Genomic DNA, 56,141 nt, shown 5'->3' on the forward strand with positions numbered 1-56,141 from the left:
CAACAGATTGTTGCGCTACTGACAGAAAGACAATTATCGGATGGCTCTTTTAGCAATCCCTGGGGAGCGCCCAATAAAGAAGACGACCCACTCTTGGCTACTGCGCTTGCTATACGGGCACTGAATGCGGTGATTGAGGCAGGGTTTTAATCAAAAGCGGGAAGCCCGTTTGACCGAACTTCCCGCTTCTATTTTTCACTATAAGTTATAAGAACTTACTGCTTAACCACCCGCTGGATCGCTGTTCCCTGACCAGGAACTTCCATCTTAATGGTATAAATACCACGCGGCCAATTAGCCCCTAGTGTGACTGACGCTTGCTGCGCGTTCAAGCTTTGAGTAGCAACTGTTTGCCCTAAAGCATTTACGACCGTCAACTGGCCATTACCGTTCCATACTGGCAACTGGTAATTGAGTACCACCTCTGCCTTGAATGGGTTAGGAGCTACTGACCAATCTACATTTAAAACCAAGTCGTCTGTATTCACCAGCAATTCGCCAGTAACAGCAAAAGCATCTACGGCAGCTTCAACCAGATGGCCATCAGGGTCAAAGTCACTGGTAACAAAACGAATATGCATTTCATCCGTAACCGTGATAAATTCACTTAAGATAATCTGGGAACGCTCCCGCCAAAAACTCTCCGAGGAAGATAGTGTTTCGATAACTGCTTCTTCCGTACCATTTGAAACAATAACCTCTAATTGATCATTCGGGTTACCGTCACCGCCGGCATTAAAAAACCACAAGTTGTATTCTACGACCGGATCAACATAAGTACTGGCCAAGGCCATTATTGGAGAAGTAAGCGTTACACTTGCTCCATCAACATCATCAGAGGCAGCATTACCACCTCCGTTGCCCGTAACGTAGCACTGGTCACCGATATCACCTTCTATATCAAATTCAGGATTAGAGGTTGAACCGCCACTGTAAGTACCGTTAGGCTCTCCAAGTTCCCAGTATCCGGCACGGGTTTCATTGTCTTCCGTGGTGGCCCAGCCCAGATCAATGGCAAAATCATCTTCGTAACCACGACCAAGCTCTATGGTCAGGTCATCATTATTCACGATTGGAAGATCACTGATTAATTTTTGCTCATAGCCCCAAGCGCCAACAAAGACATCGTAATTACCTTCGTAGACTCCCTCAATGAGGAATACACCACTGGAATTGGCAATGAATTCAAAAGTACTTTCGCCATTATCTAAAATGATTTTTGCGCCAGGGATAGGAACAATTACTTCTTCTTCCACCACAAGGCCATTCTTATTATAAGTTGGTAATGGCTGCAAAGGAATATCAAGAATCGTTAATACACCATTATCTATGGTCACTTCTGCTGTAAAAGGCAAGTAACCTGGCTTTAAAACCTCTACCGTATAAGTTCCTGCTGTGGCAATTCCGGTACCATAAGTACCATCAAGACGGGAGTAATTAACATTGGCCTCCTCTGCAACAATTACAATTTCTGCACCACTAATTTGGGCACCAGAAATAGCATCAGTGACGGTCCCTTCGAGATAACAGGCACGTACATAATTAACATCCAAGACATAAAGGCCATTACCAATGTCCGTCAAAAGAACAATACCTGAAGGCAAATAGGGATAAGCTCCCCAAACACCCTGAAATCCTGCTCCAGCACCAAAGAAGGTGTCAAAGTTTCCTACTTCCACCAAGTTGTTAGGCCGAGCAGCATCCACGACAATACCTCCATCAGAGTAATAACTGATGATCAACCAATCCTGCCAAACGTGTACATTATGAGGAATAACCCCATCATTGAGTGTAATCGTTGGACGGTACTGATCTAACTCCTGAATATCATCAGGGTCGCTTACATCGTAAGCAGCTACAGGTGCACTAGGCTTTTCGTCTGTAGTGAAAGCAATGTTGCTATCATCTGACAACCAGATATTGTGTGTAAATTCAAGGGGCGTTGTTTGTACCCCTTCCAGAATAACCTCGTCTTTGTCGGTTACATCGTAAATGGCCATCCGCCCACGGGTGAGCTCCGAGGAGTACATTTTGTTATCCCTAACGTATACATCGTGTGCATAACGGTTAGGTGCAGCACCTGCGTAGATAGGCGTTCCAGGAGTGCTAAAGACATCAATAAATAGCATCCCGCCGTCATTGATGTTACAACCGGCCAGGTAGGCATAACCAAATTCATCAATAAAAATATTATGGCAACGATTAAGCGTTCCCAAGCCGGGGAGGTCTGGTGTCCAGTGGAAAAAATTGACAGATTCCGGTAAATTTTGCAGATCAATGACCGTTACTCCTTCTGTTGAACCACTCTGATCTGTAACTACATAGGCGTATTCCCCCCATGTTTTAAGGTCTCGCCAAGTAGAATTTTGCCCTGGAATAAATGCCACTTCTTCGGCATTATCTGGATCAGAAACATTAACAATAGAAACACCGTTTCTAGCTCCGACTAAAGCATATTCACTTCCGTCAGGAGCTGCATAGCCCCAAACATCGTTGAGATCAGTAGCATATTGAAGATTTGAGCGCAGGGACATATTCAACTGGCTCCATCCCATCGTACTCAACAATAGGAAGAAGCTAAGTGTAAGTAGCTGTTTTTGCATACTAGTCGTTATTATTATTTGGTTCGAAATAGAAGGGCTTAGATGATGTTTCTTGAAAGCTACCACAGCAGCGAAGTGTTCTCGGAATAATTCCATCGAATTGACAACACTTACAAAGTATACCGTGTGATGCAGATATTTTTTTATAAAAAATCTGCCTGCGAAGATAGCCTTAATTTCAGAAGGAAAGGCCCTTAACGACGCTCCACTACTGCAATTGTTATTCGGCTGACACAAACTATTTTTTCATCAGAACGATGAATTTTGATTTCCCATACATGAATTCGGCGGCCTACCTTGATCGGGCGCACCGTACCTGTCACCACCTCCCCTTCTTTAGCAGAATTGAGATGATTGGCATTTATTTCTACACCCACCACTGATTGTGTTGCCCAATCTGCCAGGCAAAACATGGAGGCAACACTACCAAGCGTTTCCGCAAAAGCAACAGAAGCACCGCCATGTAACAAGCGCATAGGCTGAACGGTTCGATGATCAACGGGCATAGTAGCCCTCATGTAATCGTCCCCTACTTCCGTAAATTCAATTCCAAGGTGTTCCGTTAGGCTATTATTTCCAGTAGCTTCAATTTTTTCTAAGGTCGGTAGGGTTTTCCAAATCATGATTTCTATTTTTTTGTACTAATTACTTCCCTTCATATAAATTCCGAATAGGGCCTTTTTCCTCTGGAACAATGAAATATTGATCATTCAACGAATTGAATGGATGAAAACCTATTGGTGACGGAATTCCTCCTTCTAAATTAATCACTGCGTCCACCTGTTCTTCTGATGGAATAATGTAGATAGATCTTGTATTAGACGGTTTTTTCAAGCTTGAAATAAGCATTGTCTCATAAGGCACTGCCCAATCAAGGTTGCTATGGTAAGCAGGGGCATCTGATTTTAACAAGTAAAATCTTCGGTAAGGGCTTTTCTCGGCTAAAGTGACTTGCTCCTTTATCCAGCTTAAGCGTTCACTATACTTGTCGTTTATTTCAATGATTTGTCCTATTCTAAAACAGGAAACCACCGTTACAAAAGTGATCCATATCCATGTTTGGCCAACCCCAATAACCTTATCAACCAATGGTAGTCCTATGAAAATGCCCAAAGGTAGATAGTAACTCTCCAGATACATTTGATCCGATGAGTAATGATAGGTAGTCAATATCAAAACCAACCAGGCAAAAGTACCTGACAACATCAAGGCGATATTCCACCAGCGTTTATGCTTGAAAAGAAAAACCAAATTTACCGCAAGTACAACGGGCAGTAGATAATAAGTAGACAATAATCTTTTGAAAAAGAATACAGTACTTGGCAGGGAAAACAAATTTGTAAACCTCCCCCTAAACCCGGCGAACATTCCTACCGCATTGGCATCATAGGCCCCCAACTCCGCTATTGCATACTTATAGAGTAATACAAGCATCATGGTACCTAGGAGGCTGTAATACCTCCAATCAATAGCTGCCCTTTTTTCATAGGCAAACCAAGCCCACATAAAGAGAAATAAGGTGACGGATAGCGGATGAGCATAAATAACGAGTATCGTCAAGAGTTGCCAGAGGAGCAATAGCCACCAATTTGGTTTTGGTTGCTTAATAACGATAGCAATTGTTAAAATGGAATACATACATCCTTGAATCAATTCTGATTGTATCCAAAAAAAGGTATGAACTTGTGTCAAACCAAAAAACAATACCACCAGCAATGCCAAACGACTTGAATTCAACCATTTCCAGATAAAAACAGCCAATAGAAGTGGATATACCGTAAAAGATAAAGAATACACCTTGAGAATGAGATCAAGAGGAGCACTTGACTTAACAAGTAACAAAGCGGGAAACTGTACAATAGCTGCTCCAAACCGTTGAACCTGAATGGCTAATTTCTGGCTATCTATGACACTAAATATTTGAAAGGCAGCATCAGCATAAAACACACGCTCTTCCCAATAAACGACAGACAAAACCACCAAAAACGCAAGTAACCCCAAGCCAATCAACAGGGCTTTTTCAATTTTTTCCTCTCTTGCATCTTTTCCACTTTGAGTTTTCATACTGGCTGGCTTGTTTCGTTAGAATAACTAACGGCTATAATTTTTTAATATCCAATCTCAAGTCAAAATGAAAACAAGGTATAGAAAAAGGATGTTGGGATTACCTATTCCTAAAATATCTTTTTTACTTCCCTAGTACTACTGAAACTTCATCTGCATATACAACCTGCTGTTCTACCATAAAGTAGACTTTTAGCACTGTTTCAGGGGCCGCATCCCTTGGCACTTTCACCCAAAGACGAACGTACCCCCAATGATCTGGTTCGCCGCCCCAAAGGCTAAACCCAGGATTACCAAGTTTGCTATCAATCCTCACCTGACGGTATTTCTTCATCCCTTTATCATCACTAAACTCCACGACAATAGACGGTGCCGTATACCAGGGGAATTCCTTTTTCTCTTTGTAGCAATAAGCCGATACTTGCAACCAGTCTCTACCTGAAATATCAGCAGCACCTAGAAGGCCTTCGTAGATAGAGGCGTATTTCTGCTCGGGCGTAATTCTCAAAGCCTTTTGTCCACGGTACACAGGAGAACTAACTACATCAAGGGTGCTATCTTGCTGTTCAAAATCAAGCTTCACCAGTTCTTTCTGTTTCATTAGCCCAGTGCTGTCCGGTTGCATTTCATCGCTATCAAAAGCTACCAAGGCATCATAGCTCATTTCTGTTTTACCAAAAACCGAACGGTAATAAGCTCCATTTGCCATTTCACTCCAGAGAACACCTTTACTATGTTGCCAGTTTTGAAACAACTGCAAGCTGATGGCACCAATAGTGAGCAATACCAAAAGGAAAGAGGTCCACTTTCGGCGATCTAAAAAAGCAAAACTATAAGCCAGAGGAATCGCTAATAAAGCATACAATTCCACCATTGGCCGCGAACCAAACCCATTGATATAATACCAGCACCACCAACTGTAAGCAATATAAATATGCAGCGGTAAGATAAGCAGTACAGGCCAAAGCCAATCTCGCTTCCGCAACAATGCTACTATTCCAGCGAGGCTCAAAACCATAATCGGTGAATAAACCAACCAGCCATTTTGAGTAGAAAACAATCCGCTAAATATTTTTGCTCTCGCAAAATCAAAAGCTTCATTGGGATAACTATCAAAAAGCCAATGCCCCGAGGCGTATTTCCAATACAACAACTGAGGAATACCACAAAGAATGAAAATTACTGCCGCTAATAATAACCATCGCCAGTGCTCGCCCCAAAACTTCAGTCGCTCCTGTAATTTAGCCCTATCCGTCAAGCCATAAGCTAACGGGATAGCCAAACACAGTATTTCCACCGGACGAATCAAGGTGATCAAGCCTGCACAAATAGCGGCCAAAATGATCCATAGCTGCCGAGGCTGCGCATAAAAACGCCAGGTGGCATACATCAGGCCTGCATACAACGAAAACAAATAGGCATGAGACATCCCTGCACGGTACACTGCAAAATTGAACAGGTTTGTTCCTAAGGCGAGAACAAGCAAGGTCCAAAACGCAATCTTTGGGTTAAAATGACCGGCTAACAACAAATACAATAAATAGCCGCCCAAAAGGAGATAGAACAGGTTGCCCAGTAAAACACAGAAAACATAAGGAAATGAAAAGCCGTCTTGAGGATAACCCCCATCTAAGCCTGCCCAGGCATGCCCTAATGCAAAAAAAGGCAACTGCAAAATCGCCACCCCGCAAGTGTACTTAATTACCCTATGGCCATTTTCTGCAATAGGTAATTCTCCTCCTGGAGATGGAAAATGAGGGCCTAAATTTGTATAAGGAAATCGCTTCAGGTAACTATCTGAAATGTCCTGCAAATCGCCATAAATAAACGTAGCAGGTAGATAACCATAGTACCCCCAACTGTCTCCACCATAACGAATGCTCGTATCCCATCGCTGGAAATAGCCAAATGAAAAAAGGTAGACAGCGCCAACCAGTAATGCCAGGTAACGAAACCGGAAATAATTAACTTGCATGCTAGCAAAGTTGATAATAAATAGCAGAATAGCCAAAATAAGTACCTTACTGCTGCAAATTTATCTTTTCGGAACAATGAAGATTCTCGGTATCTCCTGTTATTACCATGACGCAGCCGCTGCACTCCTCATCAATGGGGAAGTTATTGCTGCGGCACAGGAGGAGTGGTTTAGTCGCAAAAAGCATGACCCTTCTTTCCCTCATCAAGCCATAGCCTGGATGCTGGAAAGTAATGGCATATCGCTTGAAGAACTGGATGGCATTGCATTCTATGATAAACCTTTCCTCAAATTCGAACGACTATTAGAAACCTATTACCAGCATGCGCCTCGGGGCTGGCGGAGTTTTCTCAAAGCTATTCCGATCTGGATTAAGGAAAAAATATTCCTCAAACAGCAGTTGAGAAAAGAACTGAAGCGTCTTTTTCCTTTGACAAAGGAATGTCCACCATTGTTCTTCACAGAGCACCACCTGTCCCATGCAGCCAGCGCCTTCTACCCTTCTCCTTTTGGCGAGGCTGCTATTTTGACCATCGACGGTGTGGGAGAATGGGCCACAGCTACTATTGCTCATGGCAGTGGAAATCAAATCAAAGTACTCAAGGAATTACACTTCCCTGATTCAGTGGGCTTACTTTACTCCGCTTTTACTTATTTCTTAGGCTTCAAGGTCAACTTTGGCGAATACAAACTGATGGGGTTAGCCCCCTACGGCAAACGTAAAAGTGAACAGACCCAATCATTTGTCAAAAAAATAAAAGAAGCCTTAATTGATCTAAAATCTGATGGTTCACTTGCCTTAAACCAACGTTATTTCAAGTATTCAACCGGCGATCGGATGACAGATGATAAAAAGTGGGAAGATTTATTTGGGTTTCCTCGCCGAGAACCAGAAAGTGCCTTTGAGCAACAGCACAGCAACTTGGCACTAGCTATACAAAGTGTCACAGAAGAAATTGTCCTAAAAATGGCCGCTACTACAGCCGCACTCACCGGTAGTAAGCAGCTCTGTTTAGCAGGAGGTGTGGCATTGAACTGCGTAGCAAACGGTGCTTTACATCGCCAACAATTATTCGCCAACCTCTGGATACAACCCGCAGCAGGTGATGCTGGTGGAGCAATTGGGGCAGCAATCGCAGCACATCATATTTTCTTTGGACAAGAGCGTAGTAACCTCAATCGAGAGAACGACGCCATGAAAGGTGCCTATCTCGGGCCAGAATACACCTCCTTTGACATTGAAAAAGTGGCTAAAAAATACCACGCTCCCTATCAACATTTCTCTAACCAAAGCGAGCTTTGCAAAAAAACAGCAGCACTCATCGCTGAAGGTGCTTGCATAGGTTGGTACCAAGGTCGACAGGAATTTGGACCACGAGCCTTGGGGAATCGAAGTATCTTGGGCGATCCTCGGAATCCTGAGATGCAACAAAAACTCAACCTAAAGATAAAATTCAGAGAAAGCTTCCGTCCTTTTGCCCCTTCCGTACTCGCAGAAGACGCCGCTGAATATTTCGACCTTGATGGTGACAGTCCTTACATGCTTCTTGTCGCTGAAGTAAAGCCTGAACGTAAAAACAAACTGCCTCCGGAATATGACCAACTGCCTATGCAGGAAAAAATAAACAGTACCCGCTCCGATATCCCAGCAGTCACTCATGTAGATTTTTCGGCTAGAGTACAGACCGTACACCAGGACACAAATCCCAAGTACTATCAACTTCTTCAGCATTTTAAACAACTAACGGGCTGCGCTGTATTGGTAAATACCAGTTTTAATGTTCGGGGAGAACCTGTCGTTTGTACTCCTGAGGATGCTTTTCATTGTTTTATTCGCACCCACATGGACTACCTGGTTTTGGGAGATTATCTTTTCTCAAAAAGTCAATTGACACCCAACCCCAAGACGACAGCAATTACAAATCATACTTTTACACTTGACTAAATTTTCTTGGAATGGAATTCTTGAAAGACCTTTGGAACTTTATGATGGAAAGAAAAAAATGGTGGTTAGTTCCCATTATTTTAGTGGTTTTACTCATTGGCGTTTTGCTTCTTTTTGCTGAAAGCTCAGCCGTTGGTTCCTTTATTTACACCCTATTCTAAATAAAAATAATGGATACCAAACCTGCCCATCCACCTTATGAAGCTGCGCTAGCCGTTACTTTTCTGCTTTTGCTGTTACACTATTTTTTCTTTTCCGAACAACCTAAATTGCTTGCTATAAGCCTGATTTTTGTATTGCTCTGCCTACTAAGCCCTGCTTTCACGCATATAGTAGAACGGTTCTGGAATCTCTTTACGCGTACCATTGGTGGGGTGATGAATAACATTCTCTTGACAATAGTGTTTTTCCTCTTACTTACGCCTATAGCAATGCTTTACCGGCGTTTCAAAAAAAACACCTTCTACAAATCCAATACAGAAAACAGTTACTTCATTAATCGTAACCATACTTACAAAAAAAGAGACTTGAAAAACCCTTGGTGATCCATATTTTAGGAACTTTGTTACCTTTGCTCCGCTAAAAATTAAAGCTATGTCAACCACCTTGTCGATTGTTATTCCTGCTTACAATGAAGAGCGTACTATTCACCTTATTCTGGATAAGGTAAAAGCAGTGGAATTGGTTGGTGGCTGGCAAAAAGAGGTGCTAATCATCAACGATGCCTCCTCCGACGATACCAAAGGCGCCATTGAACGCTACTGTAGCAGCAACCCTGATTTTCCGATTACTTATTTTGAACATGAGTACAACAAAGGAAAGGGAGCCGCATTGCACACCGGCATCAAAGAAGCCACTGGAGAATACCTTATCATTCAAGATGCTGACCTGGAATACGATCCAGAGGAATACAACATTCTGCTCAAACCCATCCAAAATGGCCAGGCAGATGTAGTTTACGGTTCTCGCTTTATTGGAGGACACCCACACCGCATCCTCTTCTTTTGGCATTCCATCGGCAACAAGTTTCTCACTTTCCTGTCTAATGCGTTCACCAACCTGAATTTGACAGACATGGAAACCTGCTATAAACTCTTCCGATCGGAATACGTCAAACAACTAACGCTCAAAGAAAATCGCTTTGGTTTTGAACCCGAAGTAACCGCTAAGATTTCCCGCATACCCAATATTCGCATCTATGAAGTAGGTATTTCCTACTACGGACGCACCTACGCAGAAGGCAAAAAAATCAACTGGCGCGACGGTTTCCGGGCGATTTACTGTATTCTGAAATACAACCTATTTTCGTAAGGATGTAAGGGGTTGTACAGCCTAGGTGTAAGAGTGTAAAGGTTCCGTGTATCTAAAACAACTTTTACACACTTACACTTCACCAACGTTTACACTATAAATCAATCCTGCGTAATTGCAGTGACAAAACCTCGCATTTTGTACTTACGTAAAAGATTGTCCCGATAAACTGCTGCGGCTTCTCTGTTCTCGAAAGGGCCAAGAACGACCTGGTGTACATTGCCACGCAAACGGATCAGCACCTTGCTGTAACCTTTTGCCTGTAGATCCGCAGCAACCTTCGATGCGTTGTCATACACACGATAAGAACCTACCTGCACGCCAAAACCTTCCTGTATAGGCGCTAGTGCATCCGCACGGTAAGTGCCCTGACCTTCTATTACTGGAGTAGAAACAGCAACGTCTGGTACCGATTTCCCAGTATTTTCATAAGAAGCTGGCTGGTCTGAAGCAGCAGGTGACGGACGATAACGACCACCGCAAGCCAATTTTCCAGTACCTAACTTAACCAACTCTAAACGTACCGCGGTAATACCATCACGGATCAGGCCTATCTGCTCGGCAGCAGCACCAGAAACATCAACAATCCGACCTGCTTTATGCGGGCCACAGTCGTTTACTCTTACCTCTACTGCACGGCCATCATCCACACGAATGACTCGAAGCGTCGTACCAATGGGATAATCCTTATTGGCACAAGTAAAACCATCGTGTTTATAGCGTTCTCCGGAAGAAGTTTTTCTACCATCAAGACCGGGTGCATAATAGGAAGCAATCCCGTAATTGGTTTGCCCAAACAAGCAAACAGAAACAGCAGTTAAGAATAAAACAGAGAGGAAGGTTCTCATGGGTTTAGGGTTTAGTAGATAATCTGGTAAAAAACGATCAAGACAGAATATTAATTGTGTGTAAACTTACAAAAAGTCCGTAGATATCCTTGGACCAATATTCAGCTAAAGAACCTCCGCCACCGTAAAAATACTGCCCCCTACGAAGATCGTATCCTCTACAGATGCAGCTCTTTTAGCTGCCCTCAGTGCATTCCTAACACTGGAATACGTTCTTCCTTGCAATTCAAACAGGGCCGCTGTCTGCTGTAAATCCTTGGCAGGAAGCCCTCTTGGAATATCAGCTTTTGCAAAATAGTATTTCGCCCCTTTGGGAAACAATGGTAATACCTGGTCTAGCTTTTTATCATTTACAACTCCCATCACAATATGCAATTCTCCAGGTAAGGTATTGAGTTGTTCCATAATAGCTCGCAATCCTCCTTCATTATGGGCGCTATCTACTAATACCCGCGGTTGGTCGCTCAATAATTGCCAACGCCCCTGAAAACGCGTTAATGCCCGGAGATTAGACCATCCTTCCTGGATGGCATCAAAAGGTAAAAAGCGATCAGCCTCATGCATTTGCCATACCTCTAAGGCTGCGAGTGCTGTCTGGATATTCAACTGTTGATAACCGCCATGTAAATTAATCGCCAACTCATTAATGTATGGCTTGTTCTGCCGGCTGATTTGGTAATAAGAATGAGTAAGGTCTTGCTTTGATTTTCTCGCTTGAAAAAGCTGGTCTGCAAACACCAATGGAGCCTCCAACTCCATCGCTTTTGTGCGAAACACATTGGCGGTAGCTTTCTGGGTTTCCCCAATAACGACAGGCACTCCTCTTTTAATAATTCCAGCTTTCTCTCCAGCAATTTCCGGCAAAGTGTCCCCCAGGAATTGCTGGTGATCAAAGCTGATATTAGTGATCACAGCCAATTCCGGTGCCAATACATTGGTAGAATCTAATCGCCCACCCAGGCCCACCTCTACAACAGCAATATCCACCTTTTGCTCAGCAAAATATTGAAAAGCCATCGCAACAGTAATTTCAAAAAAACTAGGCCTGATTCTCGATAATTCCGGTTGAATACACTCCACAAAATCCACAACAAATTTCCGAGAAACGTATTTCCCATCGACCTTGATGCGTTCCCTAAAATCTTTAAAATGTGGAGAGGTATACAGTCCTGTTTTATAGCCCCCTGCTTGCAAAGCAGCGCCTAACAAATGAGTCACGGATCCTTTACCGTTGGTGCCTCCCACGTGGATACTGGCAAACTTTGATTCTGGACTACCTAATACAGCAAGTAAATCTCGAATATTGGTCAGGTCTTTCTTAAAAGCAACACTCCCCACCCTTTGATACATAGGCAGTTGCTCGTAGAGGAAGGTTAATGTCTCGGTATAATTCATGGCGTTATATTGCGCAAAAGGCATTTAAGGAGAGTTTCCTTAAATGCCTTTTTACATGTATCAAACTAGCGCTTTGTCAACATTGACAGCTCACTTAGTAAGATCGATTACTGTACTTTAAAGTTATAGGTAATTGTACCACACTGGCGATCAACAGAACCACTAGAAAAGCCCCATGATTTGGCATTTCTGATAGCGGCATTTACCAATTGGCTATCCGTAGTCGTAGATCCACGCTGGGTAAATTTAACAGAACCAGGGTCTACACTACCACTTGCATTTACGCAAAGGCTGATGACAACCGTTCCTGATTTTTGGCTATTCTCTACCAATCGTGGAGAGTTAGAAACACCTCTGCTTCCTAGGCCACCACCAACAGTACCGCTACCGAAGCTTTTGGTACCAATGTTACTGGAATTAGGATCACCGTTTGTGGCACCGCCATCACCTGGAGTATTCGTAGTTCCTCCACCTCCACCAGAATTAAACAACCCTCCAACTTGATCACGGGTTGCTTGCGCAGCAGCTTCGCGTGCTTTACGCTGGCGCTCTGCCTCTGCGGCATCAGCCTGACGTTGGCGTTCTCTTTCTGCTTCGGCTGCACGTTCTCGGCGTTCGGCGTCTTCCTCTGCTTTGCGTTCGGCAGCTTCCCGTTCTTGTTTCTTGCGTATAGCAATTGCTTGGGCATCATCTGTCGTTACAACATCACGCTGTGGTGGCTCTGGATTAGGGTCGGCAGCAGCAGGAGGCGGGAGTTCTTCTTCCTGAGGCTCCGGTTGCACCTCAGGTTCTGAGGCTTCTTCCGTCTCGGTAGTTGTTGCCATTGGAGCATTCAATTCCTCTCCCATTCCAATATCAGGAATACCCAAGTTGACCTGAATACCTTCCTGTCCCGGGGGCGGATTTTGGTACCAAAATAATGGTAACAACAGAATTATTACCAGAAGAAGGAACATCAAGCCACCGGCGAGTTGCCCTTTACGTTTATTCTCTAGTTCTTTGGCCGTTAATATATCGTCCATTATTACTTGTTTTTTGCTCTTTAATTTCGTGCTCTTCTTTAGATGCAGAAATATACCCGATTACATAAAGAGCATCATTTCTTATTATTTCTCCGGTGCCAAAACCCTATTGATCTCAAACTTCAGCGTCAAATCCATGACTGCCACAACGTTTTCAACCTTAGCGCCTTTATCAATAGAAATGATTACACTTTCTGACTTTGGCGCCTTCCCAGCGCTTAGGCTCCGAAGTTGATCTTCCATCTCAATCAAGGTTATACTCTTATTATTGAAATAATAACGACCTCGATTATTGATTTTAATTTCATCCAGGGTACGTGTGGTATTAACCCGCTTTTGCGTACTACCTGGCAGATTAAAATTAATGGCATTAGGCGCCACCAATGTTGAAGTCAACATAAAAAAGATCAACAACAAGAAGATAATATCCGTCAAAGAGGACATACTGAATTCTGCACTAACCTTTGCTCTTTTCTTAAGGCCCATAATTATGATCTTGGTTGAGTGGCTAAAATTGCCTGCACCTTAAGTGCTGCTGCAATTCCTAATATTTCCGTTACTTTCTCAAAGTCAGTACCAACTTCTGCTACAATGGTAATGGCAGTATGCTCCTTGTCATTGATTCCCCTCACCTTAGTTCGAATGACTCCCACCAGATCACTTTGGCGTACATCCTGATCATCCACCATATAGGCACCATCTTTTGTGATACTTACGACAATAGACACCGGAGCTACCGTCTTCGAATCTGATTGTGGCAAATCGAAGGGTTGGATCCGAACAAAATTAGACGTTAACATAAAGAAGATAAGTAACAGAAAAATAATGTCCGTCAAAGAAGACATGCTGAATTCTGCACTAACCTTGTTCTTTTTCTTAAACCCCATGGTAATTTATTTTTTGCGAACTCCCTAAAGTCATAAAAGACGCGATGTATCGCGCCTTTACATTATACGGTAGGCTCCTGCAAAAGATCCATGAAGTCAACAGTCGTGCGCTCCATTTTGTAGACAACTTTCTCTACACTGGAAACAAGAATATTGTACCCCACAAAAGCTAAAATACCAATAAATAATCCACCTGCAGTGGTGATCAGGGCTTGGTAAATACCTTCTGCTAATTGATCTGGCGCAACATTCTTTTCTGTTGCCATTTTCTGGAAGGCTGCGATCATACCTGTTACTGTTCCAAAGAAACCAATCATCGGCGCTGCACCAGCAATAGAAGCCAACGTACTGAGATTTTTTTCCAAGCGGAAGATTTCCAGGTTACCGACATTCTCGATAGCAGCGTCGATATCACGTAAGGGTTTGCCGATACGCTGCAAGCCTTTCTCTACCATACGTGCTACAGGAGAATCTGTAGACTGACAGAGTGCTTTTGCACCAGCAATATTACCTGAAGAAACATTGGCACGAATATTATTGATGAAGTTCTCATCTACCCGCCCTGCTTGCTTAATTGTCGCATAACGCTCAATAAAGATAACAGTAGCAATAACGGCCAATGCTAACAAAATAGCTACAATAATGACACCCATGGTACCACTACTAGCTATAATTGAAAATAAACTCTCACTTTCTTGAGTTGGTTCTTCCGTTCCGATATTAGCTGTCTGGAAAAACAAAAGGAGGTGGTTGAACATGTGGTTCATCGTTTTTTATGAATAAGTCCTTAGTAGTTTGAGCTAAAACAGGCTATACAACTTTGTTTTAAGGTCTCTATATAAGTACTCCTCACGTTCCAATGGTCCGTAATTTTCGCTTTTTGTAAACCCCAAAGTTGGATAACTTATTTTTTACACGCTCTCTTAACGTATGTTAAGGCCGCAAATTATTAAAAAGCCGGAAGAATCCAGAAAATATTTTAAACTAGTCCCAAATAAGCTCTTCCGAAAATAGCTTATTTTTACAATTCTTTCACTTCGTCATCCCAAATACCCTATGAAATACACTTGTTTAATTTGTGTTTTTTTACTCCCTATCTTTCTTTTTTGCCAAACAAGTATAGGCGGACAAATCAATGTTTACGGGCAATTGGCCAGCCAGAATACCTGTACCAATACACTCTTACTTGAGAATGCTAGTGATTTTACTCCAGGCATGGGCTTAATCATTCTCCAAATGAATGGAGCTAATATTGATCTTAGTAATACAGATAATTACGGAAACATCACTGACTTGAATGGTGCTGGCCAATACGAGTACAACCGCATAAGTAGTATCACCGGAAATGAAATAAGCCTTGAATTTGCACTCGTCAATGAATACAGTGGCAATAATACCCAAGTCATTGGCTTTCAGGTTTACCAGGATGCAAGTGTAGATAATACCCTGACTCCCGCCCTATGGGACGGAGCCACTGGTGGTGTTATAGCAATAGAAGTAACCGGCACACTTACGCTAAATGCTGATATTGATGCTAGTGGAAGTGGCTTTCGGGGAGGAGCTCCTATTAGCATAGAAGACAACAATTGCAACTTCCTTACAAATGCGAATGATTTTGCTTATGCCGACAACAATTGGAGAGGGGCTCCGAAAGGCGAAGGAATAGGTGCTGCCAATAGCAGTGAACCTTTTGGTCGTGGCGCACAAGCTAACGGTGGAGGTGGCGGCAATGACCACAACAGTGGTGGCGGCGGCGGGAGCTTAGTTACTACAGGTGGACAAGGTGGCCGCAACAATGAACCCAGCACTTTTGGCTGTGATGGTGATTTCCCTGGCCGAGGAGGAAAAACACTACTGAATGATAGTTCGCTAGCCTTTCTTGGCGGCGGCGGCGGTAGCGGCCATGCCAACAACAATACACTTTCCGGTGGCGGAAACGGTGGCGGAATCATTTTCATCAAAGCCGAAGCTATCAACTTTGCGGGCGGGCATATTCTCAGCAATGGAAATAATGCCAATAACCTTAATGGTGATGGTGGCGGCGGCGGCGGTGCAGGAGGAAGTATATTTATCCTAACCAATTCCGTCAGCGGTGAAGTGCAAATCGCGGCTCAGGGAGGCGACGGAGCGACGGTAAACAATAGCAATGCTGACCGTTGCTTTGGCCCCGGCGGTGGCGGTAGTGGAGGAATCTTAAAATCCAATACATCCCTTCTGGCTGATCTTACAGGTGGAAATGCAGGCTTGAGTATTAACTCAACGAGCTGCGGAGAAAGTAGTAATGGAGCAGAAAATGGCAACGATGGATTAACAACATCAATAATGGCTTTGCCACAAGGTGAACTTTTTGCCGCACCTACGCTGATGGCACTGACCGGAGACACCACCGTGTGCAATGGCACGCTTCTTACACTCATTGCCTTGAGTTCAGGTAATAACTACAACCTTCAATGGCAACGTCTTGTGGATGGAACATGGAGTGACCTGGTAGAAGCTCCAGGTGTTTTAACTGGCACTCAAACCGATAGCCTCCACTTTCAAGCAAATGAAACTTTCACTGGAAGTTACCGCTTGACACTTCTTCCTGAAGGTGATTGTTTTGCTGAGATCATTACTACAGCTATCAATGTAAATATTTTACCCTTACCAACAGGTAACCCTTCCTATTTCACCAATGGTAACGATGTGTCTTTTTCTGCCAATACCAGTAGTGGAAACAGTTGGAATTGGAGTTTTTTAGCAGGGCAAGGCAGTACGGAGGAAAATCCTTCCTTTACCTTTCCGGGGCCTGGAGAATATCCAGTAACACTTAGTATTGCGAATGAATGCGGTTCTGCTACTTACGATCTGTTAGTAAGCCTTAGCGAGCCGCTTGTTGCACAAATAAGCAGCAGCAGTATTGAAGGATGCGCTCCTTTGGTTGTTTTATTTGAAGACCAATCGACAGGTAGTGTAGATAATCGAGCATGGACTTTTCCAGGTGGTACCCCTACTAGCAGCACAGTAGTCGCACCTGTTGTCACGTTTACGGAACCTGGCATTTACACGGTAAACTTAAGCATTAGTAACAGTACTAGCAGTGCCAGTAGCAATCAGCAAATTACGGTCGTGGTTCCCCCTATTCCTTCTTTTGAGATTACCACTGATGGCTTGATGATTAGTTTACAGAACAATTCGCTCAATGCCACAAATTTTTCCTGGAACTTTGGAGACGAAAACACCAGCACACTAGAGAACCCTGTACATACTTACAGTAGCCCTGGCGTATATGAAGTAAGCCTAAGTGCCAGCAATAACTATTGCGGCGTTGCAATTGCACAAACCATCAACGTCGACGTATCGGCTGTTTCAACCCCCAACAGTTTCCCACTGATTATCAGTCCAAACCCTACATCAGGATGGGTGGATGTACAAAACTGGCAAAGTGGAGAACTTGTGCTCATTGACCACACTGGTCGTTATTTAACAACCTGGAAGTCTATTACCAATCGCATAGACATGAGGACATTCCCTGCTGGCTTATACTTTCTCCGCTACACTGATGGTACGCAATACTATTGGTTCAGGATCATTAAACAGTAATCCTCCCCTTCTCAGACAACTACTGGTGAGGCCGTTGGATAATTTCTGAATCTTCAGAGGTCTTGATGACATCTGCACCACATTTTTGCAGCGCAAATGTGAGGATTGCAAAACCTAAAATTATCAAAATGAAAATTTCTCCTTTGGAGATTACCTTACGTGCCATTTATTTAAACTTTACTTAATTCTGTTATTGAAGTCGTTTAAGGTTTCTACCTGGGCTTACGGCCTTAAACCATTTCATTGATCCAATTTACCATCATAGCCATTACCTCTTCCCTTTCGGGTTCATTATGGATTTCGTGGTACAATCCCTCCCATTTTTTAAAGGTAACATTGCCTGTTATTCGCCCAACAAAATCTTCACTTCCCTGAGGCGAAGTAAGTCCATCTTCACCACCGTGCATTAATAACAGTGGTACGGGAAAAGCACCTTTATACTTATCGAGTGCCTCTGCGGCCTCCAGCATACTCATTCCAGTAATAGCAGTAAGTTTATTATGTACGTAGGGATCGTTTATGTATTTTTCTACTTCTCCTTTATCGCGGGATATTTGCTCAACATCCAAGCCATTAGGTTGCGTGAAACCAGGAAAGATCCTCTTCATCACCCGCCCCATCGTCAGCATAACAACTGAAGGCTGGAAAGCTAAGCGAATATGAGGTGCACTTACAATCGCTCCTTTAACATTGGGATGACGCCTTATGATATAGTTAAGCAATAAATTGCCCCCCATACTGTGACCATAAAGAAAAAGAGGGACATTAGGATAGCGCTCCTCTGCCTCTACAGCTAGCTGCCCAATTTCGTCCAAAAAGGCTTTGTAACTAACCGTATGGCCTTTCTTCCCTCCACTCCGGCCATGGCCACGACGGTCATAGCCAACAACTGCGATATTGTGCTGATGGAAGTATTCCACAAGGTGCTCATAGCGATGTATATGCTCACCCAAGCCATGAATAACCCCCACTACAGCACAAGGCTTTTCACAGGGCCAATCGATACCGTATATTTTAATGCCATCAGCTGTTTGCCACGAAAATTCAGCGCTCATATATTTAGTATTACACGTAATTTAGGGCCAAAATAATCATTTTTCAGAGCCTGTGTTGAATTTTATCACTTTCAACAAGTTGGGGTATATTTGCGACATTAGCATTTTACAAAAAAGGTTAACCGTTTACTATGCAGCCACGAATTATTTTTATGGGCACCCCCGATTTTGCTGTTTCCTCTTTGGATGCATTGATCGAAGCAGGACATAATGTTGTTGCCGTTATCACCGCAACTGACAAAATGGGCGGTCGTGGCGGCAAAAAATTACTGGAGTCCGCAGTAAAAAAGTATGCTGTAGCCAAAGGAATACCGGTTTTACAACCTAAGAATCTGAAATCGCCAGATTTTTTAACAGCCTTGGCCAATTATCAGGCTGACTTGCAAGTCGTTGTTGCCTTTAGGATGCTCCCCAAGGCAGTGTGGGCAATGCCGAGATTGGGCACCTTCAATTTACACGGTTCCTTGCTTCCTAAATACCGCGGAGCCGCCCCCATCAATTGGGCAGTTATCAATGGTGAAACAGAAACAGGGGTGACCACCTTTTTCATTCAGGAAGAAATAGATACAGGTGATTTGATTTTCCAAGAAAAAATGAACATTGGAGAAGACGAGTCGGTTGGTGAAGTACATGATCGAATGATGGTATTAGGAGCCCAAACGGTCGTAAAAACAGTGGATGCCGTCGCCGCAGAAGAAATAGATGTCCAACAGCAAGATCATCAACAAGCCAGCCCTGCTCCAAAGTTAACGGCAGAAAACACCAGAATTAATTTTAATCAACCTGTAAAAAAAGTGCACGATTTTATTCGTGGCCTTAACCCCTACCCTACCGCCTGGACTACCTTGGAGGGTAAAAAATGGAAAATATTAAAAACCATTCCACACAAGGAAAAACATCAGTTGGAAGCTGGTACGATTATTACTGACGGGAAAAACGATTTTAAAATCGCTACTTCGGATGGATTCTTAGAAGTTCTTGAACTTCAAGTACCCGGAAAACGTCGTATGAACACCAGAGATTTCTTAAATGGGTGGCGAGCAGATCAGGAGTTTGGCCAATTTATCTAATGACGCTATCTATTTACGATGGCCAAATTATTTCAGAAAAAACCATTTTACTCCTCTAGCCTTCATTAATTTCGCATTCTCCCTTAACATCCTACGATTAATGGGTATTCACCTTTATTACTTTAAAAAGATGACGTAAATCATTCTTCTGTTATTAAAGATTTTACAATCTTTGTGTATTGTTGTAGTGTCAACGTCCTATCCTTAAGCCGTTTTTTTAAACCGATTGGAAAGTAGATCTCCTCTACGCTTCCATTGGATTCTCATTAGTTATTAAAACGCTTGAATTATTCTAAACACTAAGTATTTAGCATGAAACAATTTCACAATTTAACCCTGTTGCTAATCGCAATGGTTATACTGCCTGGCCTAATGCTAGCCCAGCGTACCATTACCGGACAAGTAACAGATGCAGAAACGGGTGAAACCCTTATTGGGGCCAACATTCTGGTTGTCGGCACTTCAAGTGGCACCATCTCAGACATTGATGGCAACTATGAATTGGTAATGCCCGAAGGTTACGACCTTCTATCTTTTAGCTACACAGGATACAGCACGCAAGAAGTCAAAGTAACTGCCAGCAATATCCTGAATGTACAGATGAGCTCCGGCACCATACTCGACGAAGTAGTTGTAATTGGTTACGGTACCGTAAAACGAGAGGATGCTACTGGCTCTGTTGAAACCATTAGCAGCGAATCCTTCAACAGGGGGGCCATCACTTCCACGCAGGAATTGATTGCCGGTAAAGTTGCTGGTGTTTCTATTTCTCCCAGCAGTGATCCTGGTGGCGGTGCTACCATCCGTATTCGTGGTGGATCTTCCTTGAATGCCAGTAATGATCCCTTAGTCGTGATCGACGGTGTGCCTGTAGAATCACGTGGTGTTGCTGGAGGAAGGAACATTTTGAATCTCGTTAATCCTAATGATGTAGAAAATGTGACCGTTCTCAAAGACGCCTCTGCAACTGCTATTTATGGTTCACGCGCTTCAAACGGAGTCATCATTATTACGACTAAGAAAGGTAGCTTAGGCAAAGCAGTCAAAATTAACTACAACGGTAGCTTTGCCAGCAGTTCTATTCAGGAAACAGTAGATGTTATGTCTGCTGATCAATTCCGGACACTGGTTAACGAACGCTTCCCGGCTAATGCTGACCTTTTAGGAGATGCGAATACCAATTGGCAAGATCAAATCTTCCAAACAGGTATTACCCACGACCATAACGTCAGTATTTCTGGTGGCATCAAAGATGTTCTTCCTTACCGTGTTTCTTTGGGATACACCAATAAGGATGGCTTGTTGCTAACAGATAATTTCCAGCGTACCACCTACGGTGTGAGCCTTACGCCAGGCTTTCTCGACAATCGCTTGCAGGTGACGGCTAACATAAAAGGAGTGAATGTCCAGAACCAATTTGCCAACCGTGGTGCTTTGGGAGCGGCAGTATTCTTCGATCCAACCCAACCGGTATTAGATCCAGAAAGCCCTTATGGCGGTTATTTCACCTTCGTAAACAACGACGGCACACCTAATACACTGGCTTCCGCCAACCCTTTAGCACAGTTACAGTTGAAAGATGACCAGGCGACAGTCAACCGCTTCATTGGAAACGTCCAAGTCGATTATCGTTTCGAGTTTCTTCCTGAGCTACGTGCCAATATGAATGTGGGTTATGATAAGGCCAACGGAGAAGGTACAATCTTCGAGCCTGGCTTTTATAGCGCTGTTTATGATGCTGCTACAGGTGGCGGAACAGACAATAGCTACAATGAACAGATTACGAATCAGCTTTTCGACTTTTACCTTAACTACGTAAAGGAACTGGGCAAAAATCGCCTGGATATCATGGCCGGTTATGGTTATCAGCACTTCAAATTTGAGAAAGAAGATAACCGCAGTGATTTAGCAGGCACGCCTGAAAACGTAGTGCAAATTCTTACTGCTCGTGAGTATTACCTGGTTTCTTTGTTTAGTCGGTTAAACTTCACTATCAATGATCGCCTTTTACTCACAGGTACTATCCGCCGGGACGGAACCAGCCGTTTCTCTGAAAAGAACCGCTACGGTATCTTCCCTGCTGCAGCCTTGGCTTATAAGTTTATTGACGGAGACAACCCTGCAGGTTTCCTTAACAGCTTGAAATTGAGAGTGGGATGGGGTGTTACAGGTCAGCAAGACCTTGGTGATAACTTCTACCCCTACATTCCTACTTATACCATTAGCTTGTCTAATGCACAGTATCAATTTGGCGATGAATTTGTGCCTACAAACCGCCCAGGTGGTTACAATTCTGACCTAAAATGGGAAGAAACGACCACCTATAATGCAGCCATTGATTTTGGTCTTTTCAATGACCGCATCTACGGTTCTTTCGAAATTTACCAGCGCAATACAGAAGATTTGTTGACAACTACCCGCCCTGCAGCTGGTACCAACTTGACCAATAATATCCCTGCCAATATTGGCACCTTGGAAAACAAAGGTTTCGAAGTGTCTTTAAATATCGTACCAGTACGTACTGCTAAAGCAGAATGGTCTCTAGGTGTAAACATGACTCGCAACCGCAACGAAATCACCAGCCTTACACTTGGTGACGATCCTGATTTCCAGGGCTTTGAAACCGGTGGCATTTCGGGTGGTGTAGGTAACAATATCCAGATTCACTCTGTAGGGTTCCCTACTAACTCTTTCTATGTCTACCAGCAAGTTTATAACGAAGCTGGCCGCCCAATTGAAGGCCTTTACGTAGACCGTAATGGCGATGGTGTTGTTTCTCCTGACGATCGTTACCGTTTTGAAAACCCTGCACCTGATTATTTCTTCGGATTTACATCAAACTTCAACTACGGTGCATTTGATTTCTCTTTTGCCGGGCGTGCAAATATTGGCAACTACGTTTACAACAACCGCTTTGTTAGTTCTTCAAACTACAACAGCATCGTTAACTCAACAGGTTTCCTGGGTAACGTACACAGCCAAATCAACAGTGTTGGACATAACGTTCCTCAGTATTTTAGCGACTACTTTTTAGAGGACGCTTCTTTCATTCGCCTTGACCACATCACGGCGGGCTATCGGTTCACAAATGTATTTGGCACTGATCGGGGTGGTAATCTGCGTTTATACGCAACCATGCAAAACCCATTTGTAATCACCAATTACACGGGTATTGATCCTGATGTATTTGAGAATGACAAATTTGGTATCGATAATGATATCTACCCACGTTCTCGGACCATTCTATTCGGTGTTAATTTGAACTTTTAGTAAACTTTAAATGCATTTTAAGATGAGAAATAACAATCTTTTAAATACCCTCTTTTTGCTGGGTGGATTGGTGTTCCTGACAACATCGTGCTTTAGCGATCTGGAAGTTGAACCCATTGACCCAGACGATACAACTGCAAATGTTGTTTATACCGATCCTGGTGCTTACCGTCAGGTATTGGCAAAATTATATGCTGGTCTTTCATTGAGTGGACAGGAAGGCCCTTCAGGGCAACCTGATATCAATGGTATTGACGAAGGCTTTTCTACCTACCTACGCCAGTACTGGAAAGCACAGGAGCTTTCTACAGATGAAGCCGTAATTGCTTGGAATGACGGTAACATCCACGACTTTGAAGACATGGACTGGGATGCGAATAACGAGTTTATCCGAGCCATGTACGACCGCTTGTACTTCCAAATCGCATTGTGTAATGAATTCCTCCGGGAATCTACCGATGAGAAATTGGATGGTCGCGGACAGAGTGACCTCAAAGGAGAGATGGTAGCATACCGTGCGGAAGCACGTTTTCTGCGTGCATTGAGCTACTGGCATGCACTTGATATGTTCCGGAATGTTCCTTTTGTTCTTGAAGCCGATGGTGTCGGATTCTTCTTGCCTGAGCAAATCAGCGCAGTGGATCTTTTCCAATGGCTAGAAGATGAAATCAAGGATATTGAACCTGACATGCTTGATCCTCGTGCCAATGAATATGGTCGTGCTGACAAAGGGGCACTATGGATGTTGGCTGCCAAGCTGTATATCAATGCAGAATCCTACACTGGCCAGAGCCGTGCTGCAGATTGTGTTGAATTTTGTACAAAAGTCATTAATGCAGGTTATGAACTTGAGGAAGATTACAGCCATCTCTTCCTAGCTGACAATGATAACTCCTCAGAAATTATTTTCCCTGTCCTATTCGACGGTGCCAATACCCGCACTTGGGGGGGAATGACCTTTATCATGCACGCTGCTATTGGTGGCGACATGCAGGCCTCGGAATTCGGCATGGACGGTGGCTGGGGTGGTACCCGTACCACCAGTGCTTTTGTCTCTAAATTCCCAGAAGTGGGTGGTAGTGTCGTTGAACCTGTTTTCGGTTCAGGTGATTATACCTTACTTAATGTTCCTGGTGATTACCAGAGTTGGGATCCAGAGAATGACAATACAGCCCTGGCCTCTTTGAATGACGATGGTGTATATACCGGATATATCTATTTCCCGGTTGACCAACTAGGCTTCAAATTTGCTGATGGAGGCTGGGCGACCAACTGGGGCGATACCGGTGCCGACGGGACGTTAGAACCAGGAGGTGACAACATCAGCGCTCCAGCAGCTGGTTTCTACCAAGTAGACGTTGACTTGAACGCATTAACCTACACCCTTACACCTACCAACTGGGGCATTATTGGCGATGCTACTCCTGGTGGCTGGGATAGTGATACCGACATGACCTACAACGAGGCTGATGGTGCCTGGGAAATCACTACAGACCTAACGGGCGGTGAGGTGAAATTCCGCGCTAATGATAGCTGGGATATTAACTTTGGGGACAGTGGTGCTGATGCGCTTCTAGAAAGCGGTGGCGATAACATAGCAGTACCTGGCGGTGGAAATTACACCATCAAATTGTACCTAGGCAAGCCTGACTATACCTATTCTATTATCTCTAACTCGAATGATGACCGTAAGATGTTCTTCACTGAGGGACAAACGCTGGAAATCACCGACGTTTCTCAGTTTACCCAAGGTTACGCTATTGCTAAGTGGCGTAATGTAGACCGTGCAGGTAACCCAGGTAAGGATTTGACCTTCCCCGATACAGACTTCCCGATGTTCCGTTTAGCTGATGCTTATTTGATGTACGCTGAAGCGACCCTCCGAGGTGGAAATGGCGATCAAGGGCTGGCGCTGGATTACGTCAACAACGTACGCAACCGGGCCGGAGCAGGTAACATTACTACTGACGAGCTGACTTTGGACTTCCTGCTTGATGAGCGGGCCCGCGAACTTCATTGGGAGTGCCACCGTCGTACAGACCTTGTGCGCTTCGGGCAGTTTACCGATGGTACCTACCACTGGCCCCTAAAGGGTAATTCACTCGAAGGTACTAGCGTTGCTGGTTTTAGAGATGTATTCCCTATTCCTTCTTCTGACCTAGGAGTAAATCCTAAATTATCTCAGAACGACGGATATTAAGGTAATTAGAACGGGAACTAGAATAAGGTCGGATAAAGCATCTTGTTCTAGCTCCCCTTTTGAAAAACAAGCAAAAATTAGCAGCCTTGAACCTGCTAATTCTTCTGCTAAAACATAAAAATGATGTTAAAAAAATATTTCATGTGGTCCCTTGCACTGAGCATTTTTGCTTTCGGCTGTGAAGACGACCGCGACCTCGTAGTGGCCCAATTGGGTGATGCACCGGTGATCACTTCCCCTGGAGCAGGTTTATCCGTAGACATTACAGAAGATAACCTTGCCGATGAGTTTGCCACCATCAGCTGGACTCCTGCCGACTTTGGCTTTGCGGCGGCTGTCAATTACAAAGTAGAGATAGATGTCGCTGGAAATAGCTTTGCAGAAGCTGTTGAGCTGGGCACATCTACGAGTGATGATGTTTCAGTAGTCAATTCTAAGGTCAACAATATTATGGTGGCTAAAGGGTTACCCGGTGGTGAATTTACTGATATGGAAATTCGCGTACGTGCTTCTGCTAGCGGCGAACTGGATGAATTGATTTCAGCAGCCATAACCGTGAGTGTTTCTCCGGTAGCTGTGGAGATTGACTACCCCAAACTACAAGTTCCAGGCAGCTATCAGGGTTGGGATGTAGAAAATGAAGCAACAGTCATCTATTCAGCTAATAGTGATGGTAACTTTGACGGCTACCTCTACATTGGTGAAGATGGTGCTGAACATAAATTCGCTGATGGCCCAAGCTGGGATGTCAATTGGGGAGACACTGGTGCCGACGGTACTTTAGATGCTAATGGAGATAATATTGTACTTGGCACTGCTGGTGTTTACCGTTTCTCGGTAGATATTAACACACTCACTCACAGTTCTTTAAGAACTGACTGGGGAATTATTGGCGATGCTACTCCAGGAGGATGGGATACTGATACCGATATGAACTATGACCAAGTAACTGGCCTTTGGACCGTTGATATAGACTTGGTTGGCGGTGCAAATATTAAATTCCGGGTCAATGATGGCTGGGATCTGGACCTTGGTGACAATGATACCGATGGCAAAATGGAGTACGGCGGTGCTGATATTCCCGTTGCAGAATCGGGTAACTATACGGTAACACTTGATCTTACCAATGCTATCTACACCTACATTTTGGCGAAAAACTAAGTTTTTTATCAAAATGGTTAGCTGGTTAACCAGCTAATAAAGAAGAGCAGGTTGGCCAATGGGGCGACCTGCTCTTGTTCTTTCTACTATTAGGAGCACACAAAAAGAGCCATTCGCACTAAGTACGAATGGCTCTTTCAAGCTATAAATAAACTTTTCATCTATCCCAGGAAAGACCTTAACATATTACGATTATAAGACTTTCGCAGGCGACGGATAGCTCTTTCTTTGATTTGACGGACGCGCTCGCGTGTGAGCCCATATAAATCGCCAATCTCTTCTAGCGTAAGTGCTTTATAGCCATTAAGGCCATAATAAGTAGACAGTACTTCTATTTCCCGAGGAGATAGAATTGACAATCCTTGCTGTACTTCTTCCTTAAGTGATTCTTCCATCAGCTGATTATCCGGAAGGTCTTCATCACCTGAGGTGATAAAATCCAACATGGTAGCACTCCCCTCCTCTGAAGATACAGGGGCATCTACAGAAACATGACGGGTGTTTCCTTTAAGGACATTCGCTACATCCTTAGGAGTGATGTTCAGTAATTCAGCTAGTTCTTCATTCGTTGGTTCACGCTCAAACTCCTGAACAAAAGAACGAAAAGCTCCGTTGATTTTGTGGTAAGAACCTACCTTATTCAATGGTAGACGAACAATCCGAGAATACTCTACAATTGCTTGTAAAATAGACTGTCGAATCCACCATACTGCGTAGGAGATAAACTTGAACCCTTTGGTTTCATCAAAGCGGCGTGCCGCTTTCATTAATCCAACATTGCCTTCATTGATAAGATCAGGTAATGACAATCCTTGGTTTTGGTATTGTTTTGCGACAGAAACTACAAAGCGTAGATTTGCTTTGGTAAGTTTATCCAGAGCTTCCTGATCACCTTCCCGAATTTGGCGTGCCAAGGCGGCCTCTTCTTCCGCTGAAAGCAACGAAATTTTCCCTATATCCGTGAGATACTTATCAAGCGCTAAGCTCTCTCTTGAGGTAATTTTATTTGTGATCTTTAACTGACGCATGGACAATTCATTTGGTACCTTTTGTGAAATATTGGCAAGCAGTAACTCCTTATTCAAATACGTTTAAGGACCCCATATTGTTGCTTGCATCACTTTGATTAGACTACATTATTTTCCTGAAAATACGAAACTTTGTTGGTATTAGTTCCTTTTCAACAATAAAAAAGCCCCAAGTTATTTCTAACCCGGGGCTTAATATTCTATCTCCGAAGAGGAAAATGCTAGTCACGGCGACGGTCATCACGACGATCGTCACGACGGCGATCATCACGACGGTCACCTCCACGGCGGTCGTCACGGCGATCTCCACCTCCGCGGCGATCATCTCTGCGGTCATCGCGGCGATCTCCACCTCCTTCTGGGCGAGGGATAAGCGCTTTCGCAGAAAGACGCAACTTACCTGTACGGTTATCTACGTCGATCAGTTTCACCCGAACTTCATCTCCTTCGCTGAAATGATCTTCTACGTTTTCGATGCGAGAGTGGCTGATTTCAGATACGTGAAGTAATCCACTACGGCCGCTAAAGTCAACGAATACACCATATGGCATAATCGTCTTTACAACTGCATCGTACGCTTCACCAACCTTAGGAGTAAAGGCAATACGATTGATGGCAGCAACGGCCTTATCAATAGCTTCTTTGTCATTACTCGCAATACTTACTACACCGTGGTCATCTACCTCTTCGATATTGATGACGGTACCGGTTTCTTTTTGTAGTTCTTGAACAACTTTACCGCCAGGTCCGATAACCGCTCCAATGAACGACTTCTCGATGTGTACCTGAACAATACGTGGTGCGTGTGGCTTGAGATCCTCGCGAGGTTCAGCCAACTCCTTAGCCATTTCATCCAAGATGTGGATACGACCAGTACGAGCTTGCTCCAATGCTTTGGTCAGTTCCTCGTATGGTAATCCTTCGATTTTGATATCCATCTGACAAGCGGTAATCCCCTTACGGGTTCCTGTCAGTTTGAAGTCCATATCTCCCACTGCATCCTCGTCACCAAGAATATCAGAAAGGATAACTACGCGATTCTCGTCAGCAACCATACCCATTGCAATACCTGAAACAGGAGCTGCAATGTGGATACCTGCATCCATCAGTGCTAGTGTTCCTGCACAAACAGTAGCCATAGAAGATGAGCCATTTGACTCCATAATATCACTTACGATACGAATGGTGTAAGGCACCTCTTCTGGTAATACTTTACGCAAAGAACGTCCGGCAAGATTGGCGTGTCCTACTTCCCGACGACCAGGGCCACGCATTGGCTTGGTCTCACCCACAGAATAGGCAGGGAAATTATAGTGCAAGATAAAATCATCAAAAACAAGGCCTAAAGCCTTATCTACCATAGCCTTGTCTGACTTCGTACCTAAGGTCAACGAAGTTAAACTTTGCGTTTCTCCACGATTAAAGATAGCAGAGCCGTGCGTAGAAGGCAAGTAACTGGTTTCACACCAAATTGGGCGAATTTCGTTTGGTAGACGGCCATCAAGGCGTACACCTTCTCCCATAACCATCTCGCGGATAACTTCCTTTTGGTACTTATAGAGCATCTCTTTAGCAGTTCCCCAGTTTTCAGCGATCCACTCTTCTCCTTTGCTTTCAAGAAGACTTTCTTTCACCGCATCTTTTACTGCAGAAAAGCCAGCTTTACGATCCTCCTTGTTGTGAGCACCTTTACATACCTTGTAAAGACCATCGTGAGAGATTTTTTTGATCTCTGCTTTCAAATCTTCATCTACTGGAGGTAATTCGAATGGACGCTTGTTGCTTGCTTTTTCGCCTACCTTCTTAGCTAACTCAAGCTGTGCTTGAATCTGCACTTTTATAGCTTCATGTCCAACTTTGATAGCTCCTACGAGATCAGCTTCTGAACATTCGTCAGCTTCGCCTTCTACCATCATTACGTTGTCCATAGTGGCTGCAACGATGATATCCATATCAGCATTCTCAAGTACGCTAAAATTAGGGTTAACCACATATTCCCCATCAACGCGGCCAACCCGTACTTCGGAAATTGGGCCAGCAAAAGGAATATCAGAAACGGCAATAGCTGCACTGGCAGCCAAGGCTGTCAAGGCATCAGGTGGAACATCTGCATCTCCTGAGATAAGGTTGATGATAACTTGGGTATCATACATGTAACCATCAGGAAACAATGGGCGAATCGCCCGGTCTACCAAACGAGATGTAAGTATTTCGTAATCATTCAATCTGGTTTCCCGACGGAAAAAATTACCGGGAATACGGCCTGCTGCCGCAAATTTCTCCTGATAATCTACCGATAGAGGAAAGAAAGACTGGCCTTCACGTAGTTGTGTAGAAGAGACTACAGAACAAAACAACATGGTGTTTCCCATGCGTACGACTACCGAGCCATCGGCTTGGGTCGCTAACTTGCCGGTTTCAATAACCACTTCTCGTCCGTCAGGCAAGTTGAAGGACGAAGTGATAGGATTCTTTTGTCCCATAAAACATTTTTGAGCGCAACTACATGAAAAAAATCGGTCGCGCTCATTAATTTTCCTTTCTCCAAGCGCGTAAAGATAGTGTTGGGTAGCTGCAATGAAATAAATATAAAAAACGCTGCCTCAACATAGAGACAGCGTTTGGTAGTTCTTTTCGCTTATTTGCGAATATTACGGATACCTAATTTTTCGATCAGGCCACGGTAACCTTCCAAGTCTTTCTTGGCCAGGTAAGTTAACATTTGCTTACGACGACCAACCATTGTCAACAGTGCTTTACGACAAGCATGATCTTTTGGATGCTCCTTCAGGTGCTGACTCAGCTCCTGAATACGGTAAGTAAATAGAGCGATTTGGCCTTCGGTAGAACCTGTGTTCTTGTCCGTACCACCGTACTCTGTGAAAATTTCCGCTTTCTTTTCTTTTGAAAGATAAACTGCCATGATAAAAGTTTGCGCCAGTAGTGATTTCGAGAATCAGTTATAGCAACGTTTAATAAATCACCTGACTATCTGCGTCAGGCGGGCGCAAAGGTAAACAGAATATCAATAATAACCAATATAAGGAAGAGAAGAATAAATCAAGGCAGAGATACTGGCTTAAGGCCATAAACTACTGGTAATCGTCATGCTGTTTATTCAATATTCTTTTACAAAAACAGTGAAAATCAGAGGCTAAATCCAGAAGAGTTCGCAGTAAATTATCATTCCTCTTTCCGCAAAAGCTAAAAAATCCGTTTCTTTGCCTTTGGCGAACAAACCAAGCTGAGAATCGCTTGTTTGCAATATAGAACGTAAAATATTATACGTATCTTTAGAAGCTTGGGATGATGATCCTGAATTAGTAACCAATTATTCATCAAACAGCGACAACTCGCTTATGGCAACAGCAGCACCGACGAAGAAGAGAGCTACCAGCAAGAAAAAACCAACCTACAGCAAAGAGCAATACCTGGAATGGTATACCCTAATGCTTAGAATTCGCAAGTTTGAGCAGAAAGCGCTCATGGCTTACGGGCAGCAAAAAGTAAGGGGATTTTGCCATGTATACATTGGTCAGGAGGCAGTGGCTGCCGGCATTGAATCTGCTCTGATAGAAGGAGATGCCATCGTTACAGCTTATCGCCAACACGGAATTGCACTTGGCAGAGGGATTACCTCTGATGCTGCTATGGCCGAACTATTTGGCAAAGCAACGGGTGCCAACAAAGGCAAAGGTGGTTCTATGCACTTTTTCAGTAAAGAACACCACTACTTCGGTGGAAACGGCATCGTTGGTGCACAAATTCCTATCGGCACAGGCATCGCTTTTGCAGAAAAATACAAAGGCACCGAAAATCTTTGTGTTACCATGTTTGGAGATGGTGCCGCACGCCAAGGAGCTTTGCACGAAGCATTTAACATGGCCATGACCTGGAAAATTCCAGTTTTGTACATCCTTGAGAACAATGGCTATGCCATGGGAACCTCTATTGAGCGTACTTCCAACGTTACGGATATGTCTAAACTAGGTCTCTCTTATGAGATGCCTACCGAATCCGTAGATGGTATGGATCCTGTTGCAGTCCACGAAGCCGTAGGCAGAGCAGCAGCACATATTCGCTCAGGTAAAGGACCTTTCTATCTGGAAATCCGGACTTATCGCTACAAAGGACACTCTGTTTCCGACCCTGCAAAATACCGGACCAAGGAAGAGGTCAAAGAATACCAAGATCGCGATCCAATCAAAATGATTGAAAAAACAATTCTCGATGGTAAAATTGCTACTGAGAAAGAAATCAAAACAATCCAGGATGCGGTCAAAGTAGAAATTGATCATGCCTACAAATTTGCCGAAGAGTCTCCATTACCCGATGCGTCAGAGCTGTATACGGATAACTACCTTCAGGAAGATTACCCATATCTCACATAAAATCAGGGCTTTAAATAAGGGCATTCCTTATTTAATTCAAATAAGAAAAAAAAGCGGCAGTCCACAATGTGGTACTGCCGCTTTTTTGTTTATCTTTGCCGCGTTTTAAATCAAACGCAGTAAAAAGCAACAATGGCAAAGGATAATAAAGGCAGTCTGCCAAACGAAGAAACCTTAGCGGATGCTGTAGGGCAAAAATCCATCAATGAGATTTTTGAAGAGAATAAAAATACCATTACTTACCTACTCGTTGGGCTCTTAGTAATAGTAGGTGGTTACCTCCTTTACCGTCAGATGGTGAAATTACCAAAGGAGAACGAGGCTATTGAACAAATAGCCCAGGCACAAGTACAATTCGAACGTGATTCCTTTGCGCTTGCATTGACCAACCCTGGAGCTGGATTCCTTGGTTTTGTTGATATTGCTGACCAATACGGCAGCACTGCAGCAGGCAACTTGGCACTGTACTACGCTGGTATCAGCTATTTGCAGTTGGGGCAGTTTGATGCTGCAATTGACTACCTGAGCGACTTCAGCCCTGCTGGCGATGTCACTCCTGCTATGGCAGTTGGTGCATTAGGTGATGCCTATTCTGAGAAAGGAGACTTTGACAAGGCTCTTTCTTCTTACAATAAAGCAGTAGGAAAAAGCAATAACCCTTTGATTTCTGCTTATTACCTGATGAAGGTAGGCATGCTCAATGAGCGCCAGGGTAATGCTGCAGCTGCTCGGGAAGCTTATCAAACGATCAAAGAGGAGTACCACAACACCCCTCAAGCTAACGATATTGAAAAGTATCTCGTTCGGGTACAAGGATAAACAGGAATCTGTTGTTTAGAACCTAATAAAAGGTAAGGTGTTATTGATAACACCTTACCTTTTGTTTTTTCAACCAATTATTTTGCAAAGTTATGGCCAGTGCTCTAAAAAACTTATCCTCCTACGACAACGATAGCATGCCAAATGCTGAAGATTTCACCCTCGGAATTGTTGTCGCAGATTGGAACGAAAAAATAACCCACGCACTTTACGAAGGATGCTATGACACCCTCGTCAAGCACGGTGCTCAAGCTGATAACATCCACACCATTCAGGTTCCTGGTGCTTTTGAATTAACTGCTGGCGCAAGGATGCTAGCAGGTCGCTACAATTGCGATGCCGTAATTTGCCTGGGATGCGTTATCAAAGGAGAAACTTCCCATAATGAATACATCAATATGGCAGTAGCTCAGGGATTGACAAATTTGGGTCTTACTTCGGGGCGTCCTTTTATTTTCGGCTTACTGACCCCCAATGACGAGCAGCAAGCGCTTGATCGTGCTGGTGGAAAACATGGCAACAAAGGCGTAGAAGCAGCCACCACAGCCTTGCGTATGGCCGCTATACGGAAAGAATTGAACAAGGCTGGCAAGAAGTCAATAGGTTACTAATAGGAGCTCCCCCTATCAGGAGAATAGAAAACCTTTTAATAATTGTGATACAGTCTATACTCAATAGCTATATCTTTAAGCCGTAACAGCGGAACTATTACTGCCACGCTGTATTTCAACGCCTAAAAAATGCAGCGGCCAATACTCCTGTTGATTTTGCTGGTTTCTTGTTTGCAGATGTTCGGAAGTAACATCAGCTATAACTTTAATGAGAACACCAACAACAGCCCTAACTTTACCGATTCTCTAGGCTTTTTCCTTGACAAGGAAGCAACATATAGCTTTGAAGAAATCCTTAGCTTATCAAGCTCTAAGTTTATTCCGCTAGAAGACGATGCAAAACTCAGTGCTCCTTTAGTCTTATGGACAAGCGTAACATTGACCAATGAAGGCAATGACAGGTTTGATGGTTATTTTCGCTTATTTACATTCATTGACTCTATTTGGATGTACACCATTCAAAATGGAAAGGTTATAGATGTGGCTATCACAGGCAACAGCCTAAGGCCATCAGAAAAAAGCCTGTCAAGCAACCGAAGTAACCTTCCATTTAGTCTATACCCGGGAGAAACAACAACGTATTACTTCAAGATGCGTTACAATTCACTCGTTTGCTCTAATAAATGTTTGTCGACCCTGAGGGTAATCCCTCGAAATATACTGGACAGGGATCAAATAACCACTAATTCGTTACAGAGTTTCTATGCCGGAACCATGCTCTTTTTCGGTCTCGTTAGCCTTTTCATGTACGCTATGTTTAGGGAAAACGTCTTTATTTGGTTCTCTTTAATGATGTTCTCTTTCACCGCTTATTTTGCGTCGTTCTACGGCCTGACAGAGCTAATTTTCAACCACCATCCTAAAGCATCAAAAAGACTAGACCTAACATTGATTGTGCCCTGTATTTTGCTATCCTCCACGATGTTTATAAGCAACTACATTGACCTTCGAGCACGTAACAACAAGGTTTTCACAGGCTATTTATACTATTGTTTATTCATAACGATCTTCCCTCTTGTCTTTAAATTGTTTTACGATGACTGGCTCTGGATAAATACCGTTTCTGACTACCTCACGCTTATTTTGCTATTGATTAGCATGACAATCATTATTTTATCTGCTCGAAAAAAAGATAAATCTTCTATCATTCTATTGGTTTCAGCGATTGTTTTATTCTTAGGTGCCATATTGTTTATACTGGGTCTTTCCGGCTATATCCCTTCTAGCCCGGGCACCGATTATGCTTTTCAAATAGGAACAGTGCTTTTTTCAGGTATCCTCTTTTACGGTATTTTCGACAAAATCGATACTATTAGAGTAGAGAAAGAGCGCTTTAAAGAACTGGACCAAGTAAAGTCTCGTTTTTTTGCGAATATCTCTCATGAGTTTCGAACGCCACTTACCTTGGTGATGGGCCCCATCAAAGATGTATTGAAAAATACCGAGATAGCTGAAGACAGAAGTCGTCTGCAATTAGCTTATCAAAATGCGGAACGTTTACTGCAATTGATCAATCAACTCCTGGATTTATCTAAGCTGGAGGCCAATAAAATGGAATTGTTTGCGGTAGAACAAAACCTTCCGGCGATGCTAAAAGGTATTGCAATGTCTTTTGAATCGCTGGCAAAACGGAAGCATATTCAATTCAACTTTGTAGCCCAAAAAGAAGATATTCCTTTGTATGTGGACAAAGATAAGGTGGAGAAAATTTTCTATAACCTCTTATCTAATGCTTTTAAATTCACCAAGGAAAATGGCGAAATAGCCGTAATGATTACCGACCATAAAAACCATGTAGAAATTTTGGTAAGAGATAATGGTGTAGGTATTTCCTCTACCCGTCTGACCAATATTTTCAATCGCTTTTTCCAAGCAGACAGTGCTAAAATGAGTGAAGATGAAGGAAGCGGAATTGGGTTGGCATTGGTCAAGGAGTTAGTTGAATTACACAAAGGAAGGATTCAAGTCGAAAGCAAGGCTGGAGTAGGAACTACTTTTACCATCATTTTTCAAAAAGGGACATCGCATCTAAAAGAGCATGAAATTCAAAGTAGTTCATCCTTAGTTGCTTCAGAAGCATCCAGTAGGCTAGAAAACTGGGTAAATATGGGCCTTGCTATCGAAACACCAATATTGGCAACTGCCAGCAATGATAGTGACGAGGAAAATGAAGCCCACGTAGCCTTGATCATTGAAGACAATGATGCCGTAAGAGCCTATATTAAGCAACACCTAATTTCGTCTTTTAATATCATTGAGGCCATCGATGGACAAGAGGGCATTGACAAAGCCTTGGAGCTACTGCCCGATTTAATCATCAGTGATGTTATGATGCCAAAAAAAGATGGCTATGAAGTCTGCGCAACACTAAAAAAAGATCAACGAACCAGCCATATTCCTATCATCTTACTAACGGCCAAAGCTGCTATTGAAGAGAAGATGCAAGGTCTGGAGATCGGAGCGGATGATTACCTGGTCAAGCCTTTTGATACCAAGGAACTCGGGATAAGAGCAAAAAACCTCATCACATCCAGGCTCCTATTAAGAAAGAAGTTTTCCGAATCGAACACCATCGAACCACAAGCGGTGGGCACGAATGCCGTTGACAAGGCCTTTTTAGAAAACGTATGTTCCATCATTGACACCCATTTATCTGACGAACAATTCAGTGTTGAGTTTTTGGCCCGAGAGATAGGCCTTAGCCGCAGCCAACTCAATCGGAAATTGAACGCACTTACGGACCAGTCGTCAAATAAATTCATCCAGTCGTTCCGCCTGCAAAAAGCAAAAGAGATGCTTCAACAGGGAACGGGCAATGTTTCCGAAGTTGCTATGCAAACAGGCTTTAATAGTACTGCTTATTTTGTCAAATGTTTTGGCGATAAATATGGCCAAACACCGGGTTCGTTATTACAGTAATAGCGCCTATGCGCCATGACTTATAGGATATGCGTCGTTTTTGATACCGCCTTTCCCAATTTTATACTCTTTCCTTATTTTTTGATACCGCTCACCTGTAGTTGGTCCCCACCTTTGTAAGGTACTAAAACACAAGTAGTCAAGCTTCTTTGGAATGCTGGTTTTGTGGATGTCCCACGAATCACCAAAGGAAGTTGCTGTGCACTTTAATCAAAAAAATTCAAAAAATGAGACAAGCAATTTTACTCCTCAGTGCTTTTATTTTTATTCTTTATGCGCTCCCTGGAGCTTCACAGGTAACAATTACACAAAGTGATCTCTTGCGTCCGGCGAGCTTTACGGATAGTTCCCTGGTAATAACTGATCCAGGAACCCCTTTTCCTGAGGAAGGAGCCAATATCCTCTGGGATTACAGTACACTAGGCGAGGGCGTCCTTGAAACAACGGTCTACACTGACGCTACCACTGATCCCGATTTCACCGATGCTTTGAATTATTTCAGCTCAGATATTGAACTTTTTCTCGGAGGCTTTACTTTTGAAGTCACCAGTAATCTCTATGATGCCATAGATGCCGACGGATGGTATCGTACAGGAAGATCATTTGGTAGCCTGACTGTGCCTCTAACCCCTCTTTCAGGTGGGGCTAATGATCGAATAGACTATATCGCCAACAAATTCGATTACGTGGGCCGAACGAACATCATGGAGTTACCAATGACCTATCAAGACCAATGGGAAGGAAGCTATTATTATGACTTAAATTATGAAGTAACTGCAGTCGCATTTGGTCTGAACCAGACACCAGCATTCACCCGAACAACGATCACCGAAGAACGGGAAGTCGTTGGTTATGGTTCGATCATTCTACCAAGGTCTGATGGTGACCCCTCTGGAGAAATAGAGGTTTTACTAGTGAAAGGTAGCCTTGTCGAGGTGGATAGCTTTTTCCTAGGTGGAAGCCTTGCACCCCAAGCAATACTGGATGCTTTTGGCTTAGAACAAGGGCTTGCCAAGGGACGTAATTTTTACAATTTCTATGCCCCTGGCATCGGCACACCAGTCCTGCTCTCCGAATCACCGCTAGGTGGAGGAGCAACTAATCGTATTGTTTACTGGTCTCAGGTAGCTGACATGGCCACCTCCACCGAGGAGTTGAGGGTACCTGTTGCAAAAAGCTTCCCGAACCCTGCATCAACTACATCATCTATTACGATCATTCTGGAGCAATTTACCTCCTCGGGGCAGGTTCGTTTCATTGATCTACAAGGACGAGTGCTGCAAACTGTTGATTATACCTCAAACGGAAGCAATTCCTTAGATGTTGAAATTCCGGCATCGCTGTCAAATGGTATGTTTATGTACCAAGTTACCGATGAAGATAACGTCCTCATCGGTATTGGGAAACTACAGGTTTTCTAAAATAACTGATTAGGGCTAAAAATACTTCCGGTCCGTCAACGACAGTTGACAGACCGGAAATATTATATAAATACCCTACATGACTACTGAATAATCAAATCAAATTCCACGCGCCGATTAAGTGTACGTCCTGTGCTCGTAGAATTCGGTGAGATCGGGTAATCTTCCCCAAAGCCAGCGTAAGAGATACGGGTAGATCGCGCTCCCTTAGACAGCAGGTACTCATAACAAGCTGCTGCCCGCCCCTCAGAAAGTTCTTGATTCCTCTTAGCATCTCCGACATTATCAGTATGCCCTGCAATACGCAACTGGTAAGCAGGGTACCGTTTCATGATATCCGCAATCTGATCAAGAACAACAAAAGACTCGGGCTTGATGACCGAACTCCCTGTCTCAAACTGAACGGCTCTCATGGCTAAATTAAGTACTTCACGTACATCTTCCTCAATTTCCGGGCACCCTTTGTTAGACGTAAGCCCTGCCTCTTCTGGGCAGCGATCATCGGCATCGATAACTCCATCGCCATCGGTATCCGGGCAACCGGTATAAGGACCAGCTTTATCTGGACAGCGATCGTCTATATCTCGAACACCGTCGCCATCACGATCAGGGCAGCCTTGAGTGGAGGCTGGACCTTTAACATCCGGGCAAGCGTCTGCTTCATCAAGAACACCATCGCCATCGCGGTCACTTCCGGGGCAACCATTGTTTGCAGCTATACCTGCATCGTTGGGACACTCATCATTGCCATCGTGAATACCATCACCATCCGTATCCGGGCAGCCAGCTTGATCAACTGGGCCAGCATCCGTGGGGCACAGGTCATCAGCATCCGTCACACCATCACCGTCGGTATCCGGGCAACCCATCATCTCTGCAAGGCCTGCTACTTCTGGGCAGCTATCTTTGGCATCCACTATGCCATCACCGTCGGTATCTGGGCAACCACTGGTAGCAGCAGGGCCAGCCACTTCCGGGCAAGCATCATCCTGATTGGCAACACCGTCATTATCCGAGTCAGGACACCCTGCAGTAGCCACAGGACCAAAAATCTCAGGACAGCCATCTTCGCCGTCTGCGACACCATCGCCATCCGTATCTTTGATTCCAAACTGATAGAGGTAACCAAGTCCAAGCTGAATATTATCCCGGTTCTCAACACTTGATGTCCGGTATTCTCCTTGGATACTAAGGTAAGAGTTACTACCCAACATGTAATTGATGCCAAGACCTACTGGTATCTGGGTATTGCCCTCATCGATGTTCTCGATTACGTAACCAATCCCCCCTAACAAATAGGGTTTCAGCTTTTGCTCGCCACCAAAAGGATAGACATGTAATAAGGCATCAAAACTGGTGATATTCCGGTTTTGGGAGTCATCTATAACATCAGCGACACCTATCTTTAGGGGGATGGCCAAGCCAAAATTCTTAGTAATTAGATAGCGGTAACTGACTTCAAGACCAGCGGTGGGTGCTAAATCAGCATCATTAGGCGTACTGTAGTCTACCCCTAGGACCCTGGCCGAGATGGCGTGCCGGTCTAATTTGTTATCATTTTGACTAAATCCAAACGTGCTTAGCAAAAGCATCATAGCAATGATGCCAAATCGGTTGATGTTCATACGGTAGTAATTGTGTAGTTTTCTCTTTTATTAATCGACCTTCATCAAGGTCCCCGTTTGTATTGTTTCTCCTTCTATTGAAACCAACTGGTAAAAGTAAGCTCCTGCGCTCAATTGCTGTACCTCTACCCTATCATTTCCACTGACAGGCTGCTTGCTAATGACTACTCTTCCAAGGGCATCAAATATCCGAATTTCGGCATCAGCGCCTGTTGGGCCTTCAACGAAAAGGAAGCTTTTCAATGGATTAGGAAATAAATTCCAACTCCCCTGATCTACAATGTTATCTGTTGGTGTCGTACAATCCACCTCAGCATCGTAATCCGCAGCAATATCAGCACTTGTACTACAGCCCGTAGCATTGTCCGTTATCACCAAGGTGTAGGTCCCCGCTGCTTCCGCACATAGTAGCAACTCCGTCGCCGATGGTATTAATTCTCCTTCGTATAACCAAGTAAACGAGAAATCTACCGGAAGGTTACTTTCATCTTCCAATCTAAGTAAATTTCCATTCTGGATAAGGTCAATACCCTCAGGGTTATCTGTGAAGGCTACAGCAATAGGCAAGGATGTAGCAAGGCATCCATCTTCCGTCGTGTAAGTCGCCCAATAGCTACCATCTTGTTCCACCAAAAGGGTATCTGTTGTAGCACCTACTACTAAAACACTATCCCTATACCAAGTGAGGGAATTGTTATAATTTAAGCTTACCAGCGTCACCACTTCACCGTCACAATAAGGGCTATCCTCTGCGATTGCCAGGATTGGATCATTAGGTATTTCATAAACGGTGATTGTTTCACTTGACCGGATGGTATCTACGGGGTGTACCAACTCAATATTGACATGAAGGTCTCCATCATCATCTTGCAAAAGACCAGAGACCCCTTGCCCGAATTCAATAATTCCACAGAGGTCATCCGCACCATCCAATCCTCCATCGTCATCAATGACATGCAACTCGTAAGTACCTTCACCAATTGGAATGAGAACATTATAAGTAATTGGCAAGGTTGCATTCCCAACAATTGGGGCAGTAAATACGTGATCACCATTGGGATCAAAAAGATCAAACTTAAGGTCAGATGCTGAAAACAAATCGGTACAAGGAGATTGCTCGATGCTGACTTGGGTCATAAAAAAGCCTGTAGTATCTACTATTGCCTGGTAGTTCACCAGGTATTCACCGGGCTGATCAAAGGTCTGATCAGCAGGATTCTCTGCCGTCGTTGAATTGCCGTTGTTAAAGAACCACAGGTACGAAAAGCCTTCGACTCCACCAGAGGGTACGTTGTTTACAAAAGAGGCTGTAACCGATCCACAACCATTATTATTAACAACAGTGAATCCTTCCGTTACTGTTTCTGCTGGATTGATTAACAAAGGAAAAGAAAACGAAGTTTGCTGGGGAAAGATCAACACGACTGCCTCGATAACCACCTCTACCATGTAAAGGCCGGGGAGCAATGGCGTGCCGCAAAATTTGACACAGCCATCGGTACCTTCTTCGGTATCAAAGCTGGTCTGGCTAGCTTCCCAATTCATCCCCGCAGGCAAACCTGCTACTGCCAGAATTGTAAACTGGGAGATATCTAGTCCAGCTGGAATGGTAGGATCAGAAGCGTTAACAGGAGTGGTTGTTAAAGGTAAACGGAAACTGAGGTCTCCGTTGTAATAGGTACCAGCTTCCCCATCTGGAGCTGGCGAAAGGTAGATGGTGTCTTCGGGTAATAATGGTAGATCAATCAAGCAACCCGGGCAACCTGTCTGGGCTGCAAGAGACAAAGTAAATACGCTGACAAACAGCAAATTGAGTACAAATCGCAACATAGTTTCTACTGTTTAGTGGGCGGAGATAAGTAGATAGTTCCAGTAGAAAGATAAGGAAATATCGAAATTCCTTACATATGGACGTAAAACAATGCTTACGTCACTGTATTGGTGTTGCTATTATTCAAATAAAGGCGAGTAGTAAAAGGAATGGTCAGATGGTCAATTTTGGGCAAAACCAACCATCTGACTATATATCAATCCTTTTACCTTGGGCTTAGTATTATGCAGAAAATAAATGGATATTTATTTTCATGCTGTCCCTTATCGTTGGATCAACAAACGACCTGAGGCTGCTTGAGCTCCTTGCTGAAGACGGAAAATATACATTCCGGTAGCGAGGTTAGATCCGTCGAAGCGGAAAGAATTCTGGCCGCTTACAAGCTCCAAAGACCGCTGCTGTACCAAAGTACCCAGTGTATTAAACACCTGCAAGTCGTACTTACCACCTTGTGGAAGGTCAACAAAAATTTCTGAAAGGTCAGAAAACGGATTAGGCTGGATGCGTAGGTCAAAAGCATTCTCTGTTACTTCTGTAGCGTCTACCAAGCAGTTATCACTACCTTCAGGGCGTACGAAGAAGAAGTAATTACCGGGCACCAAGTTACCATCAGGTAAGGTGTAAGGAAGCGCAGCAATTTGCGTAGTAATCAGCACATTAATTTTCAAATCATGCATTCCAACATCTTCGACAGCCGCTTCACCATACAGTTGAATACACCCCACTTCTTCTGGCAAGAATACACAAGAAGGAGGGTTACATATGTAATCGAAACCGGCTGGAAGGTTACTAATTCCCTGGCTAGTAATCTCCACTTGGGAGATACCCACTTCTGTTGTACCAACAGTAAGCGTTTCAGGAATACGTAACTGGATCGTAGTCTCGTAGTATCCAGCTACACAAGCCGTATCCTGAATGCCACGCTCAGGAAAATCGTCCTGGTAAGGCAAAGGCAATACGATAACGGTATCCGGCAGCATTTCTTCCGGTGTACAACCGCTTTGAGCAGTTAACTGAAAATTGCCCAACATTAGGGCGAAAAGAGGTAAAAGGAAAAGTTTCTTCATTTGTATAAGATTTAATTCAGACGCAATATTGGCTAATTTTGCCGACAGTATAAAGGATTGATCAAGAATTTTATTGTCAAATAGTCTCATTTAGCACAGGAAATTTTAAAATTTTCAGGCAAAGGTCTATATTGCGGCGTCTCAATTTGAATTATCTGATTAATTCGAAAAAAAGACGTTTGCAACTATTCACACTTCTTACTCCCAAAGAGCACTACTGCTCTTAATCCCCTTCCTGGAGAACTTTTGCTATTGCTGTTCCCTATCAAGTAAAGTTGATTAAATTTCGATATTCATCGAATTAACATCAATTTAGGCTTGATATATCTAACAACGGATAAACATTCAATTATGCTGCAATTCGCACGTTTCTGTGGGCTAATTTTAAGTCTGCTTCTCACTAACCTGGCTTTTTCCCAGTCCGGAACCATTAGTGGCACCATTACTGACAAACAATCTGGAGAGTCACTTATTGCCGCTACGGTACGCGCTGGTGATGCCGGAACCGTCACTGACTATGATGGCTTTTTTGAGTTAAAACTAACCGCAGGCACCTATGAAGTAAAAGCCAACTACCTTGGCTACACCACTGCTTCTGCTACATTAACTGTCAGTGCTGGTGAAACAACAACCTGGAATATCGCTCTAGAAGAGGCGGCTACCCTGCTACAAACTGCAACCGTAAGTAGTAGTAAGTACGAAAAACCGTTGAGTGAGGTAACCGTTTCACTCGAAATTTTGCGCCCTGATCTTATTGAAAGCACTGGAAAATTAACCCTTGACGATGCCCTTCAGAAAGTTCCTGGCGTAACGGTTGTCGATGGTCAGGCCAATATCAGGGGAGGATCAGGCTATAGCCAAGGCGCCGGTAGCCGTGTGCTTCTTTTGATGGACGATGTGCCCATTTTACAGGCCGATGCTGGTTTCCCCCAATGGGATGATGTGCCATTGGAAGTCATTCAGCAGGTTGAAGTTATCAAAGGGGCTTCCTCGGCACTTTATGGTTCTTCTGCGCTAAACGGCATCGTCAATGTTCGCACCGCATACGCTACCTCAACGCCCATTACCAAAGGTTCCCTATTTTCTACCGTACACCTTACCCCAAAACGGGAAGAACTCAAATGGTGGGATAGCGCTCCGCGTAGCCTAGGGGCCAGCCTGAGCCATCGCCAGAAATTCGACAAAGTTGACCTTGTTGTTGGCGGCTACTACCTCAACGACGAAAGCTTCCGCAAGGATGTATACCGCAAGTTTGGCCGCGCCAACTTCAATATCCGGCATCGTGCCAGCGACCGTCTGACTTATGGCCTTGCTGGTAATTTCAATGCCGGTGAAAGTGGTTCTTACTTTTACTGGTCAGGTATTGAAACAGCGTACGTAGGCGATACTACTACCCAAGCTACACGCAAGCGGTTTCGTTACAATCTGGACCCTACGATTACTTATTTCGATAAGAAAAACAACCGTCATCGTTTTCTGGGCAGGTTTTACAGTGTAGACAATGATAATGATCGCAATCAAAGCAATCGTTCCAACCTCTACTACGCCGAGTACCAATTTCAACGGCGATTTGAGAATTCAGGGCTAGTGCTGACCAGTGGCTTGGTTGCTAGTGGTACTGGTGTAGAAGCAGAATTGTACGGAGATACGACTTTCACCTCTCAAAACTATGCGGCCTTTGCTCAATTAGATAAAAAATTTGGCAAACGTCTAAATGCCTCTTTTGGTTTCCGTTACGAATACAACAAGCTTAACAACCCCGGTTTCGATTATGTGCTCAATAACATCCAAAGCACAATACTTCCCACTACAGAAGAAGAAAGTCGTCCAGTATTTCGGTTTGGGCTTAACTACCAAGCGACCGAGGGCACTTTTATTCGCGCAAGTTGGGGGCAAGGTTACCGCTACCCTACCATTGCCGAAAAATACATCTTCACCAATGCTGGAGGATTTTTTATTCAACCTAGCCCAGCGCTCGAATCAGAAACAGGTTGGTCGGCAGAAATTGGCATAAAACAGGGTTATCGACTGGGTGCTTTTGAAGGCTTTGTTGATGTCACGGCTTTTTACATGAAGTATGAAGACATGATTGAATTCAACTGGACAGGCTCTGGCTTTCAGTCTCTCAACATTGGAGGTACCAATATCCAAGGATTGGAGTTCACCATCGCCGGGCGTGGAAAATTGGGTAGTGTCCCATTTCAATTACTGACAGGGTTGGTAACCATCGACCCTCGATTTGATGAATTTGACACCAATGTTCCAGCAGATGGCAGCACCCTGGGTGGACAAAACGCTATCGGCTCTTCGAGTAATGATAATGTACTAAAATACCGTTTCCGCAATAGCTTCAAGTTTGACGGCGAGGTAGAATTAGGCAAATTGCGTTTGGGTGTAGAGTCATTCTACAATAGTCATATGGAAGCCATAGATGCCTTATTCTTATTATTTATCGGTGGCCTAAATGAGTACCGTGAAAAAGACAATGATGGCTACTGGTTACATAATATACGTTTGGCTTATGCACATAGCGAAAAAGTAAAAGCCACCTTCATTTTGGGGAATGTTTTCAACGAAGAATACACTATCCGGCCAGCACTGATGGAGGCTCCTAGAAATGTCACCCTGCGGTTGGACTATAAGTTCTAGAGGAAGACTTCACACCTATGATTAATGCCCTTCTGCGCGCCGGCCGGAACTCTTCGGAGTGATGGTCGGCGTTTTTTATTTGTAAAAACTTGGTCCTAAAGGGAAGAAGGTCACAATACCATTTGTATTAGAGTGGATTAATTTAATATTAAATCAGTATTAAGAAGTAAAAAAACAATAGTAATATCATTACTTTTTTTTTAAATTGCTTGTGCAAATTGCTCTTTTTGACTTTGAGTTTACTTAAGCGCGCTAGTATTCAAAATTCTCAATTAAACCATTTTTAAATCTAAATTTTGAGTAATGAATTATTGTAAAAACAGTGTCCTGACACTGACACTCTCTCTATTGTCTACACTCTCTGTTTTCGCTCAATGTGGTACAATTTCATTTGGCTCGATTCAAGCCGAAGATGAAGGTGGCTATTCCGTGGAGGTTCTTCTTTCTGGAGTGTCTTCGCTAAGTAGTTTAAACGCACGAATATCCTTCCCTTTCGGTCTAACTGTCATCTATGACGATGCCCTTAGCGAAGCGAACTCTCCCAATACTATCACATTAACCCCACAATCAGGGTCTTATTTTCGCGTTGATCTTGGTGGTTCAGTAAGTTCTATCTCTGATGATCTACTGGCTAAGATTTACTTCTCCATTCCTTTCGGTGATTGCGTAAATAGCTTAACCTTTTCAAATGTCAGCTTCTTTATTCCGGGTGGAGGCTGTAGCTCAGGTCTAGTTATACAAGAGGACATGACAACAGCTTTCTGTCCTCCCAGCCGTAGCGTATTCGGTTCGCTCGAAGGAGTAATTGACGCTACGGGTGGTCATGTGGAAGATGCTGAGATTGAGATTGATTATTTTCATAATTTTCCAGAAATAGCAATATCTGACGTTACAGGCTACTTTAGCGAAACTGTTCCTACTACGGGTCTCACTATTACACCAAACCACGAAATCACTGGCACCACTACCTGTGGAATTACTACGCTTGATATTATCAAAACGCGTAAGCATATTCAACTGACAGCGCCTTTTACCGAGACCGCTCAATTTGTTGCGGCTGACATGAACGGGAGTAATACCATAACTACATTTGACCTTACTCGTATGCAGCGGGTAGTACTGGGTTATCCTTATTTCGATAATGCTCATCGTAATTGGGAATTCATTCCATCTACGCATTATTTTGGGATGACACTTCCCTCCGGAAGCAACGTCCCGGTAGAAGAGGTCGATTATCCAACAAGCATTATTGCCCCTGCTTCTTCCAGCAATTACTACGGAGCCAATTTCGCAGCGATCAAGATTGGAGACGTAACGGGAGATTGTGCATTGAATGGTGGACGAGGTGGCGAAGAAGAAGGCAGTTACGCTCTGGAAGAAATATTTTTAGCAGACCATTCCTTTGCTGCTAATGAAACAGCACTTGTACCAGTATACGCCAGCACCGATATAGATTTGTCCTTCTTTGGTTATACCTTGAATTTTGATGAGGATGCGATAGAGGTCACCAACGTCTTTTCCGGTCAGTTGGTCGACTTCACCGATGCTTACCGTATTGTTCCGCGTGAGGAAAACCGGGTCAGTTTCGTGTGGTTTCCTTATGACGAAAACGCGCAAAGTATTGATGCCGACGAACCGTTGTTTTTCCTGGAACTTAAAGCATTATCAGCGGTCACTACTTTAGATGGAATTGTAAGTATTGAAGACAACGGTAACTTGGGGGAGGGCCGAAATGGTTTACACCGCACATCACTACGAATTGGCAATGCTACTGAACCACCAGTTTTAGAACCAATCTCGCATTTGACCGTTACTCCGAACCCTTTTGCGGATCGCTATACCACTAGCTTATTCGTAACCGAAACCCAGACTTGCATTATCGAGTTGTATAATATGCAGGGCCAACGCGTACATCGTCAAACGCTTGAACTGGTTAAAGGAGAGAACATCCTGACGAGCGACGATCTGAATAATCTACCCGCAGGCACCTATGTACAAAAGGTCATCCTTAATGACCAAACGCTCACTAATACACTGATCAAGCAACGTTAGTAAGTTTAAGTTCTAATTCATTACCGTACTACCGTAGTTTCACTATGGTAGTGCGGTTTTCAAATATCATGATCCTATGAAAAATTTCTTCCTCTTTTTCCTTACTCACACCGTCAACACCCAAGTTTATTACTGCGGCGATGATTCCAGGATAGGAGTATTTAATGTAGCCGATTGCTCTTACACTACCCTACCGACCAATAACCCTACCATCTTTCTTGCAGACATCACCTTTACACCAGAAGGACGCTTGATCGGTATCGGCTATACTGCTGATGCTGACTACTTAATAGAATTATTTTTGGACAATGGAGTACGCTTTGATACCCTGCTCGAAATCCCCAGCCTATCAGGTGCCCTAGCTTGTGACCAAGACGGGCTGCTTTATATTGGTGGAAGCCAAGTCTATACCTATAATCTGGAAACGCAATTTTTCGATTATCTTTCGCCTCTTCCGTCCAGTTATCCATTCGCAGGAGATTTTGTTTTCGTAGACGACGTATTGTATGGCAGTGCATTTCGTTTTCACATCGAAAGTACCGCTAATCAATTTGTTAATATTGATTTAGTGCCTAATGACACTTTTTTTGGCGAAACCATCACCACCGAGTATCCCCAGTTCAGTGGACTCGCTAAATTTTATGATTATCAGCAGGAACGCTATCGCCTTATCGGTGCAGAACCATCCAATATCGTAGGACCAGCTCAGTCCTCCACCTTCCACGAAATCTTCCTGGAAGATACCACCCACCAAGCCCTTTGCACCCTCACCATGGAAGGCAATCCGCCTCGTGGCTTGGCTGGGCCTGATGATTTCCGCACCAATTTCGCACTACGCCTGGACCTGGACGAAGACGACAGCAGCGGGCGCTTTATCGATCATTATATCAGCGACAGCCTTTGCGCCGTCAGCTACCGACTATCAGACGACGATGTATTCATCCGTGCTCCGGAAAGTGGGGTCGACTCCCTAGTGGTCGACATCCATAGTGGCATCCAACAGCTGGGGGAAGAAGTGCTCGTTAGTGTTCCACACCCGCTGTTTCAGATCAATATGGCAAGCCCTACCCGATTGGTGGCCGTGCCATTGGCCGCCGTCACCAATGAAGACTACGCAGATCTAATCCGGAGCCTACGCTTTGAACTCACCAACCCCGACCCACTCCCAGGTGAGCGCCGCATGGACTTTCATCTTTACGCCAACGGGCAAGCTTCCGATGCAGCCTACGCTTTCATACGGGTACAACCCGAGGTGGAACTGTACGCTGGTGAAGATTATTCGTTGGAATTATGCCCTTATCGAGTCGCTAACTTGCTACAAGGCTTGGGGCCAGATGCTTACCAGGAAGGCTACTGGGTACCCGCACTAAATATCGACAACAACTTTTACGAACCCAGCTCTGGCGACCAACCCGGTATCTATCGCTACATTGCCCAGGAGGGCAGTTGCGGACCTGATACCGCTATGGTGGAAGTCAATACGACATCCGTGCCACCACTCAACTATGGAGGCGTGACTGCTGACATCCAAGACGTTTACCTCTGCCCCGGCGATACTGCGGTATGGACCATTAATACCGACTATACCGACTTCTGGTTCTGGAACTCCGATGCTTCTTCAGACACCACCCACCTCATCACTAGTCCTATCATCGAAGGTTTTCAGGTCATCGATAATCAAGGCTGTGACCATTACTTCCGTACCCGCTTTCTTATTCCCGAATGGGGCGATCAGATGCAAACCGACTATGACACCCTTCTGCTATGTGCTGGCACCACCGCCAATTTCTATGGCCGCGAAGTAAGCTCCGACACCACGATGTGTGAGCAACTAACAGCATCTACGAGTGATTGTGGCTATGAGCTTTGCCGCACCTTCCGCTTTGAATACGCCGACACCTATACTCTGGAGGCCGATATTTGCCAAGGCGAAAGCTATTCCTGGTTTGAGCAAGACCTTACTACCTCAGGTGTCTATGAGTATATACTCGATGGTACACAAGAACAGTGTGATACGCTCTACACGCTAACCCTTAACGTAAGCCCGCCGCCTACCGTAACGCAAGCAGCCAGCATCTGTGAAGGAGAAAGTTACGCCTGGTTTGGGCAACAACTTACTGCCCCTGATACTTACGAATACCTTGCCAGCACCTCAAATGACTGTGACACGCTCTACCTGCTCGACCTGGCAGCAGAGCCCGTCTACTCAACTGAAGTGGAGGTTGAAATTTTTTCCGGTGAGAACTATACCATTGGTGATTCCGTATTTACCCTTGCGGGCACCTACACGGTGCCCTTGAGTACCGTAGCAGGTTGTGACAGTATCATCCATCTGACGCTGGATATTATTAGCAGTACTGCTACAGCCAACACTCTTGACTGTAACTTGGCCAATGCATGGCCCCGCGGACTTCGCCCCTGGCAGTGGCAATGTGCTGAACCTGTGCTTTTACAACGCTGGGCAATGTACGATAGCCAAGGACGGCGGGTACAGTATGCTAGTCCACAACAACGTGAGCAAACCTTCACTTTGTTGTCTCCAACCGCGCAACACCAACTGGCCGCTGGCGTCTACTTTTACGAACTTTTCTTCTTGGAAAATGGTGCACATCGGCGAGTGAGTGGAAAAGTGGTTGTGTGGTAGTAAGGGTGTAAAAGTGTAAGGGTGTAAGGGAATTTCTTCTGGAGCACCAAACTACTCCGACGTTGCACTTCTCACCTCCGACTTTGACGAATAACGGTCTGATTAATTAGAGGTTGATGGCTTCTATTTCCAGCGATGCCAGAATAAAAGGACCTAGTCCATGTGGGTCATCTACCTCTATTTTTTCATTGACATAGTAGTCGTAAGTACCATCCCGATACGGATTACCACCTAAGCCTGCGCTTCCGCATGTTTGGTGAATGTGAATTTCGCCATCAGGGTCTACTTTTATTAATTCTTTCAGAATACCAGCATAGGCATTTTCTGCATTTTTCTGATAGGATACGGGTAAATACCCTTTCCTAACACCTTTAAGCATGGCATAAACAAACATACTTGAGGAGGAAGCCTCTAGGTAATTCCCTTCTCTACCGGCTTGGTCTGGTACTTGGTACCACAGTCCGGAATCATCTTGAAAAGTGACCAAGGCTTCCGACAAATCATTCAGGTAGCCGTTTATGGTAGCTCTACCAGGGTGATCGGCGGGAATATAATCTAAAACATCTACCATGGCCATCATGTACCAACCCAATGCGCGGCCCCAAAAACCTGGAGAACGGCCAGTTGTTTTATCAGCCCAATCCATCTGCATACTTTCGTCCCAACCGTGAAAGAGTAGTCCTGTTTTTTCGTCTAATGAATGGCCCTGAATTACGTCATACTGGTGAACGATGTCTTCAATTTTATCACCATTTTCGTAAACAACATTGTATCGGGCATAAAAAGGAGTGCCCATGTATAAGCCATCCAACCACATTTGGTAAGGATAAATCTTTTTGTGCCAAAAACCACCAGCGTTCGTCCTAGGATGTCCATCCAATTGCTTGCGCAGCGTTTGCATTGCCAGCAAGTATTTTTGATCCTGGGTTTTATCAAGGAGGTTGAATAAAATTTTCCCCGGATTAACCATGTCAATATTATACTTATTCAACTGATAGTCAGCAATAGTACCATCATCAGCAATCATTGTATTGCCATAGGCTACGATGTAGTCCAGGTATTTTTCTTTCTTAGTTCTTTCGTATAATTTCTCGAAAGAAGTTAGTAACAATCCAACTTTATAGTCCCATTCTGCGGCCGCTTCATTTTCAATCATCCAGGCTTCTGAATGACGATGCATCACCGACTGCGCCATTCTTTCCGACCAAGGCAGGGAAGAAGAGACCACAACGTTTGTACTTTCTTGTTGATCAACTTGCGCCTGTTCATTGTTGCAGGAAAATATTCCGCAAAGGCCTAACAGTACCAAGAATTTGTAAAATCTAAACATACCCATGATAACGAGTTTGGAAGGAATCACCGCTGCGGGTAATTCTCAGGGAGAAAATAAAAGGATGAGTGAGTGCTTTCAATTGCATCCACTCATCCTTTAATAAATTAATCAATTAGTTATAAGCAGGATTTTGAGGAAAACTCCTGTTTTGGTTAAGGTCTAACGCACTTTGAGGAATAGGCCGAAGGATTTTCAACTCTCCGTTTGCTCCATCAAAATTGCTTTCTTCGATCAAGTAGTGGTGAGCAGATGCCCTTTCTACCAACTTCTTGGTTCTCTTTAAATCAAACCAGCGGTGATACTCACCAAGTAGCTCTCTACCCCGCTCATCGAGGATATAGTCAAGGTCAAACTCCCCAGAAGTCGCAGCTGCAACACCAGCTCTTTCTCTGACAGTATTCAAGCGATTCAGGCCTGTACCAGCATCACCACTTTGCAAGTAGGCTTCTGCTGCTAAGAGATAAGTATCTCCTACTCTGGAAAGAACAATATCTCTGGTGCTTGTTTTTTCACCAAAAGGAGCAGTCGGATCATCAAACTTTCGTACAGGAATGGTCTGATAATCACTACTTGCTACTCCTGCGCCATAGGTACCGTATGCATGGAAGGTAGCATCAGGGTTTTGTGCTTCAAAATCAGCCTGATCCTGAGCACTGCTCGCCCATGCTGGTGCATAGTAATGGAAAATACCTAAACCACTGGGATCGTCTACGAAATAGAAGTCAAAATAGCGATCATAGGTGGTGTGCATAAAGGTGCCATCATAACGCTCATCATCTTGTGTAAACAAATCAATAGCGAAATCGGTAGGACAAAGTGTATACGTGCGATAGGGTGCATCACCAGCAATTTCAGACCCTCCTTGATAAGGCCCAAAGTAGCTCGACTGGCGGTTGCCCAATTCAAAAGGATCAGCACTCACTGAACCGGCAGAATACTGCACAGAAAACAGCACTTCTGCATTCTTCTCATTATCAGGTGACCACAATTCTCCGAAAGGAATATCAAGCGCCTGACCGTTGATGGCCTGGTCAAACAATGAAGCTGCAGTAGAAAAATCACTAGCACTTCCAAAGGTTTCATAGCCACGAGTCAGGTAGACTTTCCCCAAAAGGTGCTGTGCTGCCCGTTTATTAACACGACCATTAAAGTCTCCTCCGGGAAGAACATCAATTGATTTCTGTAATTCACCAATGATAAAAGTATACACATCTTCGGCAGAATTACGGTCAAACTCCAATATTGGCTCATTGATGTATTCCGTAATCAAGCCAACTCCTCCATAGGTTTGTACCAGCAGAAAATAGGCATTAGCCCGGAGATACTGAACTTCCGCCACACGAGTGTTCAGGTCACTGGTCTGCTCCGTCAAATCGGCGTAATAGATCGCCTGGTTTGCAGTTTGTATAGCACGGTAACAAGTATTATACAAATGATCGACTCCCTCAGAGGAAGGGTTCAAGTCACGATATTGACTCAAGCCATCCGGCTCTGGCGTCCTACCTTGTGCATAAAGATCAGTTCCGGCGCAAAAAAGCCAGGCATCATCTCCATAAATGTTTCTCAATTGTGAATAATTGGCGTTAACCAGCGCTTCAAAACCTTCTGCAGTAACGTAAAAGCTTTCCGCCGTTACGTTTGATTTATTTTCTTCTACTAAAAAGTCACTACACGATACCATCGTTACCGTCAGAGCTAATAGCAGGATATATATTTTATTCGTCATTGTTTGCTAATTTAAAATTGAACACTAATACCACCTTGGTAAGTAATAGAACTTACTCTACCAATATCGAAGCTTGCATCCGCCCATTCTGGATCATATCCATCATAATCGGTAAACACAAATGGGTTGAGGACATTCGCATAAATGCGTAAAGCGCCTAATCCCAACTTACTCAACTTCGACTCAGAGAAGGTATAACCCAACGCGATGTTCTTAATCTTCACAAAGGAAGCGTCGCGGTAATAGCCTACGCCATCGTTTCTCCAGTAAGTTCCTGCGTTACGTGCTTGTGGGTATTCGTTAGAAAACTGTGGCGTTACACCTGCACCATTTTCAGGGATATACCATCCGATATTTAACTTCTGGCGGCCACGATCACGAACATCCGTAAAATTGGCGTGGAAAGGGCTATAAACATACATTCCCTGGCTTACGATAACGGAAGCAGAAAGATCAAAGCTCTTAAAACGCAATCGGGTGAATAAGCTACCAGACCAATCAGGGTCAGCAGTTCCTAAAATAACCCGGTCATCATCTGGATCAATCGTACCATCACCATTGATATCTTCAACCCTGGCCTGACCTTCAAGCTGGCCATAAGAGGCTGCTTCATCGCGTTGGTCTGCCTGCCAGATGCCATCAAAGCGATAGTTGTATTGGGAGTTAATAGACTCACCGATGAACCAACCGTTACCTACATCATCAACCTGATCCTGTCCGTAGATAGATACGATTTCATTGTTGTTCTTGGTGAAGGTGACCGTTGCAGACAAGGACACATCTGACTTTTGAACGATTCTCGTTGTCAGGGCCAGTTCAACACCTTTGTTACTTACAGAACCAATGTTAGCATTGATAAATTCGTAACCTGATTCAACAGGCAAGCGCTGCTCTAGCAGCAGTTCGTCCGAAAGACGATCATAAATATCCAAGGTGCCCGTGATACGATCTTTGAAGAAACCAAAGTCTATACCGAAGTTTGTTTCCCTGGTTTTCTCCCAGCCCAGCTGAGCATTAGCAATAGAACTTGCCAGCCAGCCATTGGCTGTGGAACCATAAAAATCGTAATAAGTCTGTTGATCAAGGCCATTTAGCGTAGAATACGGTGAAATGATATTGTTACCCGTAAATCCGTAGCTCAATCTAAATCTCAAGTTGCTGACAGCAGGAGAGTTTGCTAAGAATGATTCATTGACAGCATTCCATGCCACAGCAGCTGAAGGGAAATTATCCCAACGATTAGCTTCTGACAAGAGAGAAGATCCATCCCAACGATTAGACAAAGTAAGCAAGTACTTGTTCTTGTAGGAATAATTCAACCTAGCAGCAAAAGAAGAAAGGGTTTGCTTATTGAAGAAAGAACTCACATTATAAGTTGATTGTTCGCCAGATCCAATATTGAAGAATTCGGTATCAAAAGGCATATTCCGAGCACTAAGGAAGGAACCCTCGTTGGTACTAGAATAGACACTTTGGAGCCCCAGAAAGGAGATCTTATTATCAGCATTGATTGCGTAATCGATATCAAACTGGTTGTCCCAGGTGTAATTAAAGTTTTGAGAAGTCTCTAAATCTGCCGATGGCAAATTGTTGTTAGAGATGCCAGTATTGGTCATTGCTCCCCATGCTCTACCTCTTCTTCTATTTGTGAAGCTAGGTGCAAAACTTGATTTGAAAGTCAACCAATCCAGTGCTTTGTACTGAAGATAAGCACTACCAACTCCGGTCCATCTTCTGATTTCATCGCGCGAATTCGCAATTTCCAGAAGCGGGTTATAGGTACTTGTTTTGTTGATCAGAAAATCGCCATTCTCATCTACCAGCTTTCCTGGTTGTGGAAATAGTTCGCCGTCTATTCCGTATGGAGACAGGAAAGGATTAAGACGAAATGCCTCTCTCATCGCTACCTGGCTACCAAGTTGTTGGTCATTTCTAGCCAGAGTTGTATTAAGTCCGTACATAAAGCGGTCATTTACCTTATGGTTAATTCCCACCTTGAAAGAGTACTTGTCTAAAGCTTCGTTTTCAATGTTACCTGTTTCATTTTGAACGCCAAGTCCAAAATTGTAGCCTAAACCTGATTCTGTATTACCAGAAAAATTAAGGTAAGTATTGTGTTGGTAGCCATCCTGAAGTACAAGATCATACCAATCAAAGCTTTCATTGTTATTGGCGCGCTCTACCAACAGTGTATTGGCGCTACCTGCATATTTTGACTCCAACTCTTCTGGAGTAATCGATAAAGGATCTTCCAAGTTAGTTGTTGCTAAATAAGCTGATTGATGGTAATACCACCATTTATCGCTAGGCATCATCTCTGGCAATCTTGCTACTTGCTTTACGCCGTAATAAGAATCAAGACTGATGTTCAGACCTGGCTTTGCAGTAGCCCCGTTCTTCGTTGTAACAATAACGACTCCATTGGAACCCCTGGAGCCATAAATAGCCGTAGAAGAGGCATCCTTTAAGATGTCAATTCGCTGAATATCTTGTGGATTCAAGAAGTCTATATTATCCAACGGCACCCCGTCTACAACAAAAAGAGGATTGGAATCATCATTCAATGAGTTGTTCCCTCTAATCGTAATATTAAACCCGTCACCGAGTCTACCTGTAGAATTAGAAACTTGTACACCAGCTATATTGCCCTGCACAGCCTCTAGTGGATCCGTTAAATTCCGATTCGTAAGGGCATCTGTACCAATACTCCCTACAGATCCTGTCAAATCATTTTTACTAATCGTTTTATACCCAATAACCACCACCTCATCCAGAATTTTACTATCTGTACTAAGTGACAAATTGAGTGTAGTACGCCCAGCAACCGCTACCTCCTGTGGCTTATATCCGGTGTAGCTGAAAATCAAGACTGCAGCTTGGTCCGTGAGCGAAATACTATATTTACCGTCAAAATCAGTAACAGTACCAGAGCTGGTTCCTTTTTCCAGCACAGTGACCCCTATTAAGGGTAAATCTGTTTCCGCGTCAATTATGGTACCACTTACTTCGTAAGCAGACTGTGCATTCGCCTGAAAGGCAAAAAGCATCAGTAAAAAGAGAAATAAAGAAGGGTAAACTTTATCTCTATTTTGTAGAAATACTAACTTCATTTGTACAGAAATTTAAGTGTAAAAATTACTTAGAGCTCGCTGGACTTTGCAAAAGCGATCCGTTGGCGTAAGTATCAATTAATCGTAGATTTTTCACGTGTTCGATAGAGAAGGCTTCATCTACCTTTTCAATTTTCACGTTCTTAAAAGTTATATTTTCGATAGGAAATTCTTCGTATCCCTTGGCCATAATCCCATAGTAACCTCCGTCTTGAACGGTAATATTTTCCAAGGTGATATTTCTAACTACTGGCAAGAATTTTCCTTGTTGCTCGGAATAAGTAGCATAGAACATATTGATTTTCAGTACAGCTTCTTTGACTTTACCTACTTGGATATTTCTTACGTAAATATTTTCGACGACCCCTCCCCTTTTCGAGTTGGATTTGATGCGGATAGCTCTATCCAGATTGGGGCTATCCATAATACAGTCTTCTACATACACATCACTTACGCCTGCGGAGATTTCACTCCCCATGACAACTCCTCCGTGGCCGTCTATCATTTTGCAACCTCTTATGATAATC

At 43.8% G+C, this 56,141-nt stretch carries 39 protein-coding genes; 17 read left to right on the forward strand and 22 right to left on the reverse strand.

The window, feature by feature from the left end:
• Positions 1-215: 215 nt before the first annotated feature.
• The 4 genes from ACRBG0_RS24305 to ACRBG0_RS24320 form a co-directional block, all read right to left on the reverse strand.
• Positions 216-2,603, reverse strand: coding sequence for a choice-of-anchor B family protein (locus tag ACRBG0_RS24305; RefSeq protein WP_431489439.1), 2,388 nt, complete (start codon positions 2,601-2,603; stop codon positions 216-218).
• Between the two features lie 194 nt (positions 2,604-2,797).
• Positions 2,798-3,226, reverse strand: a complete 429-nt coding sequence (locus ACRBG0_RS24310) for a hotdog fold thioesterase (RefSeq protein ID WP_431489440.1) — start codon at positions 3,224-3,226, stop codon at positions 2,798-2,800.
• Between the two features lie 22 nt (positions 3,227-3,248).
• The gene (locus ACRBG0_RS24315; RefSeq protein WP_431489441.1) at positions 3,249-4,667 is read right to left on the reverse strand and encodes a hypothetical protein; all 1,419 of its coding nucleotides are present in this window, start codon (positions 4,665-4,667) and stop codon (positions 3,249-3,251) included.
• A gap of 124 nt (positions 4,668-4,791) precedes the next feature.
• A complete protein-coding gene (locus tag ACRBG0_RS24320) occupies positions 4,792-6,642 on the reverse strand; it encodes an ArnT family glycosyltransferase (protein ID WP_431489442.1) in 1,851 nt (616 codons plus the stop codon).
• A gap of 76 nt (positions 6,643-6,718) precedes the next feature.
• On the opposite strand from ACRBG0_RS24320, the gene ACRBG0_RS24325 reads away from it, so the two are divergent.
• The 4 genes from ACRBG0_RS24325 to ACRBG0_RS24340 are packed head-to-tail and all read left to right on the forward strand — an operon-like array spanning position 6,719 to position 9,898.
• The gene (locus ACRBG0_RS24325) at positions 6,719-8,587 is read left to right on the forward strand and encodes a carbamoyltransferase family protein (protein WP_431489472.1); all 1,869 of its coding nucleotides are present in this window, start codon (positions 6,719-6,721) and stop codon (positions 8,585-8,587) included.
• Between the two features lie 11 nt (positions 8,588-8,598).
• Positions 8,599-8,748, forward strand: a complete 150-nt coding sequence (locus tag ACRBG0_RS24330; RefSeq protein WP_020534264.1) for a DUF5989 family protein — start codon at positions 8,599-8,601, stop codon at positions 8,746-8,748.
• 9 nt (positions 8,749-8,757) lie between these two features.
• Positions 8,758-9,132: a hypothetical protein gene (locus ACRBG0_RS24335; protein WP_431489443.1), complete on the forward strand. Its 375-nt coding sequence runs from the start codon at positions 8,758-8,760 to the stop codon at positions 9,130-9,132.
• 49 nt (positions 9,133-9,181) lie between these two features.
• Entirely contained in the window at positions 9,182-9,898 is a 717-nt protein-coding gene (locus tag ACRBG0_RS24340; RefSeq protein ID WP_431489444.1) for a glycosyltransferase family 2 protein, read from the forward strand.
• A 101-nt stretch (positions 9,899-9,999) separates the two neighbouring features.
• Here the strand turns inward: ACRBG0_RS24340 and ACRBG0_RS24345 are convergent, their stop codons facing one another.
• From ACRBG0_RS24345 to ACRBG0_RS24370, 6 genes are all read right to left on the reverse strand, one after another.
• The gene (locus ACRBG0_RS24345) at positions 10,000-10,746 is read right to left on the reverse strand and encodes a septal ring lytic transglycosylase RlpA family protein (protein ID WP_431489445.1); all 747 of its coding nucleotides are present in this window, start codon (positions 10,744-10,746) and stop codon (positions 10,000-10,002) included.
• A gap of 105 nt (positions 10,747-10,851) precedes the next feature.
• The gene (locus tag ACRBG0_RS24350) at positions 10,852-12,165 is read right to left on the reverse strand and encodes a bifunctional folylpolyglutamate synthase/dihydrofolate synthase (protein WP_431489446.1); all 1,314 of its coding nucleotides are present in this window, start codon (positions 12,163-12,165) and stop codon (positions 10,852-10,854) included.
• Positions 12,166-12,248: 83 nt separating this feature from the next.
• Positions 12,249-13,163, reverse strand: a complete 915-nt coding sequence (locus ACRBG0_RS24355; protein ID WP_431489447.1) for a hypothetical protein — start codon at positions 13,161-13,163, stop codon at positions 12,249-12,251.
• Between the two features lie 84 nt (positions 13,164-13,247).
• Positions 13,248-13,649, reverse strand: coding sequence for an ExbD/TolR family protein (locus ACRBG0_RS24360; RefSeq protein WP_020534270.1), 402 nt, complete (start codon positions 13,647-13,649; stop codon positions 13,248-13,250).
• 2 nt (positions 13,650-13,651) lie between these two features.
• Complete coding sequence (locus tag ACRBG0_RS24365; protein ID WP_020534271.1) at positions 13,652-14,050, reverse strand: ExbD/TolR family protein; 399 nt, start codon at positions 14,048-14,050, stop codon at positions 13,652-13,654.
• 62 nt (positions 14,051-14,112) lie between these two features.
• Entirely contained in the window at positions 14,113-14,808 is a 696-nt protein-coding gene (locus ACRBG0_RS24370; protein WP_020534272.1) for a MotA/TolQ/ExbB proton channel family protein, read from the reverse strand.
• Positions 14,809-15,106: 298 nt separating this feature from the next.
• Between ACRBG0_RS24370 and ACRBG0_RS24375 the strand changes: the two genes are divergently transcribed.
• Positions 15,107-17,632 carry a PKD domain-containing protein gene (locus ACRBG0_RS24375; protein ID WP_431489448.1) on the forward strand — a complete coding sequence of 842 codons (2,526 nt, stop codon included), beginning with the start codon at positions 15,107-15,109 and terminating at the stop codon, positions 17,630-17,632.
• A gap of 19 nt (positions 17,633-17,651) precedes the next feature.
• Here ACRBG0_RS24375 and ACRBG0_RS24380 read toward each other — a convergent pair whose 3' ends face one another.
• Positions 17,652-17,798 (reverse strand): hypothetical protein, encoded by a 147-nt coding sequence (locus ACRBG0_RS24380; RefSeq protein WP_431489449.1) that lies wholly within the window; start codon positions 17,796-17,798, stop codon positions 17,652-17,654.
• Positions 17,799-17,862: 64 nt separating this feature from the next.
• Complete coding sequence (locus tag ACRBG0_RS24385) at positions 17,863-18,687, reverse strand: lysophospholipase (RefSeq protein ID WP_431489450.1); 825 nt, start codon at positions 18,685-18,687, stop codon at positions 17,863-17,865.
• A gap of 131 nt (positions 18,688-18,818) precedes the next feature.
• Here ACRBG0_RS24385 and fmt point away from each other — a divergent pair, with 131 nt between their 5' ends.
• From fmt to ACRBG0_RS24405, 4 genes are all read left to right on the forward strand, one after another.
• Positions 18,819-19,757 (forward strand): methionyl-tRNA formyltransferase, encoded by a 939-nt coding sequence (gene fmt, locus ACRBG0_RS24390; RefSeq protein ID WP_431489451.1) that lies wholly within the window; start codon positions 18,819-18,821, stop codon positions 19,755-19,757.
• Positions 19,758-20,069: 312 nt separating this feature from the next.
• A complete protein-coding gene (locus ACRBG0_RS24395; protein ID WP_431489452.1) occupies positions 20,070-23,027 on the forward strand; it encodes a SusC/RagA family TonB-linked outer membrane protein in 2,958 nt (985 codons plus the stop codon).
• 22 nt (positions 23,028-23,049) lie between these two features.
• Positions 23,050-25,227 carry a RagB/SusD family nutrient uptake outer membrane protein gene (locus ACRBG0_RS24400; RefSeq protein WP_431489453.1) on the forward strand — a complete coding sequence of 726 codons (2,178 nt, stop codon included), beginning with the start codon at positions 23,050-23,052 and terminating at the stop codon, positions 25,225-25,227.
• Positions 25,228-25,368: 141 nt separating this feature from the next.
• Complete coding sequence (locus ACRBG0_RS24405; RefSeq protein ID WP_431489454.1) at positions 25,369-26,388, forward strand: SusE domain-containing protein; 1,020 nt, start codon at positions 25,369-25,371, stop codon at positions 26,386-26,388.
• 161 nt (positions 26,389-26,549) lie between these two features.
• Here ACRBG0_RS24405 and ACRBG0_RS24410 read toward each other — a convergent pair whose 3' ends face one another.
• The 3 genes from ACRBG0_RS24410 to rpsO form a co-directional block, all read right to left on the reverse strand.
• Complete coding sequence (locus ACRBG0_RS24410) at positions 26,550-27,416, reverse strand: sigma-70 family RNA polymerase sigma factor (protein WP_020534280.1); 867 nt, start codon at positions 27,414-27,416, stop codon at positions 26,550-26,552.
• Between the two features lie 221 nt (positions 27,417-27,637).
• The gene (pnp, locus tag ACRBG0_RS24415; RefSeq protein ID WP_431489455.1) at positions 27,638-29,899 is read right to left on the reverse strand and encodes a polyribonucleotide nucleotidyltransferase; all 2,262 of its coding nucleotides are present in this window, start codon (positions 29,897-29,899) and stop codon (positions 27,638-27,640) included.
• Between the two features lie 155 nt (positions 29,900-30,054).
• A complete protein-coding gene (gene rpsO / locus ACRBG0_RS24420; protein WP_431489456.1) occupies positions 30,055-30,339 on the reverse strand; it encodes a 30S ribosomal protein S15 in 285 nt (94 codons plus the stop codon).
• Between the two features lie 436 nt (positions 30,340-30,775).
• Here rpsO and pdhA point away from each other — a divergent pair, with 436 nt between their 5' ends.
• The 5 genes from pdhA to ACRBG0_RS24445 all read left to right on the forward strand — a co-directional run bounded on the left by pdhA (position 30,776) and on the right by ACRBG0_RS24445 (position 37,577).
• Positions 30,776-31,807, forward strand: a complete 1,032-nt coding sequence (pdhA, locus tag ACRBG0_RS24425) for a pyruvate dehydrogenase (acetyl-transferring) E1 component subunit alpha (RefSeq protein WP_431489457.1) — start codon at positions 30,776-30,778, stop codon at positions 31,805-31,807.
• A gap of 132 nt (positions 31,808-31,939) precedes the next feature.
• Positions 31,940-32,626, forward strand: coding sequence for a tetratricopeptide repeat protein (locus ACRBG0_RS24430; RefSeq protein ID WP_431489458.1), 687 nt, complete (start codon positions 31,940-31,942; stop codon positions 32,624-32,626).
• 92 nt (positions 32,627-32,718) lie between these two features.
• Positions 32,719-33,237, forward strand: coding sequence for a 6,7-dimethyl-8-ribityllumazine synthase (gene ribH / locus ACRBG0_RS24435; RefSeq protein WP_431489459.1), 519 nt, complete (start codon positions 32,719-32,721; stop codon positions 33,235-33,237).
• 129 nt (positions 33,238-33,366) lie between these two features.
• Positions 33,367-36,156 (forward strand): ATP-binding protein, encoded by a 2,790-nt coding sequence (locus ACRBG0_RS24440; RefSeq protein ID WP_431489460.1) that lies wholly within the window; start codon positions 33,367-33,369, stop codon positions 36,154-36,156.
• Between the two features lie 227 nt (positions 36,157-36,383).
• Complete coding sequence (locus ACRBG0_RS24445; RefSeq protein ID WP_431489461.1) at positions 36,384-37,577, forward strand: T9SS type A sorting domain-containing protein; 1,194 nt, start codon at positions 36,384-36,386, stop codon at positions 37,575-37,577.
• An 83-nt stretch (positions 37,578-37,660) separates the two neighbouring features.
• Here ACRBG0_RS24445 and ACRBG0_RS24450 read toward each other — a convergent pair whose 3' ends face one another.
• From ACRBG0_RS24450 to ACRBG0_RS24460, 3 genes are all read right to left on the reverse strand, one after another.
• A complete protein-coding gene (locus tag ACRBG0_RS24450) occupies positions 37,661-39,202 on the reverse strand; it encodes an OmpA family protein (protein WP_431489462.1) in 1,542 nt (513 codons plus the stop codon).
• A gap of 30 nt (positions 39,203-39,232) precedes the next feature.
• Positions 39,233-41,032 carry a T9SS type A sorting domain-containing protein gene (locus ACRBG0_RS24455; protein WP_431489463.1) on the reverse strand — a complete coding sequence of 600 codons (1,800 nt, stop codon included), beginning with the start codon at positions 41,030-41,032 and terminating at the stop codon, positions 39,233-39,235.
• Positions 41,033-41,296: 264 nt separating this feature from the next.
• Positions 41,297-42,100 carry a T9SS type A sorting domain-containing protein gene (locus tag ACRBG0_RS24460; RefSeq protein WP_431489464.1) on the reverse strand — a complete coding sequence of 268 codons (804 nt, stop codon included), beginning with the start codon at positions 42,098-42,100 and terminating at the stop codon, positions 41,297-41,299.
• A 351-nt stretch (positions 42,101-42,451) separates the two neighbouring features.
• On the opposite strand from ACRBG0_RS24460, the gene ACRBG0_RS24465 reads away from it, so the two are divergent.
• From ACRBG0_RS24465 to ACRBG0_RS24475, 3 genes are all read left to right on the forward strand, one after another.
• Positions 42,452-44,749 (forward strand): TonB-dependent receptor, encoded by a 2,298-nt coding sequence (locus ACRBG0_RS24465; protein WP_431489465.1) that lies wholly within the window; start codon positions 42,452-42,454, stop codon positions 44,747-44,749.
• A 303-nt stretch (positions 44,750-45,052) separates the two neighbouring features.
• Entirely contained in the window at positions 45,053-46,801 is a 1,749-nt protein-coding gene (locus ACRBG0_RS24470; RefSeq protein ID WP_431489466.1) for a T9SS type A sorting domain-containing protein, read from the forward strand.
• Positions 46,802-46,877: 76 nt separating this feature from the next.
• Positions 46,878-49,445: a hypothetical protein gene (locus tag ACRBG0_RS24475; RefSeq protein ID WP_431489467.1), complete on the forward strand. Its 2,568-nt coding sequence runs from the start codon at positions 46,878-46,880 to the stop codon at positions 49,443-49,445.
• A gap of 106 nt (positions 49,446-49,551) precedes the next feature.
• Here ACRBG0_RS24475 and ACRBG0_RS24480 read toward each other — a convergent pair whose 3' ends face one another.
• The 4 genes from ACRBG0_RS24480 to ACRBG0_RS24495 all read right to left on the reverse strand — a co-directional run.
• Positions 49,552-50,775, reverse strand: a complete 1,224-nt coding sequence (locus tag ACRBG0_RS24480) for a glycoside hydrolase family 88/105 protein (RefSeq protein ID WP_431489468.1) — start codon at positions 50,773-50,775, stop codon at positions 49,552-49,554.
• A gap of 115 nt (positions 50,776-50,890) precedes the next feature.
• Positions 50,891-52,504 carry a RagB/SusD family nutrient uptake outer membrane protein gene (locus tag ACRBG0_RS24485; RefSeq protein WP_431489469.1) on the reverse strand — a complete coding sequence of 538 codons (1,614 nt, stop codon included), beginning with the start codon at positions 52,502-52,504 and terminating at the stop codon, positions 50,891-50,893.
• Between the two features lie 11 nt (positions 52,505-52,515).
• Complete coding sequence (locus ACRBG0_RS24490; protein ID WP_431489470.1) at positions 52,516-55,614, reverse strand: SusC/RagA family TonB-linked outer membrane protein; 3,099 nt, start codon at positions 55,612-55,614, stop codon at positions 52,516-52,518.
• 25 nt (positions 55,615-55,639) lie between these two features.
• Positions 55,640-56,141, reverse strand: a 502-nt coding sequence (locus tag ACRBG0_RS24495; protein ID WP_431489471.1) for a glycosyl hydrolase family 28 protein, incomplete at its 5' end; no start/stop codon positions are given.

Source organism: Lewinella sp., assembly GCF_050633125.1.
Taxonomy (GTDB): domain Bacteria; phylum Bacteroidota; class Bacteroidia; order Chitinophagales; family Saprospiraceae; genus Lewinella.

Bases quoted from the DNA above. Each gene is read 5' to 3' on its own strand.
- ACRBG0_RS24335 (WP_431489443.1), top strand. From the start codon at position 8,758: ATGGATACCAAACCTGCCCATCCACCTTATGAAGCTGCGCTAGCCGTT.
- ACRBG0_RS24430 (WP_431489458.1), top strand. From the start codon at position 31,940: ATGGCAAAGGATAATAAAGGCAGTCTGCCAAACGAAGAAACCTTAGCG.
- ACRBG0_RS24345 (WP_431489445.1), bottom strand. From the start codon at position 10,746: ATGAGAACCTTCCTCTCTGTTTTATTCTTAACTGCTGTTTCTGTTTGC.
- ACRBG0_RS24445 (WP_431489461.1), top strand. From the start codon at position 36,384: ATGAGACAAGCAATTTTACTCCTCAGTGCTTTTATTTTTATTCTTTAT.
- ACRBG0_RS24370 (WP_020534272.1), bottom strand. From the start codon at position 14,808: ATGTTCAACCACCTCCTTTTGTTTTTCCAGACAGCTAATATCGGAACG.
- ACRBG0_RS24460 (WP_431489464.1), bottom strand. From the start codon at position 42,100: ATGAAGAAACTTTTCCTTTTACCTCTTTTCGCCCTAATGTTGGGCAAT.
- ACRBG0_RS24490 (WP_431489470.1), bottom strand. From the start codon at position 55,614: ATGAAGTTAGTATTTCTACAAAATAGAGATAAAGTTTACCCTTCTTTA.
- ACRBG0_RS24475 (WP_431489467.1), top strand. From the start codon at position 46,878: ATGAAAAATTTCTTCCTCTTTTTCCTTACTCACACCGTCAACACCCAA.
- rpsO (WP_431489456.1), bottom strand. From the start codon at position 30,339: ATGGCAGTTTATCTTTCAAAAGAAAAGAAAGCGGAAATTTTCACAGAG.
- ACRBG0_RS24455 (WP_431489463.1), bottom strand. From the start codon at position 41,032: ATGTTGCGATTTGTACTCAATTTGCTGTTTGTCAGCGTATTTACTTTG.
- ACRBG0_RS24440 (WP_431489460.1), top strand. From the start codon at position 33,367: ATGCAGCGGCCAATACTCCTGTTGATTTTGCTGGTTTCTTGTTTGCAG.
- ACRBG0_RS24375 (WP_431489448.1), top strand. From the start codon at position 15,107: ATGAAATACACTTGTTTAATTTGTGTTTTTTTACTCCCTATCTTTCTT.
- ACRBG0_RS24315 (WP_431489441.1), bottom strand. From the start codon at position 4,667: ATGAAAACTCAAAGTGGAAAAGATGCAAGAGAGGAAAAAATTGAAAAA.
- ACRBG0_RS24310 (WP_431489440.1), bottom strand. From the start codon at position 3,226: ATGATTTGGAAAACCCTACCGACCTTAGAAAAAATTGAAGCTACTGGA.
- ACRBG0_RS24395 (WP_431489452.1), top strand. From the start codon at position 20,070: ATGAAACAATTTCACAATTTAACCCTGTTGCTAATCGCAATGGTTATA.
- ACRBG0_RS24340 (WP_431489444.1), top strand. From the start codon at position 9,182: ATGTCAACCACCTTGTCGATTGTTATTCCTGCTTACAATGAAGAGCGT.
- ACRBG0_RS24470 (WP_431489466.1), top strand. From the start codon at position 45,053: ATGAATTATTGTAAAAACAGTGTCCTGACACTGACACTCTCTCTATTG.
- ACRBG0_RS24405 (WP_431489454.1), top strand. From the start codon at position 25,369: ATGTGGTCCCTTGCACTGAGCATTTTTGCTTTCGGCTGTGAAGACGAC.
- ACRBG0_RS24480 (WP_431489468.1), bottom strand. From the start codon at position 50,775: ATGTTTAGATTTTACAAATTCTTGGTACTGTTAGGCCTTTGCGGAATA.
- ACRBG0_RS24330 (WP_020534264.1), top strand. From the start codon at position 8,599: ATGGAATTCTTGAAAGACCTTTGGAACTTTATGATGGAAAGAAAAAAA.
- ACRBG0_RS24365 (WP_020534271.1), bottom strand. From the start codon at position 14,050: ATGGGGTTTAAGAAAAAGAACAAGGTTAGTGCAGAATTCAGCATGTCT.
- ACRBG0_RS24400 (WP_431489453.1), top strand. From the start codon at position 23,050: ATGAGAAATAACAATCTTTTAAATACCCTCTTTTTGCTGGGTGGATTG.
- ACRBG0_RS24355 (WP_431489447.1), bottom strand. From the start codon at position 13,163: ATGGACGATATATTAACGGCCAAAGAACTAGAGAATAAACGTAAAGGG.
- ACRBG0_RS24320 (WP_431489442.1), bottom strand. From the start codon at position 6,642: ATGCAAGTTAATTATTTCCGGTTTCGTTACCTGGCATTACTGGTTGGC.
- ACRBG0_RS24410 (WP_020534280.1), bottom strand. From the start codon at position 27,416: ATGCGTCAGTTAAAGATCACAAATAAAATTACCTCAAGAGAGAGCTTA.
- ACRBG0_RS24485 (WP_431489469.1), bottom strand. From the start codon at position 52,504: ATGACGAATAAAATATATATCCTGCTATTAGCTCTGACGGTAACGATG.
- ACRBG0_RS24350 (WP_431489446.1), bottom strand. From the start codon at position 12,165: ATGCCTTTTGCGCAATATAACGCCATGAATTATACCGAGACATTAACC.
- ACRBG0_RS24360 (WP_020534270.1), bottom strand. From the start codon at position 13,649: ATGGGCCTTAAGAAAAGAGCAAAGGTTAGTGCAGAATTCAGTATGTCC.
- ACRBG0_RS24325 (WP_431489472.1), top strand. From the start codon at position 6,719: ATGAAGATTCTCGGTATCTCCTGTTATTACCATGACGCAGCCGCTGCA.
- ribH (WP_431489459.1), top strand. From the start codon at position 32,719: ATGGCCAGTGCTCTAAAAAACTTATCCTCCTACGACAACGATAGCATG.
- ACRBG0_RS24465 (WP_431489465.1), top strand. From the start codon at position 42,452: ATGCTGCAATTCGCACGTTTCTGTGGGCTAATTTTAAGTCTGCTTCTC.
- pnp (WP_431489455.1), bottom strand. From the start codon at position 29,899: ATGGGACAAAAGAATCCTATCACTTCGTCCTTCAACTTGCCTGACGGA.
- ACRBG0_RS24385 (WP_431489450.1), bottom strand. From the start codon at position 18,687: ATGAGCGCTGAATTTTCGTGGCAAACAGCTGATGGCATTAAAATATAC.
- ACRBG0_RS24305 (WP_431489439.1), bottom strand. From the start codon at position 2,603: ATGCAAAAACAGCTACTTACACTTAGCTTCTTCCTATTGTTGAGTACG.
- ACRBG0_RS24380 (WP_431489449.1), bottom strand. From the start codon at position 17,798: ATGGCACGTAAGGTAATCTCCAAAGGAGAAATTTTCATTTTGATAATT.
- fmt (WP_431489451.1), top strand. From the start codon at position 18,819: ATGCAGCCACGAATTATTTTTATGGGCACCCCCGATTTTGCTGTTTCC.
- ACRBG0_RS24450 (WP_431489462.1), bottom strand. From the start codon at position 39,202: ATGAACATCAACCGATTTGGCATCATTGCTATGATGCTTTTGCTAAGC.
- pdhA (WP_431489457.1), top strand. From the start codon at position 30,776: ATGGCAACAGCAGCACCGACGAAGAAGAGAGCTACCAGCAAGAAAAAA.